This window comes from Holophagales bacterium, assembly GCA_016719485.1.
In the GTDB taxonomy this organism is placed as follows: Bacteria; Acidobacteriota; Thermoanaerobaculia; order UBA5066; family UBA5066; genus UBA5066.
In genome coordinates this window covers 1-57,671 of record JADJZB010000007.1, presented here as the reverse complement: position 1 = coordinate 57,671, position 57,671 = coordinate 1, and the positions used below count along the sequence as shown (strand labels likewise).

49 protein-coding genes (1 of these 49 running past the window's edge) are annotated in these 57,671 nt (G+C 69.9%); 17 read left to right on the top strand and 32 right to left on the bottom strand.

Features of this window, described 5'->3' with window-relative positions; translation table 11 throughout:
* Window positions 1–173: the 3' end of a magnesium chelatase gene (locus tag IPN03_06140; GenBank protein MBK9373306.1), read on the top strand. Its footprint begins 1,303 nt before the window's first position; the window shows 173 of its 1,476 coding nt (coding positions 1,304–1,476); its start codon lies off the left edge, out of view; its stop codon occupies window positions 171–173.
* Between the two features lie 17 nt (window positions 174–190).
* Here the strand turns inward: IPN03_06140 and IPN03_06135 are convergent, their stop codons facing one another.
* The 4 genes from IPN03_06135 to IPN03_06120 form a co-directional block, all read right to left on the bottom strand.
* Window positions 191–1,708 (bottom strand): hypothetical protein, encoded by a 1,518-nt coding sequence (locus IPN03_06135; protein MBK9373305.1) that lies wholly within the window; start codon window positions 1,706–1,708, stop codon window positions 191–193.
* A complete protein-coding gene (locus tag IPN03_06130) occupies window positions 1,705–2,523 on the bottom strand; it encodes a hypothetical protein (GenBank protein MBK9373304.1) in 819 nt (272 codons plus the stop codon). The genes IPN03_06135 and IPN03_06130 overlap by 4 nt, the downstream gene beginning before the upstream one ends.
* Window positions 2,524–3,624: 1,101 nt before the next feature.
* Window positions 3,625–5,448: a hypothetical protein gene (locus tag IPN03_06125; protein ID MBK9373303.1), complete on the bottom strand. Its 1,824-nt coding sequence runs from the start codon at window positions 5,446–5,448 to the stop codon at window positions 3,625–3,627.
* Between the two features lie 14 nt (window positions 5,449–5,462).
* Window positions 5,463–7,169, bottom strand: a complete 1,707-nt coding sequence (locus IPN03_06120) for a DUF1698 domain-containing protein (GenBank protein ID MBK9373302.1) — start codon at window positions 7,167–7,169, stop codon at window positions 5,463–5,465.
* 128 nt (window positions 7,170–7,297) lie between these two features.
* Here IPN03_06120 and IPN03_06115 point away from each other — a divergent pair, with 128 nt between their 5' ends.
* Complete coding sequence (locus IPN03_06115) at window positions 7,298–8,386, top strand: hypothetical protein (GenBank protein ID MBK9373301.1); 1,089 nt, start codon at window positions 7,298–7,300, stop codon at window positions 8,384–8,386.
* A 63-nt stretch (window positions 8,387–8,449) separates the two neighbouring features.
* Window positions 8,450–10,528 (top strand): hypothetical protein, encoded by a 2,079-nt coding sequence (locus IPN03_06110; GenBank protein ID MBK9373300.1) that lies wholly within the window; start codon window positions 8,450–8,452, stop codon window positions 10,526–10,528.
* Between the two features lie 49 nt (window positions 10,529–10,577).
* Here the strand turns inward: IPN03_06110 and IPN03_06105 are convergent, their stop codons facing one another.
* On the bottom strand, window positions 10,578–11,432 hold the full coding sequence (locus IPN03_06105; GenBank protein MBK9373299.1) for a hypothetical protein: 855 nt from the start codon (window positions 11,430–11,432) through the stop codon (window positions 10,578–10,580).
* An 88-nt stretch (window positions 11,433–11,520) separates the two neighbouring features.
* Here IPN03_06105 and IPN03_06100 point away from each other — a divergent pair, with 88 nt between their 5' ends.
* Window positions 11,521–13,371, top strand: coding sequence for a hypothetical protein (locus IPN03_06100; GenBank protein MBK9373298.1), 1,851 nt, complete (start codon window positions 11,521–11,523; stop codon window positions 13,369–13,371).
* 12 nt (window positions 13,372–13,383) lie between these two features.
* On the opposite strand, the gene IPN03_06095 is transcribed toward IPN03_06100, so the two are convergent.
* The 6 genes from IPN03_06095 to IPN03_06070 form a co-directional block, all read right to left on the bottom strand.
* Window positions 13,384–13,761, bottom strand: coding sequence for a PilZ domain-containing protein (locus IPN03_06095; protein MBK9373297.1), 378 nt, complete (start codon window positions 13,759–13,761; stop codon window positions 13,384–13,386).
* Between the two features lie 49 nt (window positions 13,762–13,810).
* Window positions 13,811–14,143, bottom strand: a complete 333-nt coding sequence (locus tag IPN03_06090; protein ID MBK9373296.1) for a PilZ domain-containing protein — start codon at window positions 14,141–14,143, stop codon at window positions 13,811–13,813.
* Between the two features lie 76 nt (window positions 14,144–14,219).
* A complete protein-coding gene (era, locus tag IPN03_06085; protein ID MBK9373295.1) occupies window positions 14,220–15,104 on the bottom strand; it encodes a GTPase Era in 885 nt (294 codons plus the stop codon).
* Window positions 15,101–16,375 (bottom strand): HlyC/CorC family transporter, encoded by a 1,275-nt coding sequence (locus tag IPN03_06080; protein ID MBK9373294.1) that lies wholly within the window; start codon window positions 16,373–16,375, stop codon window positions 15,101–15,103. The genes era and IPN03_06080 overlap by 4 nt, the downstream gene beginning before the upstream one ends.
* Window positions 16,372–16,761 (bottom strand): rRNA maturation RNase YbeY, encoded by a 390-nt coding sequence (ybeY, locus tag IPN03_06075; protein MBK9373293.1) that lies wholly within the window; start codon window positions 16,759–16,761, stop codon window positions 16,372–16,374. Before ybeY ends, IPN03_06080 begins: the two co-directional genes overlap by 4 nt.
* 109 nt (window positions 16,762–16,870) lie before the next feature.
* A complete protein-coding gene (locus IPN03_06070; protein MBK9373292.1) occupies window positions 16,871–17,902 on the bottom strand; it encodes a PhoH family protein in 1,032 nt (343 codons plus the stop codon).
* Between the two features lie 53 nt (window positions 17,903–17,955).
* On the opposite strand from IPN03_06070, the gene IPN03_06065 reads away from it, so the two are divergent.
* The 8 genes from IPN03_06065 (at window position 17,956) to IPN03_06030 (ending at window position 30,983) form a co-directional block, all read left to right on the top strand.
* Window positions 17,956–19,512 carry a fused MFS/spermidine synthase gene (locus IPN03_06065; protein ID MBK9373291.1) on the top strand — a complete coding sequence of 519 codons (1,557 nt, stop codon included), beginning with the start codon at window positions 17,956–17,958 and terminating at the stop codon, window positions 19,510–19,512.
* Window positions 19,513–19,635: 123 nt separating this feature from the next.
* Complete coding sequence (locus IPN03_06060; GenBank protein MBK9373290.1) at window positions 19,636–21,456, top strand: DUF1302 domain-containing protein; 1,821 nt, start codon at window positions 19,636–19,638, stop codon at window positions 21,454–21,456.
* Between the two features lie 17 nt (window positions 21,457–21,473).
* On the top strand, window positions 21,474–22,835 hold the full coding sequence (locus IPN03_06055; GenBank protein ID MBK9373289.1) for a DUF1329 domain-containing protein: 1,362 nt from the start codon (window positions 21,474–21,476) through the stop codon (window positions 22,833–22,835).
* 16 nt (window positions 22,836–22,851) lie between these two features.
* Window positions 22,852–23,829, top strand: a complete 978-nt coding sequence (locus IPN03_06050) for a sialidase (protein ID MBK9373288.1) — start codon at window positions 22,852–22,854, stop codon at window positions 23,827–23,829.
* Between the two features lie 43 nt (window positions 23,830–23,872).
* The gene (locus IPN03_06045) at window positions 23,873–26,218 is read left to right on the top strand and encodes an MMPL family transporter (GenBank protein ID MBK9373287.1); all 2,346 of its coding nucleotides are present in this window, start codon (window positions 23,873–23,875) and stop codon (window positions 26,216–26,218) included.
* 69 nt (window positions 26,219–26,287) lie between these two features.
* Window positions 26,288–29,413 carry a DUF3427 domain-containing protein gene (locus tag IPN03_06040; protein MBK9373286.1) on the top strand — a complete coding sequence of 1,042 codons (3,126 nt, stop codon included), beginning with the start codon at window positions 26,288–26,290 and terminating at the stop codon, window positions 29,411–29,413.
* 140 nt (window positions 29,414–29,553) lie between these two features.
* The gene (locus IPN03_06035) at window positions 29,554–30,723 is read left to right on the top strand and encodes an ATP-binding protein (GenBank protein ID MBK9373285.1); all 1,170 of its coding nucleotides are present in this window, start codon (window positions 29,554–29,556) and stop codon (window positions 30,721–30,723) included.
* 38 nt (window positions 30,724–30,761) lie between these two features.
* A complete protein-coding gene (locus IPN03_06030; GenBank protein ID MBK9373284.1) occupies window positions 30,762–30,983 on the top strand; it encodes a hypothetical protein in 222 nt (73 codons plus the stop codon).
* Here the strand turns inward: IPN03_06030 and IPN03_06025 are convergent.
* The 11 genes from IPN03_06025 to IPN03_05975 form a co-directional block, all read right to left on the bottom strand.
* On the bottom strand, window positions 30,955–31,275 hold the full coding sequence (locus tag IPN03_06025; GenBank protein MBK9373283.1) for a hypothetical protein: 321 nt from the start codon (window positions 31,273–31,275) through the stop codon (window positions 30,955–30,957). The genes IPN03_06030 and IPN03_06025 overlap by 29 nt on opposite strands.
* A 12-nt stretch (window positions 31,276–31,287) precedes the next feature.
* The gene (locus IPN03_06020; GenBank protein ID MBK9373282.1) at window positions 31,288–31,743 is read right to left on the bottom strand and encodes an addiction module protein; all 456 of its coding nucleotides are present in this window, start codon (window positions 31,741–31,743) and stop codon (window positions 31,288–31,290) included.
* Window positions 31,744–31,914: 171 nt separating this feature from the next.
* Window positions 31,915–32,217 (bottom strand): hypothetical protein, encoded by a 303-nt coding sequence (locus tag IPN03_06015; GenBank protein ID MBK9373281.1) that lies wholly within the window; start codon window positions 32,215–32,217, stop codon window positions 31,915–31,917.
* 41 nt (window positions 32,218–32,258) lie between these two features.
* The gene (locus tag IPN03_06010; protein MBK9373280.1) at window positions 32,259–32,465 is read right to left on the bottom strand and encodes a hypothetical protein; all 207 of its coding nucleotides are present in this window, start codon (window positions 32,463–32,465) and stop codon (window positions 32,259–32,261) included.
* Window positions 32,466–32,469: 4 nt separating this feature from the next.
* On the bottom strand, window positions 32,470–32,676 hold the full coding sequence (locus IPN03_06005; GenBank protein MBK9373279.1) for a DUF433 domain-containing protein: 207 nt from the start codon (window positions 32,674–32,676) through the stop codon (window positions 32,470–32,472).
* A gap of 1,416 nt (window positions 32,677–34,092) precedes the next feature.
* Window positions 34,093–34,518 carry a hypothetical protein gene (locus IPN03_06000; protein ID MBK9373278.1) on the bottom strand — a complete coding sequence of 142 codons (426 nt, stop codon included), beginning with the start codon at window positions 34,516–34,518 and terminating at the stop codon, window positions 34,093–34,095.
* Window positions 34,515–35,876, bottom strand: a complete 1,362-nt coding sequence (locus IPN03_05995; GenBank protein ID MBK9373277.1) for a hypothetical protein — start codon at window positions 35,874–35,876, stop codon at window positions 34,515–34,517. Before IPN03_05995 ends, IPN03_06000 begins: the two co-directional genes overlap by 4 nt.
* A gap of 127 nt (window positions 35,877–36,003) precedes the next feature.
* Entirely contained in the window at window positions 36,004–36,552 is a 549-nt protein-coding gene (locus tag IPN03_05990; GenBank protein ID MBK9373276.1) for a type II toxin-antitoxin system prevent-host-death family antitoxin, read from the bottom strand.
* 84 nt (window positions 36,553–36,636) lie between these two features.
* Window positions 36,637–37,329 carry a tyrosine-type recombinase/integrase gene (locus IPN03_05985; protein MBK9373275.1) on the bottom strand — a complete coding sequence of 231 codons (693 nt, stop codon included), beginning with the start codon at window positions 37,327–37,329 and terminating at the stop codon, window positions 36,637–36,639.
* The gene (locus IPN03_05980; GenBank protein MBK9373274.1) at window positions 37,239–37,670 is read right to left on the bottom strand and encodes a phage integrase N-terminal SAM-like domain-containing protein; all 432 of its coding nucleotides are present in this window, start codon (window positions 37,668–37,670) and stop codon (window positions 37,239–37,241) included. The genes IPN03_05985 and IPN03_05980 overlap by 91 nt, the downstream gene beginning before the upstream one ends.
* Window positions 37,671–37,796: 126 nt before the next feature.
* On the bottom strand, window positions 37,797–38,405 hold the full coding sequence (locus IPN03_05975) for a hypothetical protein (GenBank protein MBK9373273.1): 609 nt from the start codon (window positions 38,403–38,405) through the stop codon (window positions 37,797–37,799).
* Window positions 38,406–38,569: 164 nt separating this feature from the next.
* On the opposite strand from IPN03_05975, the gene IPN03_05970 reads away from it, so the two are divergent.
* Entirely contained in the window at window positions 38,570–38,707 is a 138-nt protein-coding gene (locus IPN03_05970; protein ID MBK9373272.1) for a hypothetical protein, read from the top strand.
* 2,092 nt (window positions 38,708–40,799) lie between these two features.
* Here the strand turns inward: IPN03_05970 and IPN03_05965 are convergent.
* The 4 genes from IPN03_05965 to IPN03_05950 all read right to left on the bottom strand — a co-directional run bounded on the left by IPN03_05965 (window position 40,800) and on the right by IPN03_05950 (window position 48,917).
* Window positions 40,800–40,991: a hypothetical protein gene (locus IPN03_05965; GenBank protein ID MBK9373271.1), complete on the bottom strand. Its 192-nt coding sequence runs from the start codon at window positions 40,989–40,991 to the stop codon at window positions 40,800–40,802.
* A 2,630-nt stretch (window positions 40,992–43,621) separates the two neighbouring features.
* Window positions 43,622–44,716 (bottom strand): hypothetical protein, encoded by a 1,095-nt coding sequence (locus tag IPN03_05960; GenBank protein MBK9373270.1) that lies wholly within the window; start codon window positions 44,714–44,716, stop codon window positions 43,622–43,624.
* A gap of 33 nt (window positions 44,717–44,749) precedes the next feature.
* A complete protein-coding gene (gene xerC / locus IPN03_05955; GenBank protein ID MBK9373269.1) occupies window positions 44,750–45,778 on the bottom strand; it encodes a site-specific tyrosine recombinase XerC in 1,029 nt (342 codons plus the stop codon).
* Window positions 45,779–45,788: 10 nt separating this feature from the next.
* Window positions 45,789–48,917, bottom strand: coding sequence for a toprim domain-containing protein (locus IPN03_05950; GenBank protein MBK9373268.1), 3,129 nt, complete (start codon window positions 48,915–48,917; stop codon window positions 45,789–45,791).
* Window positions 48,918–49,049: 132 nt separating this feature from the next.
* On the opposite strand from IPN03_05950, the gene IPN03_05945 reads away from it, so the two are divergent.
* The 3 genes from IPN03_05945 (at window position 49,050) to vsr (ending at window position 51,242) form a co-directional block, all read left to right on the top strand.
* Complete coding sequence (locus IPN03_05945; GenBank protein ID MBK9373267.1) at window positions 49,050–49,442, top strand: helix-turn-helix transcriptional regulator; 393 nt, start codon at window positions 49,050–49,052, stop codon at window positions 49,440–49,442.
* Window positions 49,443–49,531: 89 nt separating this feature from the next.
* Complete coding sequence (gene dcm / locus IPN03_05940) at window positions 49,532–50,779, top strand: DNA (cytosine-5-)-methyltransferase (GenBank protein ID MBK9373266.1); 1,248 nt, start codon at window positions 49,532–49,534, stop codon at window positions 50,777–50,779.
* Between the two features lie 73 nt (window positions 50,780–50,852).
* Window positions 50,853–51,242, top strand: a complete 390-nt coding sequence (gene vsr / locus IPN03_05935) for a DNA mismatch endonuclease Vsr (GenBank protein ID MBK9373265.1) — start codon at window positions 50,853–50,855, stop codon at window positions 51,240–51,242.
* 4 nt (window positions 51,243–51,246) lie between these two features.
* Here vsr and IPN03_05930 read toward each other — a convergent pair whose 3' ends face one another.
* The 4 genes from IPN03_05930 to IPN03_05915 form a co-directional block, all read right to left on the bottom strand.
* Entirely contained in the window at window positions 51,247–51,585 is a 339-nt protein-coding gene (locus tag IPN03_05930; protein ID MBK9373264.1) for a hypothetical protein, read from the bottom strand.
* Window positions 51,576–52,013 (bottom strand): hypothetical protein, encoded by a 438-nt coding sequence (locus tag IPN03_05925; GenBank protein MBK9373263.1) that lies wholly within the window; start codon window positions 52,011–52,013, stop codon window positions 51,576–51,578. Before IPN03_05925 ends, IPN03_05930 begins: the two co-directional genes overlap by 10 nt.
* A 43-nt stretch (window positions 52,014–52,056) precedes the next feature.
* The gene (locus IPN03_05920) at window positions 52,057–52,863 is read right to left on the bottom strand and encodes a hypothetical protein (protein MBK9373262.1); all 807 of its coding nucleotides are present in this window, start codon (window positions 52,861–52,863) and stop codon (window positions 52,057–52,059) included.
* A gap of 191 nt (window positions 52,864–53,054) precedes the next feature.
* Complete coding sequence (locus tag IPN03_05915) at window positions 53,055–55,004, bottom strand: ATP-binding protein (protein ID MBK9373261.1); 1,950 nt, start codon at window positions 55,002–55,004, stop codon at window positions 53,055–53,057.
* Between the two features lie 575 nt (window positions 55,005–55,579).
* Here IPN03_05915 and IPN03_05910 point away from each other — a divergent pair.
* The gene (locus IPN03_05910; protein ID MBK9373260.1) at window positions 55,580–55,783 is read left to right on the top strand and encodes a hypothetical protein; all 204 of its coding nucleotides are present in this window, start codon (window positions 55,580–55,582) and stop codon (window positions 55,781–55,783) included.
* 1,080 nt (window positions 55,784–56,863) lie between these two features.
* Here the strand turns inward: IPN03_05910 and IPN03_05905 are convergent.
* Both IPN03_05905 and IPN03_05900 read right to left on the bottom strand, forming a co-directional pair.
* Window positions 56,864–57,370 (bottom strand): SMI1/KNR4 family protein, encoded by a 507-nt coding sequence (locus IPN03_05905; protein ID MBK9373259.1) that lies wholly within the window; start codon window positions 57,368–57,370, stop codon window positions 56,864–56,866.
* Window positions 57,370–57,540 (bottom strand): hypothetical protein, encoded by a 171-nt coding sequence (locus IPN03_05900; protein ID MBK9373258.1) that lies wholly within the window; start codon window positions 57,538–57,540, stop codon window positions 57,370–57,372. Before IPN03_05900 ends, IPN03_05905 begins: the two co-directional genes overlap by 1 nt.
* Between the last annotated feature and the right edge of the window lie 131 nt (window positions 57,541–57,671).

Sequence of the window (57,671 nt, the reverse complement as noted above, 5' to 3'; positions counted from 1 at the left end):
CTGGTCCTCTCCGACGAGACCCCGTTCGCGAGGCACCTCGCCGACCTCGACGCCATCGACGGCCTCGCCGAGCTCGTCGCCTCGAACGGGAAGCCGGCCGACGACTTCGAGCGGGCCTTCCTGATGGAGCTCGTCCTCGAGGGGCTCGTCCTGAGCCTGAGGATCGCGCGTGAGGATCTCGACTCGACCGTCACTTATGCGGAGATGGCCCGACTGAACCTGATGAGGAGCCGGGGGTAGAGCCGCTCGCCCGGGGCTCCTCCCGGTGGACTCTCCGCGGCAACCTCGCGGCCGGGGATCGCAGACCCTCCGCCAGGAGGAGTCCGAGGAGGAGGAAGGTCCCGAACGAGCCCTGGACGAAGAAGCGGTCGATCGTCACCTGGGCAAGCCCGACGGGATCCCAATGCACGGCGAACGCGACGAACCCGACTCCGATCGGAGCGACGGTCAGCGCCCCGGCAGCGACAGCGGCGCGGCGGGCGAGGACTCGCGGTTGGAGAAGGGCCAGGAGCGCGAGGAGCGGCCAGAGGATTCCCCAGCTCCGGACCGAAACGAGGCGCGAAAGGAAGTACGGCACGACCGACGAGACCTTCCGGGCCATGACCGCCGGCTCCAGCCGCATCTGCGACACGAGAGATCCATAGTCCTCGTCGTACCGGTTTGGGATCTCCGACCGGAACGCGTGCAGCAGGGCGACGGATCCGCCGACGAACACCGCAGCCAGAAGAAAGGCGGTAGCGGCCCTTCGGAGCCGAGCCCTGAAAGCGGTTCCCCGTCGCGCCCACAGGGCGTGCAGCTCCACGGCACCGGCGACCCCGAGCAAACACAGGACGAGCGGGAGCCCTTCGTTCTTCGTGAGGACGGCCGCGGCGAAGAGCAGGCCGGCGGCGACGGACGCCCTGAAGCGGGCTCCGCCACAGAGGAGGACGCTGAGGCCGCCCCCGAGGAACGCCGCGAGCGGCACGTCCGAGAACGCTCCCGCGGCACCCCCGTGGGTCTCGAAAGCGACGAAGGGCGTCATCGCGGCGAGCGAGGTACCCGCGGCTGCGGCCAGTCCGCTTATCGTGAGGACCCGGACGGTGCGAAACAGAACGGCCAGGAGGGCGACGAAGAAAAGCGGGTGGACGGCTCGTCCCGCCCTCTGGTCCTCAGGGGCGGAGACGACCTCGAGGCCCGTCACCTGAACGAGCGCGACGAGCGGAGGGTACTGCGGATGCGAAACCCAGACCCAGGGATCCGTGAACGCGCCCGGCGTCGCCGTGCCTCCGAATCGCATGAGTCTGGCCTGGGGGCTCCAGGTCATCTGTCCGTCCCAGTCGAGAACGGGCGACAGGAGCGCTCCGACGAGGAGTACCAGGCCCGTCGCTCCGACGAACGCCCCGGTACAGATGCCAAGAAAAGACGGACGGCGAAGCCTCCCCGCCGAGAGGTGCCTCAGGCCCGCCGCGGCACCGATCAGCACAGGAAGCAGAACGATCGGCAGGAGGGTGGTCCGCCGCAACGGAAGACCTCCCAGGCGCGAGGCGGCGAGCGCGAGAGTGCCGCACCAGGCCGCACCCAGGAGCCACGCCATCGCGAGACGGGAGACGACCGGGCACCGAAGCGGCCGGGGCAGCAGGCTCGAGATCGGCCACCCGGCGACGAGGGGTACGCAGGCCGAGAGGACGCCGGCCGCGATCGGCGCATCCCCAGCGAGACTCGCCGTCACCTGGTCCTCTCGGCGACCTGCTCGGGATACTTACGCCAGCGGCCGTCCGCCGTTCGGAAAACGACGCGTATGGATACCGTGGAACCGACCGCGACTCCCTGCGCCAGGGTCAGGCGATAGCCGGCACGGGGGCAAGGTCCGATCTCGGGAAGCGCGGCCTCCACGTCGGGCCGCGGCTCACGCGAGACCTGGAAGATCGGTACCGAAAGGCCGCCGACGAGGACCGCCGCGACGTCACATGGGACTGCCCCGTTCCCCTGGCACCATCCGCGAATTCGGATCCGGCCCGTCGCGTCGAAGGAGACCTCGTCCACGGACGCCACCAGCGAGTCGTCTTCCCGGCCGAGGGACCCAGGATCGAGAGGCTCGAAAACCGGGACCTCGCCGGTGACGACCGGCGCGGAGTCGTCGCTCTCGATGACGACGGTGGCGAGAAGCCGTCCGGAGGGCTTGCCCGCCAGTTCGTCGAATCGCTTCAGGAGGACGGGCCGTCGCGGGAGCAGGGCCTGCCGAAGAGCGATGGCGTTGAGGGCACCCGCGCCGTACGGATCCACCAGTACGAGATAGGACCCGTCGGGCGGGACGACCCCCCGAATCCTGTCGACCGCCTCGGAAAAGCCGGGACCGCGCTCGTAAGAGACCAGGGTCGCGACCGGCTTGTGTCTCGCCCACAGGAACGTTTCCCGCGCACCGACGACCGCTCGCGCCCAGAACGGAGCGACGGCGAGAACCGCCGCCAGGACGGCGATTCGAACGCCAGTCCGTCGAATCTCGCCGGAAGCGCGCCCCCTTCCCGTTCCGAGCCCCTCGGTCACGGTCGGAGGATCTCACGTGCATGCACATTCGACACACGGAACCACCTGTCGCCGTCGTCCCGCCCCCTTCACAGCCGGCCCGCCGACGGAGGGCCTTATGGCACCCCCCGAGGGGCTGGCGGCCCCCCCGCGTGGGCCGGGGGGGCCCCCCCCCCCCCCCCCCCTTGAGCGGAGATGGCGCGGCTCACCTCATGAGGGGGGGGCGGGCCGCGCCGAGAAGGAACTTCGGCTTCTCTTTGCGCCCTCCCCTTTGGGGGGGGTTGGCCGCCTCCGGTTCTCACCAGACCCACCCCGCCCGCCACGTCCCCCGCCCCCACCCCAGCCCGCGCCGCCCCCCCCCCGCCGCCGCCGAGAGGGGCCCGTGCCAACAATCTTGTTCCCCGGCGCCCCCCCCCCCCCCCCCCCCCCCCCCCCCCCCCCCCCCCCCCCCCCCCCCCCCGCCCGGGCCCCTGGGGGGCCCCCCCCCCCCCCCCCCCCCCCCCCCCCCCCCCCCCCCCCCCCCCCCCCGATGCGGCCCCCCCCCCCCCCCCCCCCCCCCCCCCCCCCCCCCCCCCCCCCCCCCCCCCCCCCCCCCCCCCGCCCCCCCCCCCCCCCCCCCCCCCCCCGGCCCCCCCCCCCCGCCCCCCGGCCCCCCCCCCCCCCCCCCCCCCCCCCCCCCCGCCCCCCCCCCGGCCCCCCCCCCCCCCCCCCCCCCCCCCCCCCCCCCCCCCCCCCCCCCCCCCCCCCCCCCCCCCCCCCCCCCGCCCCCCCCCCCCCCGCCCCCCCCCCCCCCCCCCGCGCCCCCCCCTCCCGGCGCCTGCTGGCTGGGCGCGATCCGGCGGGGAGGACCTCCCGGTCTCGTTCCTCTTCGACGGCGAGCTGAGGCCACCGGCCTCCTTCCGCCGCGTCCCCCGGCCCGACGTCGCGAACGCGTTCCCCGAGCTGGGCCCGTGCGAGAGCGCCGGTTACGAGGCCGAGTTCCCGTTCGAACCGGGAGACGACGGGACGAGGGAGCTGCGCGCCATCTTCCGCGCGCGAGACGGGCGCTTCCGGATCTACCCGGTCCGAACGTTCACCTGGGGCCCGGAGACGGGACGCTGAGCCGGACTGCCGCGCGGGGGGTCACCTCGGGGCCGACCCGGGAGAGCGCACCGCCACCAGCGTGAATCGCCGCGGAGGGTAGACGCGCCGACGGTCCGCCGTCTCGAAGACCACCTCGAGGAGGTGCTCGCCCGGGGGTATCGCGTCGATTCCGAAGTACGCCTCGTAGCCGGCCCGGGACGTGTCGCCGACCTCGGGGATCGCAGCGGCCACGTCGGGCCGGGCCGTCCGCACGATGCGCTCCGGCGCGACGATGGCCCCGTCGACGCGGAACTCCACGGGAATGACGAGGCCACCTCCGCGCTCCTGGCACCAGCCCCGGACGCGGAGAGGCGCCGTGACGACGGCCGTCCCGGCCGGGTCGTCGACCGAGGAAAGCAGCTCGGGGTCCGTCCATTTGAAGGTCCTGGAGCGCATGGGGGCGGCCGTCGACTCCCAGATCGTGACCGAGAGGTAGCGGCCGCGGCTGATCCGGCCCAGCGCCTCGCTTTCGTAGCGATAGATGCGAAGCGGACGGAGGTCCGGCGATCCGCTGTCGTGGGTGACGACGAGGGCGCCGGGCGGCGCGACGACCGGCCGTCCGCGTTCCAGTTCCTGCCACTTGACGGCGGGGCCGAGCGCGGCCAGGTGGACGTACAGGGCCGGGGCCACGAGAAGGGGGCGGCCGAGAAGGTCCGGTGCAGCCCGGAGCGCGGCCATCGCGGCGACCGGAGGGCTCGGGGTACGCGCGACCTCGACGATCGCCGGCACGGCGGGAAGCGCCACGAATGCCAGGAGAGCCGTGGCCCCGGCCGCAGCCGGGAGATGTGCCCGGACTCGAAGCACGGTCAGGCCGAGCCCGGCCGCGAGCGGCGCGGCGGCCAGGAGGGGCAGCGCGTATCGCGGTGCCGTTTGCGGGTTGAGCGTCGCCACCGAGAGGAGGAGCAGCGGGACGAAGACGATCGCGAGCCGGCGGGCCGCACGGGGCACGAGCACGATCCCCGCCGCGGCGGCGCCCCACGCCAGGGTTGCCGGGAGCGGCCCGCCGAAGGGGTCGACGAGCCAGCGGGCCCAGTGAGAGGCCAGGGCCATCGCCGAGAGGGGCGGCGTGTCGAACTCCCGGACCCACCTGGCGATCTCGCGGGCGGACGCGAGGTACCTGTCGATCCCGCCCGAGGTCGCGACGACCGGCGCATACGCCGCGAGCACCGTCGCGAGTCCCGCCCCGGCGGCGAACGTCACGCGCACGGCGCCGCCCGGGCCGCGAAAGGTCCCCCACGCCGCGACGGCGGCGAGCGGCAGCAGGGCGACGGCGACCTGCGGGCGGACGGCGGCGCACGCCCCGGCGGCCATCGCCGCGGCGACGAGACGCCCACCGGACGGCGCGCCCTCGCACCGCAGGAGGAGGAGAGCGGCGAGGAAGAACGCGGCGGCGCCCAGGGAGTCCGAGAGAGGACGGACCGAGTGGAGCCACACCGCCGGCACGACGGCCCACAGGAGCGCGGCCCAGAGCGCCTCCTTCCGGCCCGCACCCAGCTCCCGCGCCAGGAGGGCGAGGAGCCCCACGGCGGCGAGGCCCGCGACGACGGCGAGACCGAGCGTCGCGGCGAACGGCTCGATCCCCGCGAGGACGAGAAGCCGCGCAGGGAGGACGAACAGCGGGTAGCCGGGAGGATGCGGATGGTTGACGCGGACGTCGATCCCGTCGCGGGCCGCCGCGGAGAAGAGGAGCTCGTCCCACTCCCAGGGGTCCGGCGCGAGGGTCAGGAGACGGAGGACGGCCACGGCCGCGAGCAGGGCCCAACCCAGGGCCCCGAGGGTCCGGCGGCTCGGAAGCCCGCCGCTCTTCTCCAGAAGCTCGCGCACCGTTCTCCTCCGCCTCAGGCCGTCCGCAGCTCGGCACTCCAGAGGAGCTCGTGGAGGAAGTGGGCGCGCGTCATCACGCCCGAGGTGAGCTGTCCGGCCGCGTTCGCGAGCCCTTCGGCGTCGACCGGCCGGCCCAGGACGACCTCGTAGGCGTTCCGGACGAAGGCCTCGTCGTCGAGCGCCGCGCCGTGCGCCAGGAGCCCGCGCGCCACGGCAGCCTCCCCCGGAAACGACTCGTCCGCCAGCGGAATGGCCGTCTCGGGGGCCGGGGGCGAACTGCGGAGGATGGTCTCGAGCTTCTCTGCCACGGGGGCCGTCGGGACCGGCCTCGGGTCGGGCCGGCTGGCCAGCTGGTGAAGCACCGTCGGGAGCCGTGCCTCTCCCGCCGCGAGCGCGCCGAGCACGTCCGACACCGCGGCCTCTTCCGGAGACCAGCCCGCCGTCCAGAGGAGCGCCGTCCGGGCCTGCCCGTCGGGAGTCAGGCCGGCGAGCGCTCCCGCCACGCAACGAATCAGCTCGCCGTACGCGGCGGCGCCCTCGGCCCCGCTCCTCGCGACACCCTCCTCGAATCCGGCGATCCGGAACCACGGAAGGGGCTGCGGGTCGCCGGACACTTCGAGAGTCCGCTCCAGCAGAGGCGACCCGAGGTCCTCGAACCAGGCGAGGTGCTCGGCAACGAGATCCAGCTCGACGCGGTAACGGCCCGGCGCGAGCGGCGCCACCGGCTCCAGGGTCAGGTCGACGGAGCCGCCGGGCGGAACGTCGTCCGTGAGCGCGGTCCTGGACCAGACCCAGTCCACCTCCTCGTCGCCGCGGAAGAGGTGGGCGCCGAGCGCGACCGTTCCCGCGTTCTCTCCGAGACCCGGAGCCCGCCACGGGCTCCTTCCCGTGTTCGTCGCGCGAACGGCGAGCGCGACCCCGTCGCCGGGCCGGCAGCTCCCGGGTTCCGAAAGGACCTCGAGCCGCGCGGCCAGGTCCGGAAGGACGGAGACGCGGCTCTCCTTCTTCTTCTGGCAGACGAAGACCGCCCGGTCGCCCGGCGTCGCCACGCAGCGGACATCGTCGAATCCGGTGTCGGAGAGCATCGCCGCCATCGCCCCGACCGACGGAACGAACCAGTTGAAGACCGCCTCCTTGGCGTCGGGCGAGTTCTCGACGTACCCCATGGGGTGAAGATTCCGCGTCAGCGGGCCGGTCACGTAGGGGACCGCTCCCGTCGGGACGAGCTCCGGCAGGAGGACGGCGGTCTCGAGGATCAGCAGGTCGCCCGTGACCGCGTAGAGCCGCTCGAGCCCCTGGACGAGGTGCTTGAGGTGGTAGACGAGGCCGAGCGCCAGCGTCACGTCGAAGACGCCGACCGTCTCCTCGGAGAGGTCGTAGACCGACATCCTCCGGAACTCCATCGGGAGGCCGAGGGCGCGTGCGACGAACGCCGCCTGACGGACCTGGTGCCGCTGGGCGTCGATCCCGAGGACCCGCCGGGCCCCGCGCTTCTTCGCCTCGACGGAATAGAAGCCCGCGTTGCAGCCGACGTCGAGGACGGACCGTCCGGTCAGGTCCTCGGGGAGAGCCGTGGAGATCACCGCCCAGGTCGGGAGTGGGTGGTCGTCCGCCTCTCCCGCCACGCTCCCGCCCTTCGTCACCACGCCATCGCCGAGGTCGATCCGGTGAAACCAGGGCTGCAGCCGCTCGACTCCGGATCTCTTTTCGTCAGGGGTCATCGTCGCTCCTCAGTAGGGACGCTCCGGGGTCGGCCGGGCGCACCAGAACCCGAGAGAAGTGCTTCTCTCGTCCTGGGTCTCACTCCCGGAGTCCGGGCCGGGGGTCCTGGTCGTAGGATCTCACGCGTATGGACGTCCGCTACGGGGAGCTGCCTCTCGACCTCCTCCGCGCGCTCTTCACGTTCGAAGAGCTGAAGAAGCTCTTCCTCGACCTCGTCACCCGGCTCGGGGGAGACGTCGAGGAGGCGATGGAGGTGATGCGGCGGCTGCAGGAGCGGGGCATCCTCGACCCGGCCCTCGACCTCGACGACTTTCTCGCCGCTCTCGAGGAGAAGGGGATCGTCGGGCGGGACGCCGACGGCGCCCTCGCCCTCGCGGGTGCCGGCGAGCGGCAGATCCGGCGGGCCGCCTTCGAGGAGATCTTCACGTCCCTGCAGAAGTCGGGCGGCGGCCTCCACGCGCTCCCGCGCGCCGGGACGGGGAGCGAACAGCTCGAGGAGACGCGCCCCTGGGAGTTCGGCGACGACCTCTCGCGCCTCGACGGCATCCGGACCGTGACGAACGCCGCCCGGCGCGACCCGGAGACGCTCGCGCTCGCGCCGGAGGACTTCGAGGTCCACGAGGTGGAGCACCAGTCGGCCTGCGCCACCGCGATCGCCATCGACATCTCCCACTCGATGATCCTCTACGGCGAGGACCGCTTCACCCCCGCCAAGAAGGTCGCCCTGGCGCTGACCGAGCTGATCCTCTCGAAGTACCCGAAAGACACGATCGACGTCGTCCTCTTCGGCGACGACGCCGTCCAGGTGCCGATCGACTCGCTCTCGAAGGCCCAGGTCGGCCCGTTCCACACGAACACGAAGGCGGGCCTCGCCCTCTGCCGCGGCATCCTCCAGGGGCGCCGCTCGCGCAACCGCCAGCTCTTCCTCATCACCGACGGCAAGCCGTCGTGCATCCGCGAGAACGGCCAGCTCTACAAGAACCCGTTCGGCCTCGACCTGAAGATCGTCAACCGGACGCTCGACGAGGCGGAGCGCTGCCGCCGCGAGGGGATCCAGCTGACGACCTTCATGCTCGCGACCGACCCGGGCCTCGTCGACTTCGTCGACACGCTCACGAAGGTCGCGCGGGGAAGGGCCTACTACGCCGCCTCGGACGACCTGGCGTCGTTCGTCTTCCGCGACTACATCCGGAACCGCCGCAAGCTGTTCCGGTAGGCGCAACGCGGCGGGCGTCCCGCGGAGCGTCAGGCGCGCCGGGTGGCCCCCTAGAATCGTCCGGTGCGCCGGCTCTCCCTGCTCATCGCGAGCCTCCTCGCGGCGATCGCCTTTTCCTGGCCCCTTCCGTCGCGGCTCGACACCGTCCTGCGCGACCCCTACGACGCCCAGACGCAGGCGTGGGTCGTCGCCTGGGTCAGTCACGCCCTGACGAGCGACCCGTCCTCTCTCTACCAGGCCAACGCCTTCGCCCCCGCCCGCGACGTCCTCGCCTTCTCCGAGCCCCTCCTCGGGTACGGTCTCCTCGCGGTTCCGCTGGGCGCGGCCGGGCTCTCGCCCGCGGGCGTCCTCAACGCGCTCTGCATCCTGGTGCTCGGCCTGTCCGTCTTCTCGATCGCCTGCCTCGCCCTCGAGCTGGGCGCCAGCCCCGGCGCGGCCCTCGTCGGTGCGGCCAGCGCGGGTTTCGGGGCGCTCACGACCGTGCAGTTCGGGTTCGTCTCGTTCACCGCTTTCGGCGGCATCGCCTGGATGGTGCTCTTCGCCAGGCGCCTCTTGCGCGGCGGAACGCTGCGCGACGCGGCGCGCCTCGCTCTGGCCACGGCGGTAACGGCGTACTTCTCCCTCCACTTCCTCGCCTTCGGCCTCGGCACCGTGCTGGTGCTGGGGATCGCACATCTCTTCGTCGCCCCAGGGCCCACGCTGCGGCACGCCGGGCCCAGGATGGCGGCGGCGTTCGCCCTGGCAGGGCTCCTCCTGCTTCCCGTCGCCATACCGCTCCTGCGCGTCAGGGACAACGAGGGTTTCAAGCGGGAACGCGGAGAGATGTCGAGGTTCTCCGCCTCGCCGGTCCACTTCGTCTCGACGACCTCGTTCAACCCGGGGCAGGCCTTCCTGCCGGGCCGCAACGACTCGGAGATGGCGCTCTACCCGGGAACGGTCGCGCTCGCCCTCGCTTTCGCCGGGCTCGTGCTCGTGCGCCGCGCCCCGGCGCTTCCCGCGCTCGCCGGCACGGGGGCGCTCGTCGCCGCGACCGGGGCACTCGGGGCGATGGGCCTCAACGCCCCGTTCTGGCCCGCGCTCACGTTCCTGGCGCCGCCGCTCTTCGGCGGCATCCGGGTAGCCGCACGTTTCGGCTTCGTCCTCCAGATCGGCATGGGGCTCCTCGCCGCCTGGGGCGCCGGAAAGCTCCTCGTGCTCGCAAGAGACCGAGCGGCCCGCTTTCTCGCGACCGGAGCGCTCCTCGTCCTCGTCGCCTTCGACGCGAGGCAGTCGCTTCCGTTCTCCTTCCACCCCGAGAGCGAGCCTTCCCCCGCGGACGCCTTCCTCGCCCGTCACTTCACCGGGGGCCCGATCCTCCACCTGCCCCTGACCCACTCGCCGGTGGAAGCGCGGCTCCTCTACGCCTCGACCCGCGGTTTCCCCAGGATCGTCAACGGCACCCTGAGCTACGTGCCGGCGGGGCACCTGGCCCTCGCGGCCCGGTTCGCGGCTGGTCCTCTCGACCCGGCTCTCCTCGCCCGGCTCGAGTCGTGGCCCGTCGGCGTGATCGTCCTTCACGACCACTGGATGCCGCCCGCGGACCGGGCCCGGGTCCTGCTCTTCCTCGACGAGGCCCGGGCCGCCGGACGGCTGTCCGGGCCGCTGCGGTTCGGCCACGGGAACGGTCAGGACTGGCTGTTCGGCGTCGTGAAGAACGGGGCGGTCGCATCCCCTGCGGAGCTCGCGGGGCACGACCTCGGGGCCGAGGCGGACGAGTGGGCCGTCCGCGTGGAAAGAGCGCGCGACACCGATGCGGCCAGGATCGACGACTCCCTGACCGGTTCGGTGGACGGTCCGGCGGAGGGCGAAGCCGTCCAGGGAAGGCTCCTCGTCCGCGGCTGGGCTCGTACGGAGGAAGAGGATCTCGGGATCGCCTTCCTCATCGACGGCGAGATCCGGATGCCGTCCTCCTTCCGCCGCGTCTCCCGGCCCGACGTCGCGAACGCTTTCCCGCGTCTCGGGACGTGCGCGACGGCGGGTTACGAGGCCGAGTTCCCGCCCGGAGCCGGCGACGAAGGGAAGAGGGAGCTGCAGGCCCTCTTCCGCACCCGGGATGGGCGTTTCCGGCTCTACCCGGTGCGGACGTTCAGCTGGAGGCCGTAGGCCGGGCGCGACGGTCGCGCCTTCGCGGCTACGGGGCCTCCGGCAGCCGTCACTCGCCCGGGAGGAAGAGCACCGTCCGCGAGGCGAGGGAGGCGGGCAGCCGCCGGGCGATGGTCCGGCGCAGCTCGGCGGGCGTTCCGCGGAGCGTCAGGTGCGTCAGGACGAGGGCCTCGTTCGCGAAGAGGTCCGCCCGCTCGGCGATGTCGTCGACGTGCAGGTGACCGTAGTTGCGGGCGCGCGAAACGTCCGCCGGCTCGACGAACGAGCACTCGAGGAGGAAGACCTTCGCCTCGAACGCCTCGCGCGGCGCGCTCTCGAACATGCCGACGCCGGTGTCGCCGGAGAAGGCGACGAGCGGCCTCGGGGTCCGCCTGGTCACGACCTCGCCCCCCAGGATCGCCGCCCGGATCTCCTCCTCCGGCCGGCCCTGCCACGCGGGGACGAGGCGGTGCCGCACCTCCGACGCGACGAATCCGACCGTGGGGACCCGGTGGTCCGAACGGAAGGCCGAGACGGAGAGGTCCTTGCGCAGGTCGACGGATTCGCCCGGACCGAGCCCCTCGACCGTCACGTGGTACCCGACCCCTTCGAGCCCCTCGTGGAGGGCGAGGATCTGCCGCCACGCCGGGACCGTCGCCGGGTCGGTGAAGACGCGGGCGGGAGGCAGGCGCAGGAGGCGCCGCTGGGAGGCCCAGTAGGCGAGGCCGCCGGCGTGGTCGAGGTGGGCGTGCGAGAGGAAGAGGCTCGGGGCGGGGACGACGTCCGCCGGGCTGCGGCCGACGTCGAAGGCGAGGTCGAGCGACGGCACGTGGAACCAGGTCTCCCGCCCGGCGATCGAGACGCCCCGCAGCGGGATTCCGGCCAGCGTCAGGGAAAGGGGCGCCCAGCGCTCGCGCTCGCTCACCGCGTCAGGATAGCGCCCGGGACGGCGAGGCCGAGCGGCCTATACTGGACCTCGAAGTCCGATCCGAACTCACCGACCGGGGGCATCGATGGTCCTCTTCAATCACTCGACCCGCGAGCTGACCGCGAAGATCGTCTACTACGGTCCCGGCCTGTGCGGGAAGACGACGAACCTCCGCCTCCTCCACGAGAAGCTCGACCAGGCGACGACGGGCCGCCTCCTCTCCCTCTCGACGGCGCAGGACCGGACGATCTACTTCGACCTCCTCCCGGTCGAGCTCGGCAACGTCAAGGGCTACACGGTGAGGTTCCAGCTCTGCACCGTGCCGGGGCAGGTCTTCTACAACGAGACGCGCAAGCTCGTCCTGAAGGGCGCCGACGGCATCGTCTTCGTCGTCGACTCGCAGTGGTCGATGCTCTCGCACAACCTCGAGTCGTTCCAGAACCTGCGCGAGAACATGGCGGAGCTGGGGCAGACCCTCGACGAGGCCGCCGTCGTCATCCAGTACAACAAGCGCGACCTGCCCGGCGTTCTCTCCGTCCAGGCGCTGCAGGAGTCGCTCGGGTTCCAGGAGTTCCCGTTCGTCGAGTCGATCGCGGCCGACGCCAAGGGCGTCGTCGAGACGTTCAAGCTCGTCTCGAAGCTGACGTTCATCCACATCCTGAAGCGGCTCCAGCGCTCGCCCGACGGCGAGAAGCTCGGTCCCGACTGGGTGGCTCCCAACCCTCCGAACTCGCAGTCGACGTTGCGGGTCGCGCCCGTCAGCGCCCAGCTCCTGGCGCTGACGAGCACGGTAGGCCCCGCCCCGACGCCTCCGACCGACTCACCCTTCGAGACGACCGGCTCCTGGCCCGGCCTCGCGAAGGGTGAGGTCTTCGGCGAAACGACGATTCCGCCCTTCCCGGTCGAGCTTCCGCCCGAGCGGGAGCCCGAGCCGGAGCCCGAGCCGGAGACCGAGCCGCCGGCACCCCCGGACGCGGACGACACGCTCACCGAGCCGCCGCCTCCTCCTGCGGCCGCGGGACCCGAACCCGAGCCGCTCCCCGAGATGGGCCTCGAAGCCGTCCCGGAACCCGAGCCGGAACCGTTGCAGGAGCAGGGACGGGAACCCCTGCCGGAGCCCCAGGAGGAACCGGTCGAGCCGGAACCCGCCGCGACCGAACCCGAGCCGGCTGCGCCCGGGCCGCCGCCCCCCGCGATCGCCGAGGCGCCGCCTCCCCCTCCCGCCCCCGCGCCGCCGCCTCCGCCGCCGCCCACGGGGACCGTCTGGGCCGAGGCGTTCGCGGGGCTCTCCGCCCGGCTCGACGAGATGGCCCGCGCCCGATCCGAGGAGCTTGCGGGGCTGACCTCCCGCCTCGACGAGATGGCCCGCGCCCACGCCGGGGAGTCCGCGCGGGTCGAGGCCCTCGCACGAGAAACCCGGGAGGCCGTCGACGCCGTGCCGGCGACGGTGAAGGACGCCCTCGCCGCCCTCGCCCCCACGTCTGCCGTCACGGCGCTGCACGAGGCGCTGGAAAAGCACACCGACGAGATCCGTCCGAAGCTCCTCGGCCTGGTCGAGGAAGCCGCCCGGCAGCGCGACGCCATCCACGAACGGGGGAACCAGGAGGACGACGCCGCCCGCGATTCCGCGCGGAGGCACCGCGAGGAGATCCGGGGCGACGTGGAGCGTGCCGCGGCCGCCGTGCGCGAGGTCGTGGAGGCGCTGGAGGGCCGGGTGGTCGAGCTCCGCACGTCGCTCGAGGAGCGGCTCGCGTCGCTCGAGACCGCGATCTCGAAGCTCGAGGCCTCGGACCGGCTCGAGGACGTACGGAGAGAGACCCTCGAGGTGAAGCGCCTCGTCGAGACGAAGCTCGACGAGGCCGGAGGGCAGAGCCGGCGCCTCAGCGGCTTCCTGCGGCGGGCGCTCGAGGAGCTCGACCCTCAGGACAAGAGCTGACGCCCCGGCGGGTCAGCCCTGCAGATTCGCCTGGATCTGCGCGGACTTCGGCCCGCGCCTGTCGAGCCATGTGGCGAGCCGCTCTTCGTCTCCCGGCCTTTCCCACAGGAACTCGGCGCCCGCCTGGTAGACGAGGACCTGCCCGGTTCCGCCCGCCTTCGGGACGGGCCCGGCCTTGCACCGGGTGATCCGGATCGAAACGCTGAGGTCGAAGCCCCCGAGGTCGGCGTGGAACGCGTAGGTCGACCCGGGACGCACCGCGCCCGTGAGCTGGAAGCGGGCGCCGGTCCGGGACAGGTCCTCCACCTGAACCTGGATCGTCGACCGGATGACGCCTTCGGCACCTTCCGGAGCCCGGACTCTGGGAGAGCGTCGTCTTTCCGAAACCACGGGTTCCTCCGCTCCGGGAACGATCGGGCGGTTCTCGCCGCCCGTCAAGTCAGAATGCGCCGGTAGCCCTCGACCGGAGCCAGCGACGGACGGCCGCGGCATCGGCGTCGTCGCGCCAGAGGAACTCGGCCCCGGCCTCCCAGGCCGGCCCACCGCGGCTGCAGCGCGTGACGCGGATCGGCGTCGTGAGCGAGAGGCCCCTGAGGAGCGCCGTCAGGGGATAGACCCCGCCGGGCTCGAGCGACGATCGCAGGCCGAGCCTGAGCCCTCCGGCGGAGATGTCGTGAAGCGCCACGGGGACCGCACCCTTCACCACGCCGTTCAGGCCGTCCACCGCGACGGCGATGCGTGGGCTGCGGCGCCTCTCCGGGTCCATCGACACCTCGCCACCTCCCGTGACGCTTCCTGCCCTGCCGAGAAAGTTGGGCCCGGCGGGCCGCACGTCAAGGGTACGAGCGTCAGCTCGACAAGGTTCCGAGGAACCGGGGGTCCTCCCGCCAGCCGGGCCGGGCCACGACGTGCAGGTCGAGGAAGAACCGCTTGCCGAACGTCTTCTCGATCTCGAGCCGGGCGGCCGTCCCCGCGTCCCTTATGAGCTGCCCGCCGAGCCCGATGACGATCCGCTTGTGGTTCTCCTTGTCGACGACGAGCGTCGCCGTCACGAGGGTCAGGTTCTTCACCTCGTCGACCTTCCACTCCTCCACGACGACGCCGAGGCCGTAGGGGATCTCCTCGCGCGTCCTCTCGAGGAACTTCTCGCGGATCAGCTCGGCGACGCGCGTCTTCTCGTCGGACATCGTCACGGTCTCGGCCGGGTAGAGGTCCTCCTGCTCGGGGAGGTACTTGAGGATCAGCTCCGGCAGGTCGGCGAGCCCGTCGCCCGTGACGGCGGAGACCGGGACGATCTCGTCGAAGAGGCCGGTCGCCGCGAGCGCGGCCATGCGCGGCAGGAGCTTCGGCTTGGCGACGAGGTCGACCTTGTTCAGGAGGCAGATCCGCGGCGGGTTGGCCTTCGCCACCAGCTCGAGGGCGTGGCGGTCGCCCGCCCCCTCCCGCTCGGCCACGTCGATGACGAGGACGACGACGTCGACGTCCAGGATCGCCTCCATCGCCTCGTCGAGCATGGCCCGGTTGAGCCGGTGCAGCGGCCTGTGAAGGCCCGGCGTGTCGACGAAGACGATCTGCCCGTCGGGGCGGTTGAGCATTCCGAGGACGCGGCGCCGCGTCGTCTGCGGCTTGTCGGAGACGATGGCGACCTTCGTCCCGACGAGGGCGTTGACGAGCGACGACTTCCCCGCGTTCGGCCTTCCCGCGACCGCGACGGTCCCGGCGCGGCGGCTCACGCGAGCCCCCTGGGACGCATCACCTTCACGCGGTGGACGCGCTTGCGGTCGGCGTCCTCCACGACGAACCGCAGCCCGCCGTCCTCCACCTCCTCGCCGGGCCGCGGGATGTGCCCGAGGCGCGCCGAGAGGAGACCGGCGACCGTGTCGTAGTCGCCCGGTTCGAGGTCGGCGTCGAAGAGCTGGGCGATCTCGGAAACGCGGACGCGCCCCGCCACCGTGAACGCGCCCTCGGCCAGCGGGATGACGGGGTCGATGGAGTCCTCGTGCTCGTCGGCGATCTCTCCCACAAGTTCCTCCAGAAGGTCTTCCAGCGTGACGACACCCGCGACCGCTCCCCACTCGTCGACGACGATCGCCATGTGCTGGCGGCGGCGGCGGAAGTCCGAGAGGAGCGTCGTGATCGTCTGGGTTTCGGGGGCGAACAGGACCGGCCGGGCCAGCGAACGGGCGTTGACGGGCGGGACGGCCGTCCGGAGCGACGAGAAGACGTCCTTGACGTGGACGACGCCGATCGGCTTCTCCACGCCTCCCTCGACGAGGGGAATCCGGGTGTACTTCGTCTTCTCGAAGAGGTCGGCGACCTTCTCGAACGCCAGGTCCGCCTCGGCGACGACCATGTCGGGGCGGGAGGTCATGACCTCGCGTACCGTCCGGTCGCCGAAGTCGACGGCCCGCGAGACGAGCTCCTCCTCGTGCTTCTCGAGGATCCCCTCCTCGCGCGCCATGTCGAGGAGCGCCCTCACGTCGGCGTCCTTCTCCGCCTCCTTCTCCGCCGCCGAGACCGGCTCGGCGTCCTCGTCGTCGTCGAGGGGCGTGACGAGGCGCGAGAGGAGCGGGTAGAGAGGCGTGGCGAAGAGGAGGACGACCGGGATGAGCCACGAGAAGTCGACGAGGAGGTCTTCGGCGCCGCGGCGCGCCACCGACCGGATGACGACGGTCTCGATGACGATCCAGCCGAGGAGGATGGAGACCGCGGAGACGAGGTACGGCTCGGGGACCGCGAGGCCCGCGAGCCCCGTGCCGAGCGAGAGGAGCCCCGCCAGGACGGCGCCCTGCGCCGTGAGCCGGACCGCCACGCGCGAGATGCTGACGTTCTCGATGGCCAGGAGCTTGCCGAACTTCCCCTCCTGCCCCTCCAGGAGCGACTTCCTCCGGATGGAGGAGAGGCTCTCGAGCGCCTGCGCGAAGGCGGAGAGGAGCGCGTAGAGGAGGACGAACGCGAAGGAGAGGACGAAGGCGAAGCCCGTACCGACGGCGAAGTTCGTCATCCGCCGTCCCCCGGGACGCCATCGGGCCCCGGTCCGAAGACCTGCCTCACGAGCCGCCCCTGGAGGCGGAGCATGGTGCCGTCGTCGGTCTCGTGATCGTGGCCGAGGAGGTGGAGGACGCCGTGCGCCAGGAGCAGCTTCACCTCGCGGTCGAGCGTGTGCCCGCGCCGGGCGGCCTGCCGCGCCGCGTACGCCACGTCGATGGCGACGTCGCCGAGGAACACCGGATCCCCCGCCGGGAACGAGAGGACGTCGGTGGGGCGGTCGATCTTCCGGAACTCGCGGTTCAGGCGACGCATGCGCGCGTCCCCGCAGAGAAGGACCGAGACCGCGCCGCGGCCGCGCGGGGAGGCCGCTGCGAGAACCGCTTCCGTCCAGGCCGCCACGCGTCGCGCCGAAGGACCCGTCCTTACCGTCGAGGTCACTTCGACCCGGGGCGCGAAACGCGGGGCGCGGGGAGCGCGCCGCTCTGGAGGCTCGTGGGGCACGGCCGCCTCACGCCTCTTCCGAGGCGGCCCGGACCCGCCCCTGGACGTCGGGTCCCGGCCGGCCGCTCTCGAAGATGTCGTAGGCGTTCACGATCGCCTGGACGATCGGGTGCCTCACGACGTCGCGGTGGTCGAAGCGGATGAAGCGGATCGCCTCGACTCCGGAGAGGATCCGCATCGCCTCCTTCAGGCCCGAGACCTTGCCCGGGGGGAGGTCGATCTGCGTGATGTCCCCCGTGATGACCGACTTGGCGCCGAAGCCGAGGCGGGTCAGGAACATCTTCATCTGCTCGGAGGTCGTGTTCTGCGCCTCGTCGAGGATGATGAAGGCGTCGTTCAGCGTCCGGCCCCGCATGAACGCGAGGGGGGCGACCTCGATGATCTGCCTCTCCAGGAGCCGGCCCACCTTCTCGTAGCCGAGGATGTCGTAGAGGGCGTCGTAGAGCGGGCGGAGGTAGGGATTCACCTTCTCGGCGAGGTCGCCCGGCAGGAAGCCGAGCTTCTCGCCCGCCTCCACCGCGGGACGGCAGAGGACGATCCGGCTCACCTGCTTCTCGAGGAGGGCGGCCGCGGCCATGGCCACGGCGAGGTACGTCTTTCCCGTGCCGGCCGGGCCGATGGCGAACACGACGTCGCGCTCGCCGATCGCCTGGAGGTACTCCTGCTGGCGCACGTTGCGGGGAGAGACGACCTTCCGGAGCGCGGCGCCCACCGACCGGTTCTCGAAGAAGTCGACCAGCGAGGCGGTGGGGTCTTCCTTGACGATCCGGATCGCGCTCGGGATGTCGACCTTCTTCGGCAGGTAGCCCCGGGTGATGAGCTTGGAGAACTCGAGAGAAGGTGTGACGCCCGTTCGGTTCCCTCCGGGCCGCCAGTCAGGGTCACGACGCCGCCCCGGGCGGAGATCTCCACCCCGAAGGCGTCCTCGAGGAGCCGCAGGTTTTCGTCGTGGACACCGAAGAGCGCGCTGAGCCCGGACTCGGGCAGGTTCAGGGGTATCGGACCGTGTTGAATAGCGCTGTCTCCTCTCGGAAAGGATAGCGGCGGGCCGGAGCGCGGGTCAAATGGAGGAGAAGCCCCTAAGATCCGGCGGTGATTCGCCTCTACGCCGTCGTCTTCCTCTCCGGTGCCGCCCTCATGGGGCTCGAGATCGCCGGCAGCCGGATCATGGCCCCCGTCTTCGGCTCGTCGATCTTCGTCTGGGGCGCTCTCATCACGACCTTTCTCGCCTCGCTCTCGACGGGCTACGCCCTCGGCGGAAAGCTGGCCGACCGCCGTCCGAGCCCCGCCCTCCTCGGCAACATCCTCGTCGCGGCGGGCTTCTGCCTCTGGCTCCTCCTCGCGCGTCCGGCGCCCCTGCTCGCCCTCTGCAACGCCGCCCCCGTCCCCGAGCGGTTCCGCGCGCTTCTCGCGGCCCTCCTCCTCTTCGCCCTCCCGAGCGTCCTCATGGGGACGGTCTCCCCCTTCGCCACGCGCCTCGCGGCCCGCGACGTGGGATCGATCGGCCGGACCGCCGGCACCCTCGCCGCCATCTCCACCGCCGGCTCCATCGTGGGCACCTTCGCGATGGCCTTCCTCCTCATCCCCGCCTTTCCCATCGAGCCGATCCTCTTCGGCACCGGCGCGGTCCTCGTCCTCTCGGGGGCCCTCGCCTCGACGCAGGGGCTTGCGCTCCGCCTCGGCGTCGCCTCACTGGGGCTGTTCGGGGCAGCAGGCGTCTTCCTCCTGCGCCCCGAGGCGGTCGCCTCGCCGCTCCCCGGCGGCACCGTCGTCTTCCGCAAGGAGACCGCCTACCACAGGCTTCTCGTCGTCGACCAGGGGCCGCGCCGCGCCCTCTACTTCGACAACTTCGCCCAGGGCATGGTCGACCGCGCCTCGGGCCGCATCCCCGACTTCCTCTATCCCAACGGCCTCCTGGCCGCCCTCCTCTGGAGGCGCGACCCACCGCGCAACGCGTTCATCATCGGCCTCGGCGCCGGGATGCTCCCGCGCTTCCTCTCGGAAAAGGCCCCCGAGATCGCGACGACCAGCGTCGAGATCGACCCCGAGGTCGTCCGCGTCGCAGAGAAGTACTTCGACTTCCGTCCCGATTCCAACGACCGCGTCCTCGTCGGCGACGGCCGCTCCCTCCTCGCGCGGGAGAAGGGCCCGTGGGACGTCATCTACCTCGACGCCTTCTTCTCCGACAGCGTCCCCTTCCACCTGACGACTCTCGAGTTCTTCCAGCTCTGCCGCGACCGGCTTCGCCCCGGGCGGCATCTTCGCGGGGAACATCGCCGGGCTCACGATGGGCCGCGACCAGCACCTGTTCTGGGCCATGCTCCGGTCGGCGCAGCAGGTGTTTCCCAACGTCGCCATGCTTTCGCCCGATCTCGCGGGCGGCGCGACCAGGTTCTCGGGCAGCGTCATCCTGGTCTGCTCGACGTCCAGCGAGCGCCTCTCCAGGGAGCGTGTCTTCGCCGAAGGCGACCGGGTCGCCGCGGCGCTGGGCCACCCCGCCGTCGCGTCCTGGTCACGGACGTTCTACGAGGGCGAGCTGAGGACGGAGGGGGTCCCGATCCTCACCGACTCCTTCGCCCCGACGGACGCCTTGCAGCACCTGGGCCGCTGAGTCGCCGGCCCGGGCGGCGGGCCGGCGCAGCGCGCTAGCGCACAGCCGGTTTCGCCTGCGCGTTAACACTTCATGCGCATTTCGCTCCGCTGGTGTACGAAAAGACCGAATGCTGGGATACCCTTCGCCGCAAGCCCGCATTTGGTGAAGGGGGAGACATGATGAACGTATTGAGACAGACGAGCCGGAGTGTTGCCCTGGCGATCCTCGCCGCAGCGCTTCTCGTCCCTCTGGCAGGGACCGCCCCCGCGATCGAGGGCAAGGACGGCGAGCTCTCGTGGAGCTGGGACACGACGCTCTCCTACGGCCTCTTCTCGCGCCTCGAGAAGAGGGACCCGGCGATCGTCGGCCTCGCGGCGGGCGGGAAGGCCTTCTCCGTCAACGGAGACGACGGGAACCTGAACTACAACACGGGCATCGCGAGCAACGCCATCAAGGCGACGACGGAGCTCGAGGTGAGCTACAAGGGGATCGGCGCCTTCGTTCGGGCCTACGGCTTCTACGACTTCGAGAACGAGGATGGCAGCCGCGCCCGGACGCCGCTGAGCGACGAAGCCCTCGAGCGCGTCGGCAGCCGGGCCGAGTTCCGCGATGCGTTCGTCTGGGCCAAGTTCGACATCGGCTCGGTTCCGGCTGAGATTCGCGCCGGCTGGCAGGTCATCAACTGGGGAGAGAGCACGTTCATCCAGGGCGGCGTCAACGCCATCAACCCCGTCGACGTGAGCGCCCTCCGGGTGCCCGGCTCCGAGCTGCGCGACGCCCTCCTCCCCGTGGGCGCGGTCCTCGTGAGCATCAAGCCCACCAAGAACACCTCGCTCGAGGGCTTCTACCAGTACGCCTGGACCCAGACGAAGATCGACCCGGTGGGGAGCTACTTCTCCACGACCGACCTGGCGGGCGGCGGGGCGACGAAGGTCATGCTCGGCTTCGGCGCCGCCCCCGACACGATCCCGGTCGGCTTCAACATCCCCGGCAACCCCGTCGGCGTCGCCGTTCCCCGCGTCGGCGACCGGAAGGCGGAGGACGACGGCCAGTACGGCGCGGCGTTCCGCCTCTTCGTCCCGGCCCTCGGCGGCACCGAGTTCGGCCTCTACTACATGAACTACCACAGCCGCCTGCCCCTCATCATGGCCCGCACGGGGACGCAAAGCGCCCTCCTGGTCAACGGCAACTACGCCGCGAGCGCGAAGTACTTCCTCGCCTACCCCGAGGACATCAAGCTCCTCGGCCTCAGCTTCAACGCCCAGCTCGGCAGCACCGGCATCGCCCTCCAGGGCGAGGTCGCCCACCGCATGGACGTGCCGCTGCAGATCGACGACGTCGAGATCCTCTTCGCCGCGCTCACGCCCTTGAGGCTCCTGCCCGCCATCCCCCAGCTCGCCCCGCTCCGCGGGCTCGGTGGCCTCCTCGCGCAGACGGGCCAGGCGGGCGCCTACGGCTTCGACCAGGAGATCCAGGGCTACCGGCTCTACGACACCACGCAGGTCCAGATGACGGCGACCCGCGTCTTCGGCCGCGTCCTCGGCGCCGACCAGATGGTCCTCGTCGCCGAAGGGGCCTGGAACAAGGTCCACGACCTGCCCGAGCAGTCGGTCCTCCGTCTCGAGGCGCCCGGCACCTACACGAGCGGCAACCCGATCCACCAGCAGGCCGGCGTCCAGCCCGGAACCGAGCCGTCCTCGGCGTTCCCCACCACCTCGGCCTGGGGCTACGTCGTCGCCGGCCGGTTCGACTACAGCAACGTCATCGGCGCCGTCAACATGTCCCCGCGCTTCTCCTTCGCGCACGACGTGAACGGCGTCTCGCCCGGCCCGGGCGGCGCCTTCATCGAGGACCGCATGGCGCTCACGCTCGGCCTCGGATTCCAGTACCGCATCAACACCGAGTGGGATCTCAGCTACACCCGCTACTTCGGCGCGGGCCGCTACAACCTGATCAACGACCGCGACTTCCTCGCGGCCAACCTCAAGTACTCCTTCTAAGGGAAGGCGGAGCCGACATGCGCAGGAACTCCCTGACCCTCGTCTGCACACTGACCGCGGTTGCTCTCCTGAGCACGACCGCCGTCGCCCAGGTCTCTCCCCAGGACGTCGCGAAGCTCGGGACGACCCTCACGCCGCTCGGCGGCGAGAAGGCGGCCAACGCCGACGGCTCGATCCCGGCCTGGGACGGCGGCCTCACGAAGGCGCCGGCGGCCTGGAAGCCCGGCAAGCACTACGTCGACCCGTTCGCCGGCGAGAAGCCCCTCTTTACCATCAACGCGCAGAACGCCGCCCAGTACGCCGACAAGCTCTCCGACGGGCACAAGGCGATGCTGAAGGCCTATCCCTCGTTCCGGATCCCGGTCTACCCGACCCACCGGACGGCCGCCGCCCCGCAGCGGATCTACGACGCCACGAAGAAGACCGCCGCGACGGCGAAGCTCGCGCCGGGCGGCAACGGCGTGACCGGCGCCCTCGCCGGGATTCCCTTCCCGATGCCGAAGACCGGTATCGAAGTCATCTGGAACCACATGCTCAGGTACCGCGCCGAGGTCGCGAGCCGGACGGTCGCGCAGGCGGCCCCGACGCGCGGCGGCCAGTACACGCTCGTGCAGTTCGAGGAGGAGACGATGTTCGTCTACCACCTCCCCGGCACGACGGAAGCCTCCATGAAGAACCGCCTGCTCAACTTCAAGCAGGCCGTCATCGCCCCGGCCCGCCTCGCCGGGGGCATCCTCCTCGTCCACGAGTCGATGAACCAGATCGAGCAGCCGCGCGACGCCTGGCTCTACAACCCGGGGCAGCGCCGCGTCCGCCGCGCGCCGCAGGTCGCCTACGACAACCCCGGCACCGCCGCCGACAACATGAGAACGAGCGACCAGCTCGACATGTTCAACGGCGCGCCGGACAAGTACGACTGGAAGCTCGTCGGCAAGAAGGAGATCTACGTCCCCTACAACTCCTACCGGCTCCAGGACCCGACGGTCAAGTTCAAGGACATCCTCACGCCGCTCCACATGAACCCCGACCACCTGCGCTACGAGCTGCACCGGGTCTGGGTCGTCGACGCGACCCTGAAGAAGGGCGAACGGCACACCTACAAGAGACGGACCTTCTACATCGACGAGGACAGCTGGCAGATCCTCCTGGTCGACCAGTACGACAACCGCGACCAGCTCTGGCGCGTCTCCGAAGGGCACGCGATCACCTACTACGACCTGCCGACGGTCTGGACGTCCGCCGAATCCCACACCGACCTCCAGGCGGGGCGCTACCTCGTCATGGGCATCAACAGCGAGAACGCGCCGCACAACTTCAACATCAAGCGCACCGAGGGCGACTTCACCCCCGACGCCCTCCGGCGCGAAGGCGTCCGCTGATCCCGGGGGCCGCGCCATGCGTGACGGAACCCTTTCCGCGCACGGCGCGGCCCTGCTCGCAGGCCTGACCTTCGCCGCGGCCGCGGCGGCCGCTTCGGCGTCCGCCGCGCCTCCTCCGGTCGCTCCCGAGCGGTCGATGCCGGCGAGGCTGGCGAGCCGCTCGCTCCTCCTCGACGCCGCCGACCGCGCAGGCCTCGCCGTCGCGGTCGGCGAGCGTGGGCACGTCCTCCTCTCCCGCGACGCCGGGAAGACGTGGACCCAGGCCGAGGCGCCGACCCGGGCGCTCCTCACGGGCGTCTGGCTGCACGACGCAGAGCTCGGCTGGGCCGTGGGGCACGACGAGACCATCCTCAGGACCCGGGACGGCGGAAAGACGTGGCAGCGCGTCCGCCACGCCCCCGAGGAAGAGAAGCCGCTCCTCGACGTCTGGTTCCGGGACGACAAGTCCGGCTTCGTCGTGGGCGCCTACGGCCTCCTCCTCGCCACGGCGGACGGCGGCGACACGTGGGAGCCGCGCACGGTCGCCGAAGGGGACGACCGGCACCTGAACCACGTCACCGAGGCGGGAGGGTCCCTCTACATCTCCGGGGAGGCGGGCGCCCTCTTCAGGTCCGACGACGGCGGTCAGGCCTGGCAGGCGCTCGCGTCGCCCTACGAGGGTTCGTTCTTCGGCCTGCTCCCGCTCTCCGACGGCGGCCTCCTCGCTTACGGGCTCCGGGGGAACGCCTTCCGCAGCGAAGACAAGGGGACGACCTGGACGCGCATCGCCTCCGGCACCGAGGCGACGCTGATGACCGGCCGTGAGCTTGGCGACGGAAAAGTCGCCGTGGCGGGCATGGCGGGCGTCCTTCTCTGGAGCGAGGACGGCGGCCGCACGTTCCGCCTTCGCGAGCTGGACGACCGGAAGGCCTCCCTGGCGATCCTGCCGGGAGCCGAGGGCGGGGTCGTCCTCCTCGGCGAGGGCGGGGTCCGGCCGATCGAGAAGCCGTTCTAGGCCTGGCGCCCGGGCGGCGCCGTCGGATGGGTGAGGGGGAGAGATGACGAAGGATCGGATCACGAGATTCCTGGAAACCATGGTTTTCGGCCACCGGCCCGTGGTCATCGGCCTCTTTGCCGTGGCCACGGTCTTCATGGCCTGGTCGGCGTCGCACCTGAGGGTCGATGCCGGGTTCCAGAAGAACCTCCCCCACGACCATCCCTACATGGAGACCTTCCTGAAGCACCAGCAGGACTTCGGGGGGGCCAACCGCGTGCTCGTGGCGATGATGGCGCGCGAGGGGGACATCTTCACCGCCGAGTTCCTCGAAGCGCTCAAGAAGGCCACCGACGAGGTCTTCTTCATCCCCGGCGTCGACCGGAGCCGCGTGCAGTCGCTCTTCACGCCGAACGTCCGCTACACCGAGGTCGTCGAGGACGGCATCGCCGCCGGCAACGTCATCCCCGACGACTTCGAGCCGAACGCCGAGGGCCTCGCCCACGTGCGCCGCAACGTCCTGAAAGCCGGCATCGTCGGCCGGCTCGTGGCGAACGACTTCTCGGGGACGATCATCAGCGCCGAGCTCCTCGAGATCGACCCGTCGACCGGAAAGAAGCTCGACTTCATCGCCGTCTCCAACGCCCTCGAGGAGAAGGTGCGGCGCCAGTTCGACGCGGAGTTCGTTCCGGGCTCGAAGATCGACGTGAGGATCATCGGGTTCGCCAAGATCGTCGGCTCCATCTCGGCGGGGACCCGCCGCGTCATCCTCTTCTTCCTCGTCGCCTACGCCCTCACGGGCCTCCTCGTCTACCTCTACTCCCAGTCGCACCGGCTGTCGCTCGTGGCCCTCGGCTGCTCCACGATCGCCGTCGTCTGGCAGCTCGGTCTCCTGACGCTCCTCGGCTACGGCATCGACCCGATGTCGATCCTCGTCCCGTTCCTCATCTTCGCCATCGGCGTCAGCCACGCCGTGCAGATGATCAGCGCCAACGGCGCCGAGATCTTCGACGGCGCCGACTCGATCACGGCCGCCCGGAACAGCTTCCGGCGGCTCCTCGCGCCGGGGTTCATCGCCCTCGCGTCCGACACCATCGGCTTCTTCACCATCCTGCTCATCAAGATCCGGGTCATCCAGGAGATCGCGATCACCGCCAGCCTCGGCGTGGCCGTCATCATCCTGACGAACCTCGTCCTGATCCCGGTCATCCTCTCCTACCTCCACTACCCCGCCGACTACAACGCCCGGCTCCACCGGCGCGCCGCGCACATGGCGGGCTTCTGGCGGCGGCTCGCGCAGGTCTCCGCGCCGAAGCCCGCCGCCGTCATCGTCGCCGTGGCGGTCGTCCTCTTCGGCCTCGGCTGGTGGAAGGGGCGCGACGTGAAGATCGGCGACCTCCACCGGGGCGTGCCGGAGCTGAGGGCCGACTCGCGCTACAACGTCGACAGCGCCGTCATCACGTCGAAGTTCTCGATCGGCGTCGACATCCTCAACGCCATCGTCGAGACGAAGCCCGAGGGGTGCGTCGACCACTCCGTCATGACGACCATCGACGACTTCGCGTGGCACATGGAGAACGTCGAGGGGGTCCAGTCGACGATCGCCCTCCCGGGCATCGCGAAGATGCTGAACGCGGGCTGGAACGAGGGGAGCCCGAAGTGGCGGGTCCTCGCTCGAAACCAGTCCGTCCTCCAGCAGTCGGTGACCTACATCCCGACGACGTCCGGCCTCCTGAACTCCGACTGCAGCGTCATGCCGGTCATGATGTTCACGGCCGACCACAAGGCCGACACGATCGAGCGGATCGTCGACGAAGTGAAGCGCTTCGAGGCCGACCACGGCCACCCCGACGTGAAGTTCAGGCTCGCCACCGGCAACGTCGGGGTGATGGCCGCGACGAACGAGGTCGTCTCCGCGGCCCAGTTCCCGATCCTCGCCTACGTCTTCGGGGCCGTCATCGTCCTCTGCCTCGCCACGTTCCGCTCCCTCCGCGGGACGCTCTGCATCCTCATCCCGCTCGCCCTCGTCTCGCTCCTGGCCTACGCCCTCATGGCCTGGCTGAAGATCGGCCTGAAGGTGAGCACGCTCCCCGTCGTCGCGCTCGGCGTCGGCGTCGGCGTCGACTACGGCATCTACATCTACGCCCGCTTCCGCACGTTGTACAAGGAAGGCGTCCCGCTGACCGAGGCCTACCGGCGGACGCTCGCCATCACCGGCAACGGCGTCCTCTTCACCGGCATTACGCTCGGCCTCGGCGTCTCCACCTGGATCTTCTCGCCGCTGAAGTTCCAGGCCGACATGGGCCTCCTCCTCTGCTTCCTCTTCCTCATGAACATGGTCGGCGCCCTCGTCCTGCTGCCGGCGCTGGCACGCTGGCTGCTGGGGGAGACGCACCAGGGGCACGGCTGAGGAGGGGGGCACGGCGGCCAGAGATTCCCCGATTCACTCATCGCTCGCTATCCTGGCCCGGGGGAACAGATGCCCGATTCTCTCCGGGACGGGGTCTACGAGGATCTGCTGACGCGCCGTCTCCGGCGGGCCGTCGCGGCGCTCCGCCTCAGGGGAGTCTCGGAGCGCCCCGTCTCCGACGACGAGGCGCCGCAACTCCTGGCCCGCGCCGTCGGCGGGGAGATCCAGCGGGTCTTGGCGGAGATCCGGGGCGAGGAGGCCGGCCCTGAGAGGGTCGCTCTCTGCAACGATCTCCTCGAGCGGCTCTTCGCGAAGACCACCTCGGCTCTCGAGGAGGGTGCGCTCGAGCAGGCGCTCGAGTCCCCCGCCCGTCTCCTCGAGGCCGTCTATTCCACGCCCGCCGCCCCGGCCCGGCCCGCCACGCCCCTCGGGCGGACGAGCCTCCTCACGGGAGCCCGGCGGGACCCCCGGTTCGGGGCCGAGCTCATCGCCGAGATCCCGACGGCCGACCGTGTCGACGCGATCGTTGCCTTCGTCACCTGGCGCGGGTGGCAGCAGCTGCGCGAGACGCTCGAGACCTTCGCCGCCGCCCGCCGCTCCTTCCGGCTCCTGACGACGGTCTACATGGGCGCCTCCGACCCGGCGGCGCTGGAGGCGCTCGCTCGCCTCCCCGGCGTCGAGGTGAGGATCTCGTACGACACGCGACGCACGCGCCTCCACGCCAAGGCGTGGCTTTTTCACCGCGAGACGGGCCTGAGCACGGCCTACGTCGGCTCTGCCAACCTCTCCGCCGCGGCCCTCGGCGACGGCCTCGAGTGGACGGTCAAGCTCTCCGAGAAGAGCGACCCGGACACGATCGAGAAGTTCCGAGGGGAGTTCGAGACTCTCTGGGCGAACGCCGAGTTCGAGCGGCTGCAACCGGACGACGCACCCGGGCAGAAGAGGCTCCGGGAGGCCCTCGGCGCCGCCTCGGATCGCAGCGAGACTCCAAAGTTCTTTTTCGACCTGCGTCCGCACCCCTTCCAGGAGGAGATCCTCGAAGACCTCCGACGCGAGCGGGAAGAGCACGGCCGCCATCGCAACCTCGTCGTCGCCGCGACCGGGACCGGCAAGACCATCGTCGCCGCGTTCGACTACCGGCGCTTCGCCGAGGCCGCCGGCGGACGGCCCCGCCTTCTCTTCGTGGCGCACCGGGACGAGATCCTCGAACAGGCCCGCTTCGCCTTCCGCAACGTTCTGCGCGACGGGTCCTTCGGCGAGCGCCTCGGCGGGGGGAACGAGCCGGCCTCCATCGACCACCTCTTCGCCAGCGTCCCGTCGTTCAACTCCCGGGGCCTCCTCGCGCGCCACGGCCCCGACCACTGGGACTACGTCGTCGTCGACGAGATCCACCGCGGCGCGGCCGACAGCTACCAGCCCATCCTGGACAACCTCCGGCCCCGGGTCCTTCTCGGCCTCACGGCCACCCCGGAGCGGACCGACGGACGAGACATCCTCCACTGGTTCGGGGGCCGCCCCGCCGCCGAGATCCGGCTCTGGGACGCCCTCGACAAGCGCCTCCTCGCGCCGTTCGACTACTTCGGCATCGCCGACGGGACCGACCTGACCGCCGTCGGCTGGTCCCGCAAGGGATACGACGTCGACGGCCTGACGAACCTCTACACGAGCAACGACCTGCGCGTCCGGACCATCCTCAACGAGTTCGGCGAGAAGCACGGCGATCCGCGCACGGCCCGGGCCCTCGGGTTCTGCGTCAGCGTGGCCCACGCCGACTTCATGGCCCGCAAGTTCAACGAGGCGGGTATCCCGGCGCTGTCCGTCCACGCCGGCGTTCCGGACGAGGTGCGCGTCTCGGCCCCGGCCCGCCTCGTGAGCCGCGAGGTCAACGTCCTCTTCACTTGCGACCTCTACAACGAGGGCGTCGACCTCCCCGACGTGGACACGCTCCTCCTCCTGCGCCCGACGGAGAGCGCGCTCCTCTTCCAGCAGCAGCTCGGCCGCGGCCTGCGCCTCGCGCCGGGGAAGTCGTCCGTCCTCGTCCTCGACTTCATCGGCCAGCACCGGCGGGAGTTCCGATTCGAGGAACGGCTCTGGGTCCTTACTGGCCTGACACGCCGCCGCCTCCTCGAGGATGTCGAGCGAGGCTTCCCGCTCCTTCCACCCGGTTGCAGCCTCCGCCTCGACAAGGTGTCACGGTCGCTCGTCCTCGAGAACCTCCGGAGCGCGCTCGCGACGAACGTCGCGGGCCTCAGAGCCGACCTCCTCCGCTGCCCCGACGGTGCGGAGACGACTCTCCGTCAGTTCCTCGACGAGTCCCGCCGCCCCGTGGACGACGTCTACGCGAAGGCGGTCGGGGGCTGGACGGCCCTGCGCCGGAGGGCGGGCTTTCTCGCGGAACCGGCCCCGACCGGCGAGGCTCTCCTCAACGCCCGCATGGAACGCCTCCTCCACGTCTCCGACCGCCTCCGTCAGGAGACCTGGCAGCGCCTCTGGAAAGCCGCGTCCGACGACGGCCGGCCATTCTCCACGGACGACGACCGGCTCCTCGCGATGCTCGCGGGTCTACTCTGGGACTACGACTCGCGCCCGCGTTCTCGCACGGCAATCCTCGAAGCGCTGGCCGCGAATGCCGAGCTCGCGCGCGAATTCGGGCAGCTCGCCGAGATCGTCGCCGCCACCCGGCCCCACGGCTCGTCGATCCGGCCCGAGCCATCCTGGCCGCTCCTCCTCCACCACGCCTATACGAGCGACGAGATCCTCGCCGGCACGGGCGACTCGACTCTCGAAGCGCCCCGCAAGCTGGCCGGCAAGGGCGTGTACTTCCTCCGCAACCAGAACGCGGACCTCTTCTTCGTGACGATCAACAAGTCCGAGAAGCTCTTCTCGTCCTCGACCCGCTACGCCGACTACGCCGTCAGCCCCACCGAGTTCCACTGGCAGTCGCAGAGCACCACACCCGAGGACTCCCCCACCGGCAGGCGGTACCGCGAGGGCCCCGCGCACGGCCACCGGGCCTTCCTCTTCGTCCGCGAGAATCGCGACACCGACCTCGGGACGACCGCCCCGTTCGTCTTCCTCGGCCCCGCACGGTACGTGCGCCATCACGGCTCCCGGCCGATGAGCATCACCTGGCGGCTCGACCACGCCATCCCGCCGCGCTACGTCGACCCCTTCTCGTCGTTCCGGGCGGCTTAGGAAGGGGCGCCGACTGCCACGACCGCGGGCCCCGGGGACCGGGGCGAGCGTCGTCTCGCCGGGCTTCGCGTTGACCAGCACTTCCGCGCGCCGGCGACAGAGCCCTTGTGTTATGGAGAATCGGCGCTCAGACTTCCGATATGCATGGTTACGTTTCCCGCGAAACCGAGAAAGACGTTCTCCTCCGGCTCCGGAGGAGTCCCGTCGTCGCCATCGTAGGCCCGCGGCAGTGCGGCAAGACGACGCTCGCGAAGAGGGTCCTGTCTCATCTGCCGAAGTCGCTCTACGTCGACCTCGAGCGGCCTTCGGACGCGGCGAAGCTGACCGACCCGGAGGCGTTCTTCGCCCTCCACGCCGGCGAGACGGTCTGCCTCGACGAGATCCAGCGGGTCCCCGACCTGTTCCCGGTCCTCCGCTCCGTCGTCGATTCGCAGGATCGGAACGGCCAGGTGCTCGTCCTGGGCTCGGCCTCTCCGGACCTCCTGCGCCAGAGTTCCGAGACGCTCGCCGGGCGCGTCACGTTCGTCGAGCTGACCCCGTTCCTCCTGCCCGAGCTGTCTGGCGCTGGGATCGACGAGGCACTGGCAACCACGTGGCTCCGCGGTGGCTTCCCGAGGAGCGTGCTCGCCGCGACGGACGAGGAGAGCTTCGCCTGGCGCGAGGACTTCGTCCGGACCTTCCTCGAGCGGGACGTGCGAGACGTCCGCGCGCGCGTGGACGTTCCCCGGCTCGCGCGCCTCTGGCGGATGTGCGCCCACGAACACGGGCAGACCCTGAACTCCGCCCGGCTCGGGTCGGCGCTCGGAGTCAGCGCCCACACCGTTCGCGCCTGGCTCGAGCTCCTCGAGGGGACCTTCATGCTCCGCCTGCTGCCTCCTCTCGAGGCGAATCTCGGCAAGCGGCTCGTGAAGTCCCCGAGGGTCTTCCTCCGCGACACCGGGGTCCTCCACGCGCTCCTCGGGATCGTCACCCCCGACGACCTCCTCGGACACCCGGTGAGGGGCGCTTCGTGGGAGAGCCTCGTCCTCGAGAACATCCTCGGAGCCTTCCCCGGCTGGCGGGCCTTTTTCTTCCGGACGAGCGCCGGGGCCGAGCTCGACCTCGTCCTCGAGAAGGGGAAGCGCCGAATCGCCGTCGAGTGCAAGGCGTCGTCCGCTCCGACGGTGACCCGCGGCTTCTGGTCCGCTCTCGAGGACCTCCGGATCGACGAGGCCTGGGTCGTCGCGCCGATCGCCTCGGCGTTCCCGCTCGGCTCCGGCGTCGAGGCCGTCCCTCTCGGCGATTTCCTCTCGCGCGCGCCCCGCCGCTGAGGGAGGGCGCACCTATTCGAGTCTCGATCAGCGCCGAGATGGTGCGGACCAACCTCGAGTCCGGCTGGGACAGCTGGCTCCGGGAGGGCTGGGAGGAGAGGGACTTCGATTTCGCCGAGGTGCTCGTCGGGTTCCGAAGCGATCGACTTTTCCACTACGTCCACTTCGAGCGGATCGCAGAAGGCCTCGACACTTCCTATCGCGAACGCCTCGCCGAGGAGTTCCTCGACGTCACCCGACGTCGTCGTCCGGCGGGATGATTTCGATCCGCTTCCAGACGCCCTCTTCGCTCCCGCACAGCGCGTAGATCGGACGGTGGCGCGGGCAGTCGTGGCTGTAGATCCGGAACGCCGGGGGAAGGCGGATCGGTTCTCCGCACAGCTTCCGATACTCGGGCGGGCCGTCGAGCGCCGTTCCGACCGCGTCCGGCTCACCCTGGCGGAAGACGAGGCAGAGCCGAGGCCCCTCCTTCCCGTGCCAGTCTCGGAGCAGTGTCGAGCAGGAAGGGCAGGTCAGCTCAGGCTCCGGCTCGTACACGTCGAACATCCCCATCTCTTCATTCCTCTACACGCCGGCGCGCCGCGCGGCCCGAGCCGCTGCGAGCCAGCGGGCGGAGTCCTCGAGCCAGACCTTGGGATGCTGCGACGTGCCTGACGCCCGCTCCCGGCGCAGGTAGCTCCCTGCAAGCCGCAGTCGCTCGTCGGCCGGCAATGCCTGACAGGCGTCAATCACGTCGCGCACGGGCAGGACGAGGGCGTCGACCTCCACGGGCGGCTGGGGCGGTGGCGGTCTTCTCAGGGTCGCGCGAACTCTCGCGAAGACCTCGTCCGCCGGTATGAGCCGGGACGGGTCGGTCTCCCTCATCCTTCGCTCGACCTCCGCCAGCCACGCCGCCTCGATCTCCGGATCGTTTTCGGCCGGGAGGTCCTGCAGAAGCAGCTCGAAGAGGAGCTCCCACGTCTCCGCGGGCAGCTTCAGGGCGGCCGCGACCCAGGTCGCGGCCGGAATCGCTTCGTTCATGCCCTTTCCCCCGATCTCCCATCACCGTCGAGGCCCTGGTCCGCGCTTCGAACGCATCCGCCTCCCGGCGCATCTCCTCGAGCCTTTCCTCGACGGCTCTTGCCAGCCGGGGGTCAGCGCGCAGCTGCTCGTCCATCCAGCGCATGACCTCGGTTTTCCGCCGGCGCACCGTCAGTCTCCAAACGGAACCGCGAACAGGACGTACTGCCGCGCCCTTCGCCGGCCCGGAGTAACGATCGACGTCGTCGTCCATCGCGCCGAGTACATACCGTCGAGCGCCGTCAGGCGCTCCTCGTCCTCCGGCACCTCGGCCACCATCACCCCGGCGTGGCCCACCCGGACGGCCACGGCCTCGAGATGCATCGGGACACCGTTCACGCGCAGGGTGCAGCGGAGCAGCCCGCCGTCCCGCCTTTCGTCGCTCCAGAGCGCCGGCTCGACGTCCACGCGCGCCTCGCCGTCGCGCAGGGGCACCGCGTGCCCACGCGGCCGGCTCGGCCCAGTGGTCGGTCTCCTCATCCCTCCGCTTCCCGCAACGCCCGCCTCCCGATCGTCCGGAACAGGCGCCGAACACGGAGGAAGTCCCGCAACGCAAGCGCCGCCTCGAATCGGGACCCGACCTTCAGCCACTTCCAGCACGAGTCGAGTCGCTCATCGCAGAAGACGTCGAGCGCTTCCTCCGGGTCGTAGAGCTCCCCGGCCGTCAGACGGAGGACGAGCATCGGATCACTCACGACCACGACCTCCGCGGACGGCCGCTCTCTGGCCCTTTCCTCGGTATCCCACGGCCCACTGCTCGACGGCCCGGATGCCCTTGGCGTCGAGGCGTGGACAGAACTCCAGCGCCTCGGCCTCGGAGTACCCGCTGGCGAGATGGCCCGCGATCGTCGCCACTGTCACGCGCATCCCTCGGATGCAGGGTTTCCCGCCCATGAGTCGGGGATCGACCGTGATGCGCGTGCCCTTCGCCTTGCGCCTCACGGTCGCCTCGGGACGATCTGAAAGAGAGGTTCGACGAAGCCCGCCGAAAAAGAAATTGCCCCACTCGAGGCCTCTCGGCGCGGCGCTCCATGCCCTGGCAGTGCGGCCGCGAGGCCGCGCTGCGGTCCTCTCGCGCGGGCCAGAGGCCCGCGTTCGGGCACCTTCGCGCGCGCAGCCTCCCGCCAGGGCGGACGTCGACGAAGACGACCACCGCGACGACGACGAGGAGGCCGAGGAGACCGACGAGAGCAGCAGCTAACAGGAGGAAGCAGCTCGAGCTTCGGCGTCGTCGTCGAGGTCCGCGGCGACATCGTCGACGCGGAGACCGCAAGGGCTCCGCGATATCAGGGACGCCGCGCTCCGGCCCGCAGGCGGTCCAGGACGCGCGAAGCGCGAGGCTCGTAGAGCCGGTCCTGGACGGCCGAGGACCGGGGCGCACGGGGACCCGGGTGGCCTTCGGGCCGGACCTTGTCCAGGGCCTTCGGCCGCTTCGCGGCGAGCTGCGCTCGCCCTGGACAAGGCCCGCCCCTTCGGCCCCGTCTCTGCTACGAGGAGATGCAGCGGCATCTCCTCGGTGAGGAGCAGCTCCCGACAATCGCGACGTCGCCGAGGAAGTGGCAGAAATCGTTAGCCTGCACGGCTTCCGTGGCAGACGTCTTCTGCCTACGAGCCCTCCGATGCAGAAGACGTTCGGCGAGAAGGGCGGCGCGGCTTCATTTCTTAGCCGCCGCTCCCGGCGGCTCCCGGGCGCGCTGGCGCGAGGGCGCACGGGGCGCGGTGCTCGAGCACCCGAGCGAAGCGAGGAGCGCAGAGGACCACGCCCCGGTCTTCGCGCTCGTAGTGCCAGCGCTTCAGCGCCGCGTCGGCATAGCCGACGCCTCCGCTGCTCGATGGCCTGGCGCGGCGCTCGCTCGCGCCGACGTCGAGCCGAGGAGCGCAGCTCGCGAGCACCGCAGGCGCGTGCGGCGGCGCGTTCGCGAGCGCCGTGTCCAGGCCCTTCAGCGACCGAGCGAAGCAAGCTCCGCTCGGCCTAGGCGGTGTCGGCCGAACTCTGTTAGGCCGCAGGGCGTCGCCACAGCGAGCGTCAGCGAGTGGAGGCGATGCCCCGGAGGCGCGTGGGGCCCCCGCGAAGCGAAGCGGAGCGCTTCATTTCAGCCGGAGCGGCCCAAAGCAGCTTTGGGCCGCGGGGCGCTGCACGGCGCGTGCCGGAGGGAGGTCCGAGGAGGGGCCCCCGGCGCGCCGTGCTCGCGCCCGCACCGTCCTCGCCCCGCGCGCCGGAGCCGCCGGGGGCGGCTCCCCTCCACGGCGCCCGCAGGCGCCGTGCGGTGCTCGTCCTCCGCGTGCTCTTCGCAGAGAGCCGTCTCGCAGTCAGGATTCGGCGAGCATCTTCAGTGCAAGGGCCACATGCTCTCTGACCCCTTCCATCGGATCGTTGAGCAGACCACGTAGGACTTCCGAGTCCTCGCGTTGGCGTTGCCTGCCGAGCATGTAGGCCGCCCACATTCGAGAGCCGGCATTCCTTGACCGAAGCCCCAGGTAGAGCTCCTCCCGGAGTCGCGCGCGAGGGAGACGTTCAAGAAGATGGATTACGGGCCAGTAGGATTCATAGCCGTCGCCGTATCCCAGAGAGTCGATCAGCGGGCGAATACAGGTCTCGTCCGCACAGTTTGCGAGGGCGTCCACGATTCGGCCGTAGTCCTCAAGGAGTTCCGGTGTGAGGTCTTCATCCGGGGGCATGGGACTCAGTCGGACCAGCTCGGCCAGCAAGCGGTCACGCTCATTGCCTTCACTCATTTCGGCGGCCTACTTAGAAGCTCAGGGTATGTCTCACGGTAGTAGCGGAGAACGTCCTTTACCCCCTGATCGTACTTGCCCGGTTCGCCCACCTTCGCCCCTACTCGTCGGACGTCCTTGAGATCGCGCCCCAGGACGATCCTAAACGCCTCCTTCGTCTCTCCCCGACGTACAGCAAGGCCTCGCGCACGAAATGTTCTCGTCATCTCATGCTCGGTGGCAGGCATCACGATCGCGGCCCCCTTGCCTCTACTCGTGAATTTAGCTGCGGCCTGTGGCATGTGATGCGGGGTCAGACCATCGCCGACAACGGCCCGCCCGGCGAGGTCCTCGAATGCGCCCGCCTCCCCAACCCTAAGAGGTAGCCGCTCACCAACGAATCGCGCTCCGGGACCTTCACCCGCTATCAGGCCGCCAGGGAGGACGTCGCCGAATTCAATGGCGTCATGCGAGAACACCGAGGGCGCCGCACGTTCCGATGCACCTTCTCCAAGCCCTGCGAGAGTTCTTAGCCCCCGGCCCGACGACCGAAGCGCCGGCATCAGCGCTGCGAGGTCTCCGGCCGCGCCAGCGACATCCCCCATCGCTTCGTTGATCGCTTCCTGTGCCGAGGTGCCGACCGGCAGCCTACCTTCCGGGTTCGTCAGGGCGACGTAGGTGCCATGTCCGAGGCGTCCGGTGCCTTCCCCAAGCCGAAGCGAACCCGAGACTCCCGACATCAACAGTCTCATCGCTGCGTCGTTGCCAGTTCTGAGAGGCGAATCTGACGGCAAACCGCTACTCATTCGAGCCGCTTGCGCTGCGGCGGCCGCATCGAGAGCATCTGCGGTCTCTGTGCCGACCGCCGGGCACGGCAGTCCGAAGGCGCACAGCCCCCACGGGTCTTCGGGGCTATCCGACACGAGCCCGCAGCTAATCGAGCCGCAAGCCCGACGCGACCAGAGGCTTAGCGACGGCGATGCCCCGACACGGAAGGGCGGCAGTAGCTCGAAACCCCCGACGCGAGTTTCTGGATAACTCGGCGGTGGACCTCGCAGAAGGTTGAGGTCGACGAGCGTCAGAGGACCGAGGTTGAAGTGTTCTCCGTGCTCGAGTTCGCGCTCGGCGAGGATGACGTCGCCGAGGTCGAAGCGCGCGGGCTCAGCGGCTTCGATGTCAGCGACGGCAGCCGGCGCGAGCGAAGCGAGCGCCGAGGCCGCTTCGGTTCTCGCGGCAGAGAAGGAGGCGGGTGGGTTCGACTCCCACACGCCGGTACGCGAGGCCTCGGCGCGGAAAGCCGGAAGAGCAGCTAAGGGAAGGAGCAGCACGAGCGCCGCGAGGCGCCCTCGCCCGATCGCCTCCGCTCGCGGTCCGGCCATCGGAGAGGAGTCTAGCGGTGCCGGGCGGAGGAGAAGCCGAGGACCTTGAGCAGCTCCGCGGTCGTGAAGACGAGGACGCCGGCGTCGTCGAAGTCGTCGTCGTTCGACCAGACCGGCAGCCCCCGCTTCAGGGCGAGGCCAGGACCGTGGTGTCGTTGGGATCACGCTTGCCGATGAGGCTCGCGGCATCCTTCAGCCGTGTCCGGTAGCCGATCTCGGGCACGATCTCGATCGGCAGCGCGTCGAAGACCCGGATGATCGGCGCACGGTCCAGGCCAGCCTTGGCGGCGAGGACAGGAAGGTATTCCCGGACCTCGCCGGCCGCGACGTCGGTCGTGATGACGTGAAAGACCCGGGCCTTCTCGAAGACCTTGCGCGCGGCGTGCCCGAGAGAGGCCGAGAGCAGGACGTTAGCGTCCGCGACGACGCTTCTAAAGTCTTCGAAACCACGCTGAGCCTCGTCCTCCGTGATTCCCTTGGCCTGCAGCTGCTCGGCGAGCTGGGCCGAGAGCGTCAGGTAGAGCTGCCGCCTCATCTCCAGAGGGACGTTCTTTGGGTCCTTCAGGGGGACGATCAGGGCGGTGGGGTGGCTGTGGCTGGTGACGAGGACGTTCTCGGCACCATTGAGGATTTCGCTGGTCTGGTTCCGGAGTTCGCGGACGGTGACGGTCTTCATGGCCTTGTCTCCGCTTCCATCCTGCTCCTGTCGGTGGATATGTGTCAACAGGTGTGTACACATACGTGCCTCGCGGAGGCAGGCTCACTCTGCGCTGCCTCCGCCGCTCCCAGCCCCACCCGGCAGGAGCCGGGCCGCCGGGTGGGTGGCCGTGTGGATCTCCTTGAGCTTCGTGATGGCCACATGGGTGTAGATCTCCGTCGTCGTCAGCTTCACGTGGCCCAGGATGGCCTGGATCATCCGCACGTCCGCCCCGTTCTCGAGCATCAGCGTCGCCATAGCGTGCCGGAAGAGGTGGCAGGACCCGGTGCGCGCGACACCGGACGCCTTCACGTACCGGCTCACGTACAGGCTGAGCGTCTTCGGCGCGATCGGCTCCCCTTCGGCCGCGAGGAAGAGGTACCCGTGGTCCGGCTCGATCACGAAGTCGGGCCGGGCCTCGCGGATGTACTTCGCGATCCACGCCCCGGCCCGCTCCCCCACCGGGACGACCCGATCCCGCCGGCCCTTGCCCTGGCGGACGGTGATCGTGCCGCGTTCGGTGTCGACGTCGTGGACCTTCAGACCCGACAGCTCGGTGCGCCGGATCCCCGTCGAGTAGAAGGTCTCGAGAATCGCCCGGTCTCTCAGGCCCTGCGGCTTCCGGATGTCGGGCTGGGCCAGGATCGCCTCGGCTTCGGTCGCCGTCAGGACGTGCTTCGGAGCCGCTTCTCCACCTTCGGCAGCTCGAGCTCGGAGGCGGGATTCGAGCGGAGGTGGTTCTCGCGCGCGAGCCACTTGAAGTACTGCTTGATGAAGCTCAGCCGGTGGTGCTGCGTCGAGAGCGTCAGCGGGCTGCCGTCGGGCTTCTCCGTGTATAAGAGCGTCCGCTGGTAGCGCTCGAGCATCGGCTTCGTGACGTCGCGAGGCTTCATCACGCCCCGCTCCTGGCACCAGACGGCGAAGTCCGAGACGGACCACTCGGCCGACAGGACCGTCCTCGGCGAGTAGCCCCTGACCTTCATGTGCTCGAGATGTGCCTTGAGGAGGACGACGAAGCCGCGCGAGTCGGTCGTGTCGCGGAAGGCGAAGACTCGCTTTCTCCGGGCCGCCGCACGTCGTCGGGCCGGGCTCGTCACGGCCCTGCTCCTACAGCCGGCCCGCTGGGCGGCGCAGGACCAGCTTGGGCTCGGGCAGTGGGTACGACGGGATTCCGAGCGTGGCTCCGAGGAGCGGAGTTTCGGCCTCTTCGTGCGAGAAGCCGTTCAAGTGCCCATGGGGAGCGGGGTCCGGCTCTTCTTCCTCACCCCGCGATCCGCCCGCGAGGTGGCCCTCTTCCCCCCGCGAGGTTCCAGTCGTAGTCGCGGGACACGCTTCCTCGTCGATGGGATCGACGAGGAAGCGGTGTCGAGGAGGCCCAGGAGGAAGGGCCGGCCGTCCTTCCCTTCGCCGCGCCAGAGGAGCTCGTAGGCGAAGCTCTGGCCTCGGCCGCCACGGTGGACGAGGATGTGCTCGAGCACCGCGAGCCGGTCGAGGTGGATCCGCAGCTGCGTGTCGCCCCAGCCCGTCGCGATCCTCACGCCCCGGCGCGAGAAGCGCAGGTCCTCCCGCGTGACGCACTGCTTCTCGCAGACGGACGTGACCAGGTCGTCGGGGTGGACGAGAAGCCGCCGCGTCTGCGGCGGCAGCTCGTCCAGGCTCCGGCCGAGGACCTCCGAGGCGAGACGGTTGGCGAGAGCGACGTCGGAAAGGGTCGCTTCGACGTACTCGACGACCTCGCCGTCGACGGTCAGGCTCTTCACCTCCCGCTGGTACTGAAAGAGAAGGGCGATGGCCTCGATGAGCTTGAGGTACTTGACGTGGTCGCGCCGCATCGGCGTCTTCTCGTCGAGGAAGGTGAGGCGCGCGGCGAAGGGGTTGTGGAGAGGAGCGGGCGCAGGAGCCGCTGGGCGTTGCGGTGGACCTTCAGCGCCTTGGGCTTCCGGCGTGAACCAAAAGGGAGGATACCCGTCGAGCGTCGGGCCCGCCGCTGCAGCTCGTGGATGCGCCTCGTCTGCTCCCGGCTCTCGTCGACGGTCAGGACGAGGCGGCGGTTGAGGAGCTCCTCGTCGATCTCTCGATGGCCGTCGTCGTCGGGAAGATCATCACCGGCCTTCGACGCGGTACTCCTGCGTGACGAGGCGTCACTGCGGGTCCTTGCCGGTGGAGGCGATGGAGAGCTCGCCCTCCGCGACTGGAGGAGCTTCCAGGCGTAGCCCGCCTTCTCCGCGCCTTCCTCCTCGGCGATGGCCAGGATCTTGTACCGCACTGGCTCTTGCCCTCGCCGAAAGTAGAAGGCGACTGGCCCGTGAGGGCCAGTATTTCGCGCTCCTCCTCCGGGACAGAAGCCGAGGACGGCCTCCATGAGGGCTGACTTGCCCCGGCGGCCGAGCTGGACTGGAGATGACGGCCAGCGGCAATCCCCGGCTTTCTCGAGACGGCCGCGAAATTTAGGCCGTGATTGTTCGTGTCCTCCCCGACTGAGACCGCGGTCTCAAGTCATCGAGGATACGGGCGGGGTGGGGTCGCGGGGAAGCCGAGGCTTCGGCCGTTTCATCTTCGGAGAGGAGGGACGGCCTTCTCCATACAAACTCAGTCTTGCGGATCTCTCCTGCTGAAGCTCTCGGCACGGCGCAGGAGCTGGCCGAGGTCGCCTTGATCGTCTCTTCGATCGGGCCCAGCTCGTGCGCGGCCTGCTTCTCGAAGGCGGCGCGCTGGCGGGCCGTCAGGGGTGTCGACGAAGAACGGGAGGTGGCAGGGGCGCGAAGAGGGCCTCGGCCTCAGAGGCCCTTCGCGAGGTGACGAAGGGACGTTGAGCTTCAGGACGCCCCAGGCGGGAGTTCTTCTTCAGGCCGCGGGGCGGTAGCGGCGATATCGCCGAGAGGACGACGACTTCAGTCGAGTTCGGGGTCGTCTGCGAGGCATCGCCCTGGTTCTTTTCTTTAGCTGCTAAAGGGGCCTGGGTCGTACGTGTTACGACGAGGACGGGGGGCGGGGGAAGGGCCCGGGGCGGGGCGCAGCAGCCGCCTCGGCTGGCGCGAGCGCGCCGCGGCAGCAATGCGCCTTAGCGTCGTGGCGGTTGTCGTCGTGACGCTCTCCGGCACTTCCGTTCCCCATCAGACAACCGTTCGCGGGGGGCCGAGCCTTTCCGCCGGCTGGACCTTCAGGTTTCCTCGACGCCATGCGCGGCCGTGACGTTGCGGAAATGGCGCACTGAAGGTGGGAGAAATCGATCGGCGCCTCGCGGAGGATGACTTCCTTCGGGACGGGGCTGAGTTGAAGACGCGCGGGTGGGGCCGGGAGGTAGAGGTGCGGCGGCGTGCCGGCCCGGGTGTGCGTCGGCGTGATCTTCGGCCGTAGGCGCGGGGACCTCGCCCCCTTCGCCCGGATCGGGATGACAGGCGATTCCGAAGGTGTTCGTGGCCGTCTCGGAGATGCCCTTCTGGGGCCCTGGATCTCTTGGTTCATGGCGGGGAGTAGCCGAGCGTGCGATGCGCTGGCGAGCCGAAGCGGTGTGACCTCCAGGATGGACGGGGCCCGCTTCTCCGAGATACCCGGGGGCCTCGGGGCTCTCCTTCAGCGTCTGGTGGTATTGGCCGGTGACCTGGCGGGGGCTCGCGGTCGTCGGCGTCGAGGTCACGGGAGATTCAGGACGCTCGAGCGCTGCGGCGGCCTCCGGGGAGGGCGTCGTCGGGAAGTGCTGCTGGCCCCGCGGATCTCGTGGGGGACTCACCCTTCGGCCTTCATCACCCAGTCGATCGGCGGGCGCCCGTCTGGCTTCGCCGGCGTGCCAGAGGTTCTTGCCGGGAGTCACGCGAGGGGGCTCCCCGGTGTCGTGGGACGGCTGTCCGATCAGGTCCTGCGTGCTGCTCTTCAGCTCGACGCCCCCGACCTTCCGGAGTCGCTCAGGGAGGAACTCCTCGGATGCGCCGGACAGCTCGTCGAGATTCGCGCCATCGATCACCTCCGCGCGTCAGAAACGCCGTTTCGGGAAATATCAGGGGAACAGGTTTTTGGTACGTCTGTCAATGGACATCCACGAGCTCATCCGAGACCCGACCTAGACTCGCTGCTGATGGCCGCGTTCTCTCCGACTCTCAAGCGGCTCCGGCAGGCGCCTCGCAACAGGTGGCCGGTGATCGGGGCCGTCCACTTGTCTCAAGTACAAGAGATGGGGGACTCTGCCCCGCTTCGAGCCTCCTACATGGCCCCGAGTGCTCCAGGTTTCCTCAGACGAGCTGGTCTTCGGCGTGATGACGAGCGCAGGCCCCGGATCCGCTTATCTCCCGTCCTGCGAGCGGCTCAGGCTCGATGCCGTGGTGACGTGACGACCTGAAATCGATCGTCCGAAATTTCCTCGACGCCTTCATCGCCAGAAGCAGATCGACCGGATCGCCAGCGGCAGAGCTGATGAGCGTCACGGCCCTCCGGGACCTGATGCTCCCAGTCACCGCGGCTGGCTGCCGACGGCGGACTGTGGCCGAGGCCCGCCTTGCCTGGCCGCACGGCTGGGGGCTCTCCGGGGGGACACCGCCCAGCTGCTGCCGGGCGGCCGGCGAACCGGTGTTCATGAATCGGACCGCCTGGGCCCAAAGGTCTCTACCTGCAGCAGGCTGGGTCTTCCTCTTCGGCGCGGACACTTCCAGATCGCCGCGGCCGCGGCCACTCCCTTGACCCCCGCGTGCGCATCCGGGTGCTCGACCGGTTTCCGTTCGTGGGTTTCGGACAAGAAAGGACTCGGGCTGGATTGCAGAGGAGCACACGGAACTCCTTGGAACGCGGGTCGGCCGGTCTGCCGCGCATCCGGCCCTGGCGCAAGGGTTCTCGATCGGGTGGGGTCGCCCACGTTCTTCGGGAGGTGGTGGCTCTGCTGTGGAAACACGGCGTCGCCAGAGCCGGCAAGGCCCTCGGCCGCTCCGGCGACGAAGGGCTCGACGGGGTGATCAAGAGGACCGGCTCCCGTCTGGACGTGATCGCAGGCCAAGCCGGGGGGGGACGGTCCGGCCGGATCAAGTTCGTGGGGCGCTGCACGGGAAGGGCCCGCAGGGCGTCTTCCTCACGACAGGCGCCTTCTCCGACGGGGCCCGCCAGTACGCCGCCGGGATCGACTCGAGGTCGCGCGATGACGGTGCCCGGCTGGCGGGCGTGATCGACTTCGATCTCGGCGTCTCCGCCACGACCTACATCGTCGGCGCATCATTCAACTTCTTCGGCGAAGTGCCCCCGCCCGGAGGGTCCGGATCCCCGCCCCCGGCTCCGGCGGAGGGCGGTGAGCCGCGCTCTTCACGGCGCGCCCGGCGGGCCCACCCTGCCCGTCACGCGCCGTGAATCCCTCCGCCCGTCCCTCCGGCCGAGGGCGGCCTGCGCGCCGCGTCGCACAGGGCCGCTGGGGGCCATTCGGCCCGGCGCTCTGTCGCGGCGCTGCCCGGCCCCTCCCGCCTCCGGGGCCGGCGCGGCCGGGTTGGGGCCGTCACCGCCGGGTCGCAAGGCGGCGGCCTACGGCGCCTGCCGCTTCCCGGCCCGCGGGCAGCTAGCCCGTCACGAGGGCCGCGTCGAGGGGGCGCCTCGCGCCGGCGCACCTCGGCGGTGGCGCCTCCGGCCGGCGCCAGCCCTGGCAGTGGCTGCTCGGGCCGCAGCCTCCCGCCGGGGGACGCGACGGCGCGCGGGAGCGCCGAGGGGGCCGACGAGGGAAGCGGCTAAAGGAAGGCAGCTCGAGCTTCGGCGTCGTCCCGCGGCGACTCGTCGACGCGGAGACCGAATGGGCTCCGCGATATCAGGGCGCCGCTCCGGCCCGCGGCGGTCAGGACGCGGCGCGAGGCTCGTAGAGCCGGTTCCTGGCGGCCGAGGACCGGGGCGCAGCCGGGGACGTCGCGCGCGGGTGCCGTCGTGACGTCGCCGGAAGTGGCGAAATCGTTAGGCTCGCGGCCTCCGTGGCAGACGTCGTCTGCCTCCGGGCCCCTGAGAAGAAGTTCGGCGAGAAGGGCTGCCAGGCTTCTTTCTTTAGCCGCTCCCGGCGGTCCCGGGCGCGCTGGCGCGAGGGCGTCGGGGCGCAGTGCTCGAGCACCGCGCGAAGCGAGGAGCGCAGAGGTCCGCGCCCCGGCCTCTGCGCCCGTAGTGCCAGCGCTTCAGCGCCGCGTCGGCGTAGCCGACGCCTCCGCTGCTCGGTGGCCTGGCGCGGCGCTCGCTCGCGCCGTCGCCGGGCCGAGGAGCGCAGCGGCGCGAGCACCGCAGGCGCGTGCGGCGGCGCGTTCGCGAGCGACGTGCCCAGGCCCTTCAGCGCCCGCGATCGAGCGCGCGCCGCTCGCCCCTGGCGGTTTGACATAGCGTTCAGACGTTATGTCAAAGGTCCGGCCGAAGGCCGGACCCGGAGGCGGGAGGGGCGCCCCCGCGCAGCGAAGCGCAGCGGGACTTCAGCCGCTCCGGGGCCGATAACCGCGGTTATCGGCAAGCGCCCCTGACGCCGCGCGGAGCGGAGGCGACACTTCGCCGCAGCTACGCGCCGCGGCAGGGATGCGAGGCGCGTGACGGGCCGGGGAAATTGGGGCCTCGCCCGGCGCGCGCCTCGCAGAGCGTCCGGCTCCTCCGCCCCTCCGCCGGAGCCGCCCGGGGGCGTCCCCGTCCACGGCGCCCGCTGGCGCCGTGCGGTGCCCCGCTCCGGTCCGGTCCTCGGGCCTCGGCGTCCTTGGGCTCTACGCCGACCCGATCCCATGACGTCCAGACGGGCCGCTTCTGATACGCTCGAAGTCCAGCACGTCCCGTCCGTCACCTGGCAGAGCGAGCATCGCCGAAAGGTGGCCTTGGGCCCCCTCGATTCCGACCCTGCTGGACGAGTAAGTCACCTAGGCAGCACAGGGCGCGCCCCTCCGTTGTCGCGTCACCAGAATCCGGCGCCCCTCCTTCGAAGCGCGCCGGAAGCACCTCCTCTCCCGGTCGACCAGGTCACCTCGGTCTAGGAGGAGCAGGGCCTTCTGAACCAGAGCATCTCATGGTCATCAGTTCTTCCCGTATGAGCGCGAAGGCTCCGAGAGCTCTTCGGAAGCTCGTAATCGCTTCATGAGGACCTGAATCTGCGTTTCCACGTCCCCGAGTGCTGAAGTCTGGTTTGTTCCGAAGCCATGCCGTCCAAGCATCGTTCCAGCCCTCTTGGTGGATTGCCTGGTGCTGTTCGTTCGAGAGGAGCGCGATCCGCTCTGTGCACGAATCGGCTTCTGAATCCTTCACCCCCGCTCCGCAAGCCTGCGCGTGAAGCCTTCCTCACCGGAGCAGTTGCTGGGGCACGAGGTGATGCTCCCTCTTGCGGCCGCTGGACCATATCGACCACGCCATGACCGACTACCCGCGGTATGCCGCTTGGCGTCGTGCCCGTGACCCTCGGAGTCCTGGAGGATTCGGCCCCGGAGTCCCTGGCCCCAAACGCCGACGGCGTCTCGACCTCCGGCTCGAGATCAACGGGCATCTTCGCTGCATCGATCGGCGGCGCGACCAGCGGCGGCGAGTCCCTCTCGGCGCCGCGTGCCAGAAGCGCAGCGTTCGCAGGATTCGTCGCCAGATAGATGTTCGCGAACTCGACGTCCGCTCGCGACATCCCGAGCCGCTCAACGGCCACGTCCTCTGCCTTCGACTGACCGAACCGGTCAGCAGGCAGGCCCGTCTCGGCCCGGATCGAGGTGATGAGCCCCCACGGGTCATATCGGCTATCCGACACGACTTCCCGACAAGAGAAGCCGCAAGCCTGACGCGACCAGAGGCTTAGCGACGGCGATGCCCCGACGCGGAAGGGCGGGAGTAGCTCGAAACCCCCGACGCGAGTTTCCGGATAACTCGGCGGCGGGCCTCGCAGAAGGTTGAGGTCGACGAGCGTCAGAGGGCCGAGGCCGAAGTTCTCAGCGTCGGCGTTCGCGGTATCGGCGAGGACGACGTCGCCGAGGTCGAAGAGTGGCGGCTCTGCGGTTTCGACGTCAGCCCGCGCGCTCGCGTCGAGTCGCGCGGCCGGCGCGAGCGAAGCGAGCGCCGTGGCCGCGTCGGCGCTCGGCGCCGTGAGAGAGGAGGGTGGGTTTCGCTCCCACACGCTCGTGCGTGAGGCCTCAGCTCGCGGCGCCAGCAGCACCGCCAGGGCCAGGAGCACGAAGAGCCGCGTGATCCTCACGCGGCCCATTCTGCAACTAAAGGAAGGAAGGCTTCAGTGCGTCCGGTCCGGCGCTTTTTCCGGCGGCAGCAGGAGGGCGGCCGGGTGCGTGGCCGTGTGGACCTGCTTGAGCTTCGTGATCGCGACGTGCGTGTAGATCTCCGTCGTCGTCAGCTTCACGTGCCCGAGGATCGCCTGGATCATCCGGACGTCGGCCCCGTTCTCGAGCATGAGCGTCGCCATGGCGTGCCGGAAGAGGTGACAGGAGCCGGTCTTCGCCACGCCGGACGCCTTCACGTACCGACTCACGTACAGGCTGAGGGTCTTCGGGGCGATCGGCTCACCCTCGCCAGCGAGGAAGATGAAGCCGCGGTCCGGCTCGATGACGAAGTCGGGTCGGGCCTCGCGGATGTATTTCGCGATCCACGCGCCGGCCCGCTCCCCCACCGGGACGACGCGATCCCGTCGGCCCTTGCCCTGGCGCACCGTGATCGTCCCGCGCTCGGTGTCGACGTCGTGGACCTTCAGGCCGGAAAGCTCCGTCCGCCGGATTCCCGTCGAGTAGAAGGTCTCGAGAATCGCTCGGTCACGGAGGCCCTGGGGTTTGCGGATGTCGGGCTGCGCCAGGATCGCCTCTGCCTCCGACGCCGTCAGGACGTGCTTCGGGAGCCTCTTCTCCACCTTCGGCAGCTCGAGCTCGGAGGCCGGATTCGAGAGGAGGTGATTCTCGCGAGCGAGCCACTTGAAGTACTGCTTGATGAAGCTCAGCCGATGGTGCTGCGTCGAGAGCGTCAGCGGGCTCCCGTCGGGCTTCTCCGTGTAGAAGAGGGTCCTCTGGTAGCGCTCGATCATCGGCTTCGTGACGTCGCGGGGCTTCATCACGTCCCGCTCCTGGCACCAGACGACGAAGTCCGAGACGGACCACTCGGCCGAGAGGATCGTCCTGAGCGAGTAGCCCCTCACCTTCAGGTGCTCGAGATGGGCCTTCAGGAGGATGACGAAGCCGCGCGGGTCGGTCGTATCGCGGAAGGCGAAGACCCGCTTCCTTCGGGCCGCTGCGCGCCGTCGGGCCGGGCTCGTCACGGCCCTGCTCCTACAGCCGGCCCGCTGCGCGGCGGAGGAGGAGCCTCGGCTCGGGCGGCGGGTACGACGGGATTCCGAGCGTGGCTCCGAGGAGCGGAGTTTCGGCGTCTTCGTGCGAGAAACCGTTCAAGTGCGCATGGGGAGCGGACTCCGGCTCGTCTTCCTCACCCCGCGATCCCCCCGCGAAGGCCCCGCGATGGGGCCGCGATCCCCCCGCGAGGTTGCCCTCTTCCCCCCGCGAGGTTTCAGTCGTAGTCGCGGGAGACGCCTCCTCATCGATGGGATCGACGAGGGCGGCGGTGTCGAGGAGGCCCAGCAGGAAGGGCCGTCCGTCCTTCCCTTCGCCGCGCCAGAGGAGCTCGTAGACGAAGCTCTGACCTCGGCCGCCACGGTGGACGAGGACGTACTCGAGCGCCGCGAGCCGGTCGAGATGGGTCCGCAGCTGCGTGTCGCCCCAGCCCGTCGCGATCCTCACGTCCCGGCGCGAGAAGCGCAGGTCCTCCCGGGCGACGCCCTGCTTCTCGCAGACGGACGTGACCAGATCGTCGAGGTGGACGAGGAGCCTCCGCGTCTGCGGCGGCAGCTCGTCCAGGCTCCGGCCGAGGACCTCAGAGGCGAGACGGTTGGCGAGGGCGACATCGGAGAGGGTCGCTTCGACGTACTCGACGATCTCTCCGTCTACCGTCAGCGACTTCACATCCCGCTGGTACTGGAAGAGCAGGGCGATGGCCTCGATGAGCTTGAGGTACTTGACGTGGTCGCGCCGCATCCGCGTCTTCTCATCGAGGAAGGTGAGGCGCGAGGCGTAGGGGTTGTGGACGAGGAGCGGGCGCAGGAGCCTCTGCGCATTCCTGTGGACCTTCAGCGCCTTCGGCTTGCGTCGTGAGGCGAGGATGCCGTCGAGCGTCGAGGCCCGTCGCTGCAGCTCGTGGATGCGCCTGGTCTGCTCGCGGCTCTCGTCGACCGTCAGGACGAGGCAGCGGTTGAGGAGCTCCTCGTCGATCTCGATGGCCGTCGTCGTCAGGAAGATCATCACCGGCCCTTCGACCCGGTACACCATGGTGACGAGGCGCCCCGTCTGCGGGTCCTTGCCGGTGGAGGCGATCGACAGCTCGCCTTCGGACTGGAGGAGCTTGAGGGCGTAGCCCGCCTTCTCCGCGCCTTCCTCTTCGACGATCGCCAGGATCTTGTGCCTGAGGCTCCTGCCCTCGCCGAAGTAGAAGAGCGACTGCCCCGTGAGGGCCGAGTACTTCTCGCGATCCTCTTCCGGGACGAAGCCGAGGACGGCTTCCATGAGCGCTGATTTGCCGGCGGCAGAGCTCGACTGGACGATGATGGCCAGCGGCTTGTCGAGCTTTCTCGAGACGGCCGCAAGGTAGGCCGTGAGCTTGTTGGTGTCTTCACCGACGAGGCCGATGGCCTCGAAGTCTTCGAGGATGCGGGTGAGGAGCTTCGGGTCGCGGAGGAAGGTGAGTGCCTCGGCCGTCTCCTCCTCGGATAGAAGGACGGCCTTCTCCTTCGGCTCGAGCGTCTTGCGGATGCTCTCCTGCTGAAGCTCCTCGGCGCGGCGCAGGAGCTGGCCGAGGTCGCGCTTGATCGTCTCCTCGATCAGTCCCAGCTCGTGCGCAGCCTGCTTCTCGAAGGCCGCGCGCTGGCGTGCCGAGTAGAGGTCGAGGGTGTCGACGAAGAAGCCGGAGAGCGGCGACGGCGGGGCGAAGAGAGCCTCGGCCTCCGGGCCTTCGCGTGTGACGAGGACGTTGAGCTTCAGGACGCCCCAGGCGAGGTTCTTCTTCAGACCGCGGAGGCGATAGCGGCGATCGCCGAGAGGGACGACGACTTCGTCGAGATCGGGGGTCGTCGTCGAGGCATCGGTCTGTGGCTTCCTTTCTTTAGCTGCTAAAGGGGCCGGCTGCTCGTACATGCGTGCGACAGGGACGGGCGAGACGGGCGAGACAGGGACCGGCGCGGCCGGAGGCGGCGCAGCCGTCGTGGCGGTTGTCGCCGTGACCCTCTCAGGCTGCTTCCCGTTCCCCATCCAGACGGCCGTCCGCAGAAGAAGGCCGAGAGCTTTCGCGGGCGGCTGGACCTTCAGCGCGTACTCGTTGGCGTCCATCCCCTTCGGAAACTGGACGCGCGAGCAGCCGATCCCTTCCGCGGTGAGCTTTTTCGCGAGGCTCTCGGCGGCCTTGTCGCCCGCCTCGTCGCGGTCGTAGGCGATCAGGACGTGCTCCGTGCCGTACGCCTTGAAGGCCGCGAGGTGGTCGTGCGTGAAGCCTTCCACGCCGTAGGAGGCCGTCACGTTGCGGAAGCCCGCGCACCAGAAGGTGAGCGCGTCCATCAGCGCCTCACAGAGGATGACTTCTTTCGACGCGACAAGAGCTTCGACGTTGAAGACGCCTCGGTGCGGGCCGGGGAGGTAGAGGTGGAGCGGCGTTCCGGCCCGTAGCTGGTGTGCCGGGGTGATCTTCCGGCCGTAGGCGCCGAGGACCTCGCCGCCTTCGCCGAGGATCGGGACGACGAGAGAGCCGTTGAGGTGCTCGTGGCCGCTGTCGCGCAGGACGCCCAGCTTCTGGAGCCGTGTCCGGATCTCCTGGCCGGCCTTCCTGTTCATGGCGGGGAGGCGGTAGCCGAGCGTGCGGTTGGCGTAGCCGAGACGAAAACGATCGATGACCTCGGGATGCGTCAGGCCCCGGTTCTCGAGATACGCGAGGGCCTCGGGACTCTCCTTCAGCATCTGGTGGTAGTAGCCGATGACCTGCTGCAGCAGCTCGCGATCGTCGGCGTCGAGGTCGACGGGCGCGGCGAGCTTCGGGACGGTGGAGCGCTGCGGGGTGTCGAGCGACGCCATCGTCGGGAAGTTGTCGGCCCTCAGGATCTCGACGGCGTGCCGGAAGCTCACCCCTTCGGCCTTCATCACCCAGTCGATCGGCGAGCCCCCGGTCTGACACGCACCCAGGCAGTGCCAGAGGTTCTTGCCGGGGGTGACGACGAGGGACGGCTCCCGGTCGTCGTGGAAAGGACAGCGGCCGATCAGGTCGGCGCCGTGGCGCCTGAGCTCCACGCCGCGAGCTTCGGCAAGCCGCTCGAGCTGGACCTCTTCACGGATGCGCTGGAGCAGCTCGTCGGGGATTCGCGCCATCGGTCACCTCCGCCACGTCGAAACGCCGTTTTCGCGAGGGGCTGTCAAGAGCGTCGGTCGGGAGAAATCGGTGATTAACACTTGACTCACGATATGGGAATAACAGATAGTCAGTCAAGGAGGAATCACCCCGTGCTCGCCGACGCCGGTACCGTCCTTTTCATGCCGAAGTCGACGGAAGCCCTCGTGTTCGGGCGCCGGCTCAAGGAGCTGCGCAAACGGCGCGGTCTCTCCCAGAAGGAGCTGGCGGCCGCCATCGGGGTCCACCAGTTCCAGATCTCCAAGTACGAGACCGGCTCCTACTTCCCCACCGTCGGAAACGTGATCGAGATCGCCAGGTATCTGCAGGTTGGCCTGGCCGAGTTGTTCGGGGAGGTGATCCCCGACGAGGCCGAGGTGAGGAATCTGCGGCTCCTCCACCGCTTCCGCGATCTCGAGACCCTCCCGAAGGACGACCAGGATGTCGTCGTCAAGCTGATAGACGCATGGATCGCAAAAGGAAAAATCCGAAAACTCGTGAGCTGAGAGTCGCTTGCGCGACTCCGGCCATCGAGAGGCCCGGGGCTGGCGAGGGCCGCTCCACGCGATATCCTCGCCCTGCAGGAAGTACGGGCATGAGCACGCGACGGGACAAGGACCAGCTGAAGCTGTTCGGGGCGAAGGTCCCGACGCGGCTGCGTGAGGCCGAGGCTCCCGATCGCCCCCGGCGGTCCCTGCGGACGGCGGGGCTGTTCGCGGGAGTGGCCGGTCTCGAGCAGGGGCTCGCCAGGGCCGGTCACGAGACCGCCCTCTTCTGCGAGATCGACACCGGAGCTCGCGCGGTTCTGGCCGCTCACTTCCCCGACATCCCGTGCGAGCCCGACGTCCGCGAGCTGAAGTCGCTCCCGAAGGGGACGCAGCTCCTGGCAGCGGGGTTCCCGTGTCAGGACCTCAGCCAGGCCGGCAAGACGGCCGGGATCGAAGGCTCGCGCTCGGGACTCGTCGGCGAAGTGTTCCGGCTCGTCCGCAAGACGCGCGTGCCGTTCGTCCTTCTGGAAAACGTGCCGTTCATGCTCCAGCTCGCTCGCGGGCAGGCGCTGGAGGTAATCGTCGCGACGCTCGAGAGCCTCGGCTATCGCTGGGCTTACCGCGTCGTCGACACGCGCGCCTTCGGTCTGCCGCAGCGGCGTGAGCGGGTGTTCCTTCTGGCCACTCTCGACGAGGACCCGCGGCGGGTCCTTTTCTGCGACGACGCCGGCGAGCCGGAGGAAGAGCGGCCACAGGGACGGGTGGCGTGCGGGTTCTACTGGACCGAGGGTGTCCGCGGCCTGGGCTGGGCGGTGGACGCCGTGCCGACGCTGAAGGGGGGATCGACGATCGGAATCCCTTCGCCCCCGGCGATCGTGCTTCCTTCGGGCTCGATCGTGAAGCCCGAGATCCGCGACGCCGAGAGGATGCAGGGCTTCAAGGTGGACTGGACGAAGCCCGCCGAGACCGTCCTGAAGCGCGGCTACCGCTGGCACCTGGTCGGAAACGCGGTGACGGTGGACGTGGCCGGCTGGCTCGGCGAGCGGCTGGCCCTGCCGGGCGAGTACGACGACGAGGGAGATTCGCCGCTCCCGGCAGGCCGCCCCTGGCCCCGCGCCGCGTGGAATCTCGGCAAAGGCCGCTTCGCGGCGGACGTCTCGGCGTGGCCCGAGCGGCGGCCCCGGACACACCTGCAGGAGTTCTTGCGGTTCCCCACGGAGCCCCTCTCCGCCAAGGCCACGGCCGGCTTCCTCTCTCGCGCCCGCTCGGGATCGCTCCGCTTCCCGCCGGGGTTCCTGGACGAGGTGGAGTGCCACCTCGGGCGGATGCGTGAAGAGCTCGCCACGGCCGTCTGAGAAGAACGGCCCCTCTCGAAAGACCTCCCGCAATCGCCTCGGTCTCCTGGTCGACGCCGAGACGTCCGTTCGCATGGCGGGAGTCCGGCAGAAGGACACGTCGGCCGAGCAGCTCGTCCGAGGCCTACTGACGCGCCTCGGTCACTCGTTCCGGAAGTCGAATCGGGATCTGCCAGGCTCGCCCGACGTGGCGAATCGCTCGCGCCTCTGGGCCGTCTTCGTGCACGGGTGCTTCTGGCATCGACACGCAGGCTGCTCGCGGACGACGACTCCGAAACGCAACCGGGCCTTCTGGGAGACGAAGTTCGACCAGAATCGCCGGCGGGACGCACGCGCCCTGGCTGCGCTCCGGCGCCTGGGCTACCGCACGGTCGTCGTCTGGGAGTGCGAGATCACGAAGCGCCCCGAGGTCGTCGAGAAGCGGCTCGTGAAGCGGCTCGGGCCCGCGCCTCGCGGGCGGTAGTCGCCTACTCCCCGGCCCAGACGAAGGGCGGGTCGTTCCGGGCGGTGTAGATCCGGGCCATCTCCGCAACGACCTCTTCGAGGGTCAGCGTCTTCGACGGCCGGCCGCTTCGCGGCGGGGCTTGCATGACGTCGAAAAAACGGACGTCCCACGGGTCGTCTTCGTCGATCGCATAGAGACCCACGAAGACTCGCTCGAAGAGCTGGTCTGCATCGGTCGGGCAGTTTCTGTTCCCTCGATAGCGGAAGACCTTGATCGCCTGCCCGAAGGAAGAGCTCGCCTCCTTCCGGGCACCGGACTTGTAGTCGCCGCAAGCGTCGACGGGGAGAAAGATCAGGGCCACGAGGAGGGCCCAAGGCTGGCGTTCGTGGTAGTCGAGAGCCTCCGCTCGGAGCTCGTTGTCGATGCGCGTGTAGTTACACCCAAGCCGAGCCCGATGTCCGGGTGGCTGTAGTTGACGTCGAGCTTCTTCGTCCCCTTCGCCGTTCTCGCCGGCCTCTCGTGACGCCGGCCTTTCTCATCAGGCGTGATCTCCGGGAAACCGCTCCGGAGACGGTTCGCGAAGAGCATGGCCAGATTGCGCGAGAGCTGCTCGGCGTAGTTCTTCTTGGCTGTGGACGTCCCCTCCGCGGGCCGTTCGCCAGCAGCGCGGAAGGCCTCACGGAATGCCCACATCTGCGAGCTTTTCCCCTGGTCGCCTTCGGACTTCCCGACGCTGCGGCTTCGACTGCGTGACTTCGCACTCTTCTCGGTTCGCCCCATCTCGTTCACCTTCCGTGCTGCATCCGACGCGAGGTCCGCAGGCTCCGTCGGATCAGAGGACCCGGAAACGGGACGCGTAGGTCTGGGCCACTCGACGAATCATCGCTCCGTACTCGTAGATGTCCCCCGCGGCCGGTGCAGGCGGCTTCTGGACGAGCCGGACAGGAGAGACGTCGTTGCGGCACTCGACGACGACGATGGACACGGCGTCGAAGCCCTGTTCGCCGAGCTTGGTGCGGCGGGGCATCTCGCGGATCTTCCCGACGACACGCCCGGTGACTGCCGGCTGATCGTGAGCCGTCATCACGGCCTTGCGACCCGTCTGGCGTCCAGGGCTTCGGAATTCGTCGGCGAGATTGATCATCACGAAACCGACGGCGATCGCCTCCTCGGCTGCGGCGTGGATGGTCTCGTGGCTGGAGTTGAGCTCGTCGTAGAGCCGCGGGAGCGCCTTGACGTGCTCGGTCATGCACGCCTTGGCTTCCAGTGCTACTTGCACGCTTCCGACGTCGGCCTTCCGGATGTCGGGAAGCCCTTCCAGGATCTTCTTTTCTTCGGCCGTCAGCTCGATGCCGTAGTCCTTCACGAGGGCACGGAAGCCGGCGGCTCCCGGCTTCGGGACGCCGCGCGGTCGGGCCAGGACGAGATCGAGATCCTTCTTGCGGTCGTGCTTGAAGTCCTTCATCTCGTGGTTGAGACCGAAGACGACCGCACCGCTGGCGACGTGCTCCCGGAGCACGGGGCTTTCGCGAAGAAGGTCGAAGAGGATTCCCCAGCACGCCACCTTCGAGTGGTGATCGCTCCGGGAGTGGTACTGCCACATCGCGCCGGATTTCCCCGTCCGTCGCGGCTTGCTCATGGTCCGCACGAGGATCGTCGGTCCGTACATCCCGGCAATGATCCCACGAGGCGCAGCCGAGCCGCGGACGGCATCACTCCACGGGGAAACCAGCTGCCACGGCGAGACGCTCACCCACGGCGGCGGCGGCGCTCCGCATCACGAGGATCGTCCGGAAACGCCTCCGCCGCCGAGATGGGCCGCTCGCCTAGTTAGGCCCTCACCTCGTTCGCAGTTCCCACTCGTGTGGGCTGACGAAACGCCCCAGCTGCTCGCTTGACCTCCCGCAGGGTGTGGTAACGATCCGCCATGAAAGCCGCCGTCAGGGCCACGGGGCTGAGTGCCTCGTCGTAATGCGACGTGAGCCACGTGTTCCCGTTCTCGAGCTGCCGGAGCCCCTGGACGGCCTCGATCATCTTCTGCTCGACCCACTCCTCGGTGGTCGACTTGATCTGCGCGGCCTTGTCCTGATCCCCCTCAGGATTCGCCCATTCATTCACCGCGGCGAGAATCGCCTGATAGCCGCGGAAGTCGCGATTCAGGAGCAGGACGTTGGCCGTCTGAGCGTCGCCTCCCGCCAGGGCTGCGGCCCGATCGTGCAGGCCATGCGCGTTGCCCTTCACGATCGAGATGCTCTCGGCCTCCTGTTCGGTCACCCACTTGGGCTGGATATCGAGATGCGACACCATTTCCACCGCCGGTTCTCCGGCCTGCTCGTCGACCTGCGAGAGCACCGCTCCGATTCCGCGCCCCCGGGCCGTGTTCTTCCTCGGCTCACTCGTGCGGGTTAGGTCCACGACGGGCCCAGGTCCAGCTCCCGGCCCAGTCACTTCCGTCGACGCTCGCGTCGTCCCCTGGCGCGCGGGGCGGAATCTACGAGGCCGCAGGAGCTGCATCACGTCCTTCAGCCGCTCGCGGATTCTCTTGGCGCGATCGGGGTCCTCGACTTCCAGACGCGCCTGCTCCTCGGCCATCGTCTGCTTGATGCGCTCGGGCATCTGGGCACGAAACTGGTCGCACCACACCAGCCACGATTCGCTCTCGAGAGCCGGAGTCCCGTTTACGAGGACGTGCGCGCGAGCGAAGTCCGAGGTTACGGTCACCCCCTTCGGCTCGATTACGAAGGCAATGCGATTCTTCCCGAAGACGACGCCCAGCCGCGCGAAGAACGGGCTCGCCTGGTTCCCACCCCTCCAGTCGTGTAGCTCGTTGTCGAAGAGCACGGCCAGGCTGCCACCGCTCGCGGTCCGACTCGAAACATCCGTGCCTGATCCGGTCGGCAGGACCCACCAGTGAATATCGGCCGGCGGAATCCCGACACTAGGGTTCCCAGCCAGCGCCACCGTACCTCGCCAGCCATCCCCCTGTCGGTCCGCTGCGTCGTCCCAGATCACGGCCGTGCCACTGACTTTCGTCAGATTGAATGACCGCCCGCCCTGGCCTCGCATGCGTTCCTTTGCGTCCTCTACGCTGTGAGGCCACTCGTCCGGGTCGCCCGAGGGCACCCGCACGACCACTTCGATTCCGTTGTTCGAGAGCCGACAGAATCGGGTGTTCAGGTACTTCAACAGCCACGTCCGCGGGCGCCCCGCCGGGACGAAGGTGTTGTCGGCTTCTACGTTCCCCAAAAAGGTCACGACCGTCCCGGATCCCTGCTCGTTGACGAAGTCCGGAAATATCTCTGAAGCGGCATGAATGACGAGCTCGTCGTTGAGGCCGACCGGGATCAGGTTGTACTCGCTGCCGTCCCAGCCGACCTGCACCATCGTGCGGTCGCCATCCTTCGTCGAGCGAATCAGCACGCCGTTCTTGTGGCGCGTCGGACCAGAGATCTTCAGTCCCATCCCCTGGTTGCCGTGGATCGACTGGTTACGTCCCGCCCCTTCGACCGCGAGTGTCGTCATATACCGCTCGAGCTCCGATCGGGTCATTCCGTCCCCGTTGTCCGAGCACGCGATGTACCAAGGGTGGACGTCGGCCTGTGTATGCAGACTCCAGTCGACATCGAATTCGATGCGGCCCCCTTCGCTCTTGGCCTCGGCGCGCATACGGCGCTCGACGGCTTCAAGAGCGTTCTTTAGGACCTCTCGGAATTCTTGGTTGGGGAGAAGCTCGGTGGCGAGCTTGTCGGCGATGAAGTCGGCATTAGCGACTCTAAACATGAAAGACCCCCTTCGAAGGCGGCCCGTAGGCCGGTGTCGTCGGTGGCCGCACCGAGCGGAAGCGAGGAGGACGGGATGTCGTGCCCACTTCCGACCGATCGACCGCCGCGAATCATATCCCTACCGCGCCCCGGGACCTCACGGCTCTCTCACACATGCCCCAAACCGAAAGACGCCGCCCCCCGGTTCCGGCCGGAGGGGCGGTGGCGCTGGCGCTCTTCACGCCGTGCGCCGGCGGGGGCCCCGTACGCCCCTCGCCGTCACGCGCCGTGAATCCCCTGCGCGTCGCATCACTGCGGCCGAGGGCGGCCTCCGTGCCGCGCCGCACACGGGCCGCTCGCGGGCTAAGCCCGGCTTAGCCCGACGCGTACCCGCTCTTGTCCCTCGGCGCTCCCGCGCCGAGGGGGCGCCCCTCCGGCCTCCAGGGCCGCTCCGCGGCCCCGCGGCACAACGGCGTTGGTGCCGCGCCGGGGGCGTCGCAAGGCGGCTCCGGGCCTGCGGCACGGCCCTCAAGGGGCCGCGTCCTCCGGCCCTGCGCGGCAGCCATCGCCTGGCACCCGGCTCGCCGCTTCGAGGTGGTCCACTTTTCGGCGTTCCTCGTCGTCGTCGCGTTCGGGGCCGTCGCCGCTCGCGAGCCGGTCGCCAGGCTGGTCCAGGCGGCGGCGAAGCCGCCGCGGCAGCTCATGGCGTGTCACGTGGCGTGCGACCGCGGCACGCCTCGCGCCACGCCGGAGCCCGACGAGGATCACGACCAGGAGGCCGACGAGGGAAGCGGCTAAAGAAGGAAAGCAGCTCGAGCTTCGGCGTCGTCCCGCGGCGACTCGTCGACGCGGAGACCGAATGGGCTCCGCGATATCAGAGACGTCGCGCTCCGGCCCGCAGGCGGTCAAGGACGCGCGAAGCGCGAGGCTCGTAGAGCCGGTTCCTTGACGGCCGAGACCGGGGCGCACGGCCTCGGGGTCGTTCGCGGTTGTGCCGTCGTCGTCGTCGTCGTGGAAGTGGCAGAAATCGTTCGGCTACGCGGCCTCTGTGGCAAACGTCGTTTGCCTGCGAGCCCTCCGATGCAGAAGAAGTTCGGCGAGAAGGGCTTCCAGGCTTCTATCTTTAGCCGCTTCCGGCGGTCCCCGGGCGCGCTGGCGCGAGGGTGCTCGGGGCGCGGTGCTCGAGCACCGCAGCGAAGCGCGGAGCGCAGAGGTCCGCGCCCCGGTCTCCGCGCCCATAGTGCCAGCGCTTCAGCGCCGCGTCGGCGTAGCAGTCGCCTCCGCTGCTCGATGGCCTGGCGCGGCGCTCGCTCGCGCCGCCGTCGGGCCGAGGAGCGCAGCTCGCGAGCACCGCAGGCGCGTGCGGCGGCGCGTTCGCGAGCACCGCAGGCGCGTGCGGCGGCGCGTTCGCGAGCGCCGTGAGAGGCCCTTCAGCGACCGCGCGATCGAGCGCGCGCCGCTCGCCCCCGGCGGTTTGACATAGCGTTCAGACGTTATGTCAAAGGTCCGGCCGAAGGCCGGACCCGGAGGCGGGAGGGGCGCCCCCGCGGAGCGAAGCGCAGCGGGACTTCAGCCGCTCCGGGGCCGATAACCGCGGTTATCGGCAAGCGCCCCTGACGCCGCGCGGAGCGAAGGCGACACTTCGCCGCAGCTACGCGCCGCGGCAGGGATGCGAGGCGCGTGACGGGCAGGGGAAATTGGGGCCCCGCCCGGCGCGCGCCTCGCAGAGCGTCCGGCTCCTCCGCCCCTCCCGCCGGAGCCGCCCGGGGGCGTCCCCCGTCCCACGGCGCCCGCTGGCGCCGTGCGGGGCTCCGCTCCGGTCGTGCTCTTCGCAGGGCACGTCGGGAAGAGCCGGGCATCGACCGCCACGTGATGCGTCTACGCCCAGCCCTCGGCTCTGAGCAGGGGCCACCACTCGTTCCCCTCGTAAAGCCCATTCGGGAAGAGATCCTGGTATCGCGGCCCAAGGAGGACCTCGCCGAGAAACTCCTCGAAACTACTCGCAATCGTCCTCACCCTATGTGGTGGGTCGGCATCGACCAAGGAAATCGCCCCGCTCGGTGTCACCAGGAATGCGGCGCCCGCTGCGTCCTCGCCGACAACGCAACCGCCCCGCTCTCCGATCACCGGTCGCCATCTGGCATCGAGCCGCTTCAGACTCGGGAAACCCGATCCTCCAGAGCCTGCGAGGACATTCATGTCGATCTGAAGACCATCGGTCTGACGAAGGAAGTCGATGTACTCCGCAGGCACGCCTGCAACGTCACGTCGAATCGCATCGAGAGCCTCAGCGGAGGCACTCGGCGCGCTCCCGAAGATGATCGCAAGCTCCTCCCGTTCGCCCTCAAGACCCCGGAGCTTCGCCAGTTTTGATTCCCAGTTCATTACGGCCCTCTCACCTCGACCTTTACGATCGGTGTGTAGTCGTCGAGGCCCCTGATCTGGGCGCGAATCTGGCGCCCAATCCCCATGTTCACGTCCGCGTCGAGCAGCGTGAGGTTCGCTGCGTCGTCGGCTCCCAGAAGTTGGAGTTCCTGGACGTGGTCCGCGTGCATCTCAAGGATTCGCCTCTTGAGGGACTGAAAGCGCGCTGCATCAGACTTGCCGTACTGCGCGTAGGCCTGCCGGATCAGGCGATTCTTGTATCCCGCAGCTACAGCAGGATCCCTTGGAACTGGATTCGGTG

Excerpts from the sequence above, each read along its gene's own strand:
- IPN03_06120 (MBK9373302.1), bottom strand. The coding sequence starts at position 7,169 with ATGACCCCTGACGAAAAGAGATCCGGAGTCGAGCGGCTGCAGCCCTGG.
- IPN03_06115 (MBK9373301.1), top strand. The coding sequence starts at position 7,298 with ATGGACGTCCGCTACGGGGAGCTGCCTCTCGACCTCCTCCGCGCGCTC.
- IPN03_06100 (MBK9373298.1), top strand. The coding sequence starts at position 11,521 with ATGGTCCTCTTCAATCACTCGACCCGCGAGCTGACCGCGAAGATCGTC.
- IPN03_06080 (MBK9373294.1), bottom strand. The coding sequence starts at position 16,375 with ATGACGAACTTCGCCGTCGGTACGGGCTTCGCCTTCGTCCTCTCCTTC.
- IPN03_06060 (MBK9373290.1), top strand. The coding sequence starts at position 19,636 with ATGAACGTATTGAGACAGACGAGCCGGAGTGTTGCCCTGGCGATCCTC.
- IPN03_06055 (MBK9373289.1), top strand. The coding sequence starts at position 21,474 with ATGCGCAGGAACTCCCTGACCCTCGTCTGCACACTGACCGCGGTTGCT.
- IPN03_06050 (MBK9373288.1), top strand. The coding sequence starts at position 22,852 with ATGCGTGACGGAACCCTTTCCGCGCACGGCGCGGCCCTGCTCGCAGGC.
- IPN03_06045 (MBK9373287.1), top strand. The coding sequence starts at position 23,873 with ATGACGAAGGATCGGATCACGAGATTCCTGGAAACCATGGTTTTCGGC.
- IPN03_06040 (MBK9373286.1), top strand. The coding sequence starts at position 26,288 with ATGCCCGATTCTCTCCGGGACGGGGTCTACGAGGATCTGCTGACGCGC.
- IPN03_06035 (MBK9373285.1), top strand. The coding sequence starts at position 29,554 with ATGCATGGTTACGTTTCCCGCGAAACCGAGAAAGACGTTCTCCTCCGG.
- IPN03_06030 (MBK9373284.1), top strand. The coding sequence starts at position 30,762 with ATGGTGCGGACCAACCTCGAGTCCGGCTGGGACAGCTGGCTCCGGGAG.
- IPN03_06025 (MBK9373283.1), bottom strand. The coding sequence starts at position 31,275 with ATGGGGATGTTCGACGTGTACGAGCCGGAGCCTGAGCTGACCTGCCCT.
- IPN03_06020 (MBK9373282.1), bottom strand. The coding sequence starts at position 31,743 with ATGAACGAAGCGATTCCGGCCGCGACCTGGGTCGCGGCCGCCCTGAAG.
- IPN03_06010 (MBK9373280.1), bottom strand. The coding sequence starts at position 32,465 with ATGCTCGTCCTCCGTCTGACGGCCGGGGAGCTCTACGACCCGGAGGAA.
- IPN03_06005 (MBK9373279.1), bottom strand. The coding sequence starts at position 32,676 with ATGGGCGGGAAACCCTGCATCCGAGGGATGCGCGTGACAGTGGCGACG.
- IPN03_06000 (MBK9373278.1), bottom strand. The coding sequence starts at position 34,518 with ATGAGTGAAGGCAATGAGCGTGACCGCTTGCTGGCCGAGCTGGTCCGA.
- IPN03_05995 (MBK9373277.1), bottom strand. The coding sequence starts at position 35,876 with ATGGCCGGACCGCGAGCGGAGGCGATCGGGCGAGGGCGCCTCGCGGCG.
- IPN03_05990 (MBK9373276.1), bottom strand. The coding sequence starts at position 36,552 with ATGAAGACCGTCACCGTCCGCGAACTCCGGAACCAGACCAGCGAAATC.
- IPN03_05975 (MBK9373273.1), bottom strand. The coding sequence starts at position 38,405 with ATGCGGCGCGACCACGTCAAGTACCTCAAGCTCATCGAGGCCATCGCC.
- IPN03_05950 (MBK9373268.1), bottom strand. The coding sequence starts at position 48,917 with ATGGCGCGAATCCCCGACGAGCTGCTCCAGCGCATCCGTGAAGAGGTC.
- dcm (MBK9373266.1), top strand. The coding sequence starts at position 49,532 with ATGAGCACGCGACGGGACAAGGACCAGCTGAAGCTGTTCGGGGCGAAG.
- vsr (MBK9373265.1), top strand. The coding sequence starts at position 50,853 with ATGGCGGGAGTCCGGCAGAAGGACACGTCGGCCGAGCAGCTCGTCCGA.
- IPN03_05920 (MBK9373262.1), bottom strand. The coding sequence starts at position 52,863 with ATGAGCAAGCCGCGACGGACGGGGAAATCCGGCGCGATGTGGCAGTAC.
- IPN03_05915 (MBK9373261.1), bottom strand. The coding sequence starts at position 55,004 with ATGTTTAGAGTCGCTAATGCCGACTTCATCGCCGACAAGCTCGCCACC.
- IPN03_05905 (MBK9373259.1), bottom strand. The coding sequence starts at position 57,370 with ATGAACTGGGAATCAAAACTGGCGAAGCTCCGGGGTCTTGAGGGCGAA.
- IPN03_05900 (MBK9373258.1), bottom strand. The coding sequence starts at position 57,540 with ATGCACGCGGACCACGTCCAGGAACTCCAACTTCTGGGAGCCGACGAC.